General features: G+C 49.2%; 44 protein-coding genes and 6 pseudogenes (1 of these 50 running past the window's edge). 23 read left to right on the top strand and 27 right to left on the bottom strand.

From position 1 onward, the window contains the following. Positions 1 to 10 precede the first annotated feature (10 nt). From ABVM99_RS09160 to ABVM99_RS09180, 5 genes are all read right to left on the bottom strand, one after another. Positions 11 to 976 carry a 5'-nucleotidase gene (locus tag ABVM99_RS09160; RefSeq protein WP_023254306.1) on the bottom strand — a complete coding sequence of 322 codons (966 nt, stop codon included), beginning with the start codon at positions 974 to 976 and terminating at the stop codon, positions 11 to 13. Between the two features lie 117 nt (positions 977 to 1,093). Next, positions 1,094 to 2,161: a hypothetical protein gene (locus ABVM99_RS09165; protein ID WP_023194718.1), complete on the bottom strand. Its 1,068-nt coding sequence runs from the start codon at positions 2,159 to 2,161 to the stop codon at positions 1,094 to 1,096. A 6-nt stretch (positions 2,162 to 2,167) separates the two neighbouring features. Beyond that, positions 2,168 to 3,298, bottom strand: a complete 1,131-nt coding sequence (locus tag ABVM99_RS09170; protein ID WP_023194719.1) for a restriction endonuclease subunit S — start codon at positions 3,296 to 3,298, stop codon at positions 2,168 to 2,170. Continuing rightward, the gene (locus ABVM99_RS09175) at positions 3,295 to 4,929 is read right to left on the bottom strand and encodes a class I SAM-dependent DNA methyltransferase (protein ID WP_023194720.1); all 1,635 of its coding nucleotides are present in this window, start codon (positions 4,927 to 4,929) and stop codon (positions 3,295 to 3,297) included. The genes ABVM99_RS09170 and ABVM99_RS09175 overlap by 4 nt, the downstream gene beginning before the upstream one ends. A 60-nt stretch (positions 4,930 to 4,989) precedes the next feature. Further along, positions 4,990 to 8,403, bottom strand: coding sequence for a DEAD/DEAH box helicase family protein (locus ABVM99_RS09180; RefSeq protein WP_023194721.1), 3,414 nt, complete (start codon positions 8,401 to 8,403; stop codon positions 4,990 to 4,992). Between the two features lie 276 nt (positions 8,404 to 8,679). Between ABVM99_RS09180 and ABVM99_RS09185 the strand changes: the two are divergent. The 10 genes and pseudogenes from ABVM99_RS09185 to ABVM99_RS09230 form a co-directional block, all read left to right on the top strand. Next, a pseudogene (locus tag ABVM99_RS09185) lies at positions 8,680 to 8,871 on the top strand (DUF932 domain-containing protein); the annotation flags it as partial. Positions 8,872 to 8,929: 58 nt separating this feature from the next. Further along, the gene (locus tag ABVM99_RS09190) at positions 8,930 to 9,010 is read left to right on the top strand and encodes a type IV toxin-antitoxin system YeeU family antitoxin (protein ID WP_223195303.1); all 81 of its coding nucleotides are present in this window, start codon (positions 8,930 to 8,932) and stop codon (positions 9,008 to 9,010) included. 14 nt (positions 9,011 to 9,024) lie between these two features. Next, positions 9,025 to 9,393, top strand: a pseudogene (locus ABVM99_RS09195) (TA system toxin CbtA family protein). A 93-nt stretch (positions 9,394 to 9,486) separates the two neighbouring features. After that, positions 9,487 to 10,690 (top strand): annotated as a pseudogene (locus ABVM99_RS09200) (AAA family ATPase). Continuing rightward, positions 10,690 to 10,896 (top strand): hypothetical protein, encoded by a 207-nt coding sequence (locus tag ABVM99_RS09205; RefSeq protein ID WP_077684055.1) that lies wholly within the window; start codon positions 10,690 to 10,692, stop codon positions 10,894 to 10,896. Before ABVM99_RS09200 ends, ABVM99_RS09205 begins: the two are co-directional and overlap by 1 nt. Next, the gene (locus ABVM99_RS09210; protein ID WP_023194724.1) at positions 10,893 to 11,618 is read left to right on the top strand and encodes a retron system putative HNH endonuclease; all 726 of its coding nucleotides are present in this window, start codon (positions 10,893 to 10,895) and stop codon (positions 11,616 to 11,618) included. Before ABVM99_RS09205 ends, ABVM99_RS09210 begins: the two co-directional genes overlap by 4 nt. Before the next feature lie 153 nt (positions 11,619 to 11,771). Continuing rightward, positions 11,772 to 12,605 (top strand): DUF4942 domain-containing protein, encoded by an 834-nt coding sequence (locus ABVM99_RS09215; RefSeq protein WP_023194725.1) that lies wholly within the window; start codon positions 11,772 to 11,774, stop codon positions 12,603 to 12,605. 76 nt (positions 12,606 to 12,681) lie between these two features. Then, positions 12,682 to 12,930 carry a CopG family ribbon-helix-helix protein gene (locus tag ABVM99_RS09220; protein ID WP_000254751.1) on the top strand — a complete coding sequence of 83 codons (249 nt, stop codon included), beginning with the start codon at positions 12,682 to 12,684 and terminating at the stop codon, positions 12,928 to 12,930. 108 nt (positions 12,931 to 13,038) lie between these two features. Beyond that, positions 13,039 to 13,278, top strand: a complete 240-nt coding sequence (locus tag ABVM99_RS09225) for a type II toxin-antitoxin system CcdA family antitoxin (protein WP_000016244.1) — start codon at positions 13,039 to 13,041, stop codon at positions 13,276 to 13,278. A 2-nt stretch (positions 13,279 to 13,280) separates the two neighbouring features. Continuing rightward, a complete protein-coding gene (locus tag ABVM99_RS09230; RefSeq protein WP_001199743.1) occupies positions 13,281 to 13,589 on the top strand; it encodes a CcdB family protein in 309 nt (102 codons plus the stop codon). 123 nt (positions 13,590 to 13,712) lie between these two features. Here ABVM99_RS09230 and ABVM99_RS09235 read toward each other — a convergent pair. Continuing rightward, a pseudogene (locus tag ABVM99_RS09235) lies at positions 13,713 to 14,695 on the bottom strand (IS3 family transposase); the annotation flags it as partial. 66 nt (positions 14,696 to 14,761) lie between these two features. On the opposite strand from ABVM99_RS09235, the pseudogene ABVM99_RS09240 reads away from it, so the two are divergent. Next, positions 14,762 to 15,776: pseudogene (locus ABVM99_RS09240) on the top strand (IS110 family transposase). Positions 15,777 to 15,995: 219 nt separating this feature from the next. On the opposite strand, the pseudogene ABVM99_RS09245 reads toward ABVM99_RS09240, so the two are convergent. From ABVM99_RS09245 to ABVM99_RS09255, 3 genes and pseudogenes are all read right to left on the bottom strand, one after another. After that, a pseudogene (locus tag ABVM99_RS09245) lies at positions 15,996 to 16,118 on the bottom strand (transposase); the annotation flags it as partial. Positions 16,119 to 16,275: 157 nt separating this feature from the next. After that, on the bottom strand, positions 16,276 to 22,596 hold the full coding sequence (locus tag ABVM99_RS09250; protein ID WP_023194729.1) for a DEAD/DEAH box helicase: 6,321 nt from the start codon (positions 22,594 to 22,596) through the stop codon (positions 16,276 to 16,278). Positions 22,597 to 22,608: 12 nt separating this feature from the next. Next, a complete protein-coding gene (locus ABVM99_RS09255) occupies positions 22,609 to 25,908 on the bottom strand; it encodes an STY4851/ECs_5259 family protein (RefSeq protein ID WP_023194730.1) in 3,300 nt (1,099 codons plus the stop codon). A 310-nt stretch (positions 25,909 to 26,218) separates the two neighbouring features. On the opposite strand from ABVM99_RS09255, the gene ABVM99_RS09260 reads away from it, so the two are divergent. Together ABVM99_RS09260 and ABVM99_RS09265 are read left to right on the top strand one after the other, a co-directional pair. Beyond that, on the top strand, positions 26,219 to 26,413 hold the full coding sequence (locus tag ABVM99_RS09260) for a hypothetical protein (RefSeq protein WP_000422448.1): 195 nt from the start codon (positions 26,219 to 26,221) through the stop codon (positions 26,411 to 26,413). A gap of 77 nt (positions 26,414 to 26,490) precedes the next feature. Further along, positions 26,491 to 27,366 (top strand): phosphorothioated DNA-binding restriction endonuclease, encoded by an 876-nt coding sequence (locus ABVM99_RS09265; protein ID WP_023194731.1) that lies wholly within the window; start codon positions 26,491 to 26,493, stop codon positions 27,364 to 27,366. A gap of 478 nt (positions 27,367 to 27,844) precedes the next feature. Here the strand turns inward: ABVM99_RS09265 and ABVM99_RS09270 are convergent, their stop codons facing one another. From ABVM99_RS09270 to ABVM99_RS09280, 3 genes are all read right to left on the bottom strand, one after another. Next, positions 27,845 to 28,561 carry a YebC/PmpR family DNA-binding transcriptional regulator gene (locus tag ABVM99_RS09270; RefSeq protein WP_000532939.1) on the bottom strand — a complete coding sequence of 239 codons (717 nt, stop codon included), beginning with the start codon at positions 28,559 to 28,561 and terminating at the stop codon, positions 27,845 to 27,847. A 559-nt stretch (positions 28,562 to 29,120) separates the two neighbouring features. Continuing rightward, entirely contained in the window at positions 29,121 to 30,752 is a 1,632-nt protein-coding gene (locus ABVM99_RS09275) for a class I SAM-dependent methyltransferase (RefSeq protein WP_077684056.1), read from the bottom strand. A 4-nt stretch (positions 30,753 to 30,756) separates the two neighbouring features. Continuing rightward, positions 30,757 to 31,014: a YjhX family toxin gene (locus tag ABVM99_RS09280; RefSeq protein ID WP_001054380.1), complete on the bottom strand. Its 258-nt coding sequence runs from the start codon at positions 31,012 to 31,014 to the stop codon at positions 30,757 to 30,759. 488 nt (positions 31,015 to 31,502) lie between these two features. On the opposite strand from ABVM99_RS09280, the gene ABVM99_RS09285 reads away from it, so the two are divergent. The 4 genes from ABVM99_RS09285 (at position 31,503) to ABVM99_RS09300 (ending at position 35,211) form a co-directional block, all read left to right on the top strand. Beyond that, positions 31,503 to 32,111 (top strand): DUF1062 domain-containing protein, encoded by a 609-nt coding sequence (locus ABVM99_RS09285; RefSeq protein WP_000864866.1) that lies wholly within the window; start codon positions 31,503 to 31,505, stop codon positions 32,109 to 32,111. 251 nt (positions 32,112 to 32,362) lie between these two features. Then, on the top strand, positions 32,363 to 33,358 hold the full coding sequence (locus tag ABVM99_RS09290) for a hypothetical protein (RefSeq protein ID WP_023194436.1): 996 nt from the start codon (positions 32,363 to 32,365) through the stop codon (positions 33,356 to 33,358). A 275-nt stretch (positions 33,359 to 33,633) separates the two neighbouring features. Beyond that, positions 33,634 to 34,545: an STM4504/CBY_0614 family protein gene (locus ABVM99_RS09295; protein WP_000556781.1), complete on the top strand. Its 912-nt coding sequence runs from the start codon at positions 33,634 to 33,636 to the stop codon at positions 34,543 to 34,545. Positions 34,546 to 34,749: 204 nt separating this feature from the next. Continuing rightward, positions 34,750 to 35,211 carry a DUF302 domain-containing protein gene (locus tag ABVM99_RS09300; RefSeq protein ID WP_023194437.1) on the top strand — a complete coding sequence of 154 codons (462 nt, stop codon included), beginning with the start codon at positions 34,750 to 34,752 and terminating at the stop codon, positions 35,209 to 35,211. Between the two features lie 16 nt (positions 35,212 to 35,227). Here ABVM99_RS09300 and ABVM99_RS09305 read toward each other — a convergent pair whose 3' ends face one another. Beyond that, positions 35,228 to 35,893, bottom strand: coding sequence for a dienelactone hydrolase family protein (locus ABVM99_RS09305; protein ID WP_023194438.1), 666 nt, complete (start codon positions 35,891 to 35,893; stop codon positions 35,228 to 35,230). A gap of 349 nt (positions 35,894 to 36,242) precedes the next feature. Here ABVM99_RS09305 and uxuR point away from each other — a divergent pair, with 349 nt between their 5' ends. Next, complete coding sequence (uxuR, locus tag ABVM99_RS09310; protein ID WP_000841654.1) at positions 36,243 to 37,016, top strand: Uxu operon transcriptional regulator; 774 nt, start codon at positions 36,243 to 36,245, stop codon at positions 37,014 to 37,016. Here uxuR and trpS read toward each other — a convergent pair whose 3' ends face one another. Then, positions 37,017 to 38,030, bottom strand: a complete 1,014-nt coding sequence (gene trpS / locus ABVM99_RS09315) for a tryptophan--tRNA ligase (RefSeq protein ID WP_001094611.1) — start codon at positions 38,028 to 38,030, stop codon at positions 37,017 to 37,019. A gap of 716 nt (positions 38,031 to 38,746) precedes the next feature. Here trpS and ABVM99_RS09320 point away from each other — a divergent pair. Together ABVM99_RS09320 and ABVM99_RS09325 are read left to right on the top strand one after the other, a co-directional pair. Further along, entirely contained in the window at positions 38,747 to 39,277 is a 531-nt protein-coding gene (locus ABVM99_RS09320) for an Hcp family type VI secretion system effector (protein WP_000907671.1), read from the top strand. 238 nt (positions 39,278 to 39,515) lie between these two features. Next, a complete protein-coding gene (locus ABVM99_RS09325) occupies positions 39,516 to 40,250 on the top strand; it encodes an aspartate/glutamate racemase family protein (protein ID WP_000683247.1) in 735 nt (244 codons plus the stop codon). Positions 40,251 to 40,255: 5 nt separating this feature from the next. Here the strand turns inward: ABVM99_RS09325 and hypT are convergent, their stop codons facing one another. From hypT to mdtM, 7 genes are all read right to left on the bottom strand, one after another. Continuing rightward, positions 40,256 to 41,164 carry a hypochlorite stress DNA-binding transcriptional regulator HypT gene (gene hypT, locus ABVM99_RS09330; RefSeq protein WP_023194439.1) on the bottom strand — a complete coding sequence of 303 codons (909 nt, stop codon included), beginning with the start codon at positions 41,162 to 41,164 and terminating at the stop codon, positions 40,256 to 40,258. A gap of 118 nt (positions 41,165 to 41,282) precedes the next feature. Then, positions 41,283 to 42,455, bottom strand: a complete 1,173-nt coding sequence (gene iadA / locus ABVM99_RS09335) for a beta-aspartyl-peptidase (protein WP_023194440.1) — start codon at positions 42,453 to 42,455, stop codon at positions 41,283 to 41,285. Between the two features lie 12 nt (positions 42,456 to 42,467). Next, positions 42,468 to 42,929 carry a YjiG family protein gene (locus ABVM99_RS09340; protein ID WP_000211979.1) on the bottom strand — a complete coding sequence of 154 codons (462 nt, stop codon included), beginning with the start codon at positions 42,927 to 42,929 and terminating at the stop codon, positions 42,468 to 42,470. Then, positions 42,926 to 43,597, bottom strand: coding sequence for a nucleoside recognition domain-containing protein (locus tag ABVM99_RS09345; RefSeq protein WP_023194441.1), 672 nt, complete (start codon positions 43,595 to 43,597; stop codon positions 42,926 to 42,928). Before ABVM99_RS09345 ends, ABVM99_RS09340 begins: the two co-directional genes overlap by 4 nt. A gap of 872 nt (positions 43,598 to 44,469) precedes the next feature. Beyond that, the gene (locus ABVM99_RS09350) at positions 44,470 to 45,654 is read right to left on the bottom strand and encodes an MFS transporter (RefSeq protein ID WP_023194442.1); all 1,185 of its coding nucleotides are present in this window, start codon (positions 45,652 to 45,654) and stop codon (positions 44,470 to 44,472) included. Between the two features lie 219 nt (positions 45,655 to 45,873). Then, positions 45,874 to 47,145, bottom strand: a complete 1,272-nt coding sequence (locus tag ABVM99_RS09355) for a DUF445 domain-containing protein (protein WP_023194443.1) — start codon at positions 47,143 to 47,145, stop codon at positions 45,874 to 45,876. Positions 47,146 to 47,231: 86 nt separating this feature from the next. After that, complete coding sequence (mdtM, locus tag ABVM99_RS09360) at positions 47,232 to 48,473, bottom strand: multidrug efflux MFS transporter MdtM (protein WP_001188918.1); 1,242 nt, start codon at positions 48,471 to 48,473, stop codon at positions 47,232 to 47,234. A gap of 478 nt (positions 48,474 to 48,951) precedes the next feature. Here mdtM and ABVM99_RS09365 point away from each other — a divergent pair, with 478 nt between their 5' ends. Next, positions 48,952 to 49,905 carry an Rpn family recombination-promoting nuclease/putative transposase gene (locus tag ABVM99_RS09365; protein WP_023181336.1) on the top strand — a complete coding sequence of 318 codons (954 nt, stop codon included), beginning with the start codon at positions 48,952 to 48,954 and terminating at the stop codon, positions 49,903 to 49,905. 180 nt (positions 49,906 to 50,085) lie between these two features. Next, positions 50,086 to 51,456 (top strand): NAD-dependent succinate-semialdehyde dehydrogenase, encoded by a 1,371-nt coding sequence (locus tag ABVM99_RS09370; protein WP_017465687.1) that lies wholly within the window; start codon positions 50,086 to 50,088, stop codon positions 51,454 to 51,456. 94 nt (positions 51,457 to 51,550) lie between these two features. Here the strand turns inward: ABVM99_RS09370 and ABVM99_RS09375 are convergent, their stop codons facing one another. Next, positions 51,551 to 51,694, bottom strand: coding sequence for a hypothetical protein (locus ABVM99_RS09375; protein WP_001581776.1), 144 nt, complete (start codon positions 51,692 to 51,694; stop codon positions 51,551 to 51,553). On the opposite strand from ABVM99_RS09375, the gene yjiS reads away from it, so the two are divergent. Next, entirely contained in the window at positions 51,661 to 51,825 is a 165-nt protein-coding gene (gene yjiS / locus ABVM99_RS09380) for a DUF1127 domain-containing protein YjiS (RefSeq protein WP_000397915.1), read from the top strand. The genes ABVM99_RS09375 and yjiS overlap by 34 nt on opposite strands. A gap of 74 nt (positions 51,826 to 51,899) precedes the next feature. Here yjiS and ABVM99_RS09385 read toward each other — a convergent pair whose 3' ends face one another. From ABVM99_RS09385 to hsdR, 5 genes are all read right to left on the bottom strand, one after another. Continuing rightward, complete coding sequence (locus tag ABVM99_RS09385) at positions 51,900 to 52,601, bottom strand: hypothetical protein (protein ID WP_023194444.1); 702 nt, start codon at positions 52,599 to 52,601, stop codon at positions 51,900 to 51,902. Positions 52,602 to 52,674: 73 nt separating this feature from the next. Beyond that, entirely contained in the window at positions 52,675 to 53,007 is a 333-nt protein-coding gene (gene symE, locus ABVM99_RS09390) for an endoribonuclease SymE (RefSeq protein WP_001651423.1), read from the bottom strand. A gap of 350 nt (positions 53,008 to 53,357) precedes the next feature. Next, positions 53,358 to 54,743 carry a restriction endonuclease subunit S gene (locus ABVM99_RS09395; protein ID WP_023194445.1) on the bottom strand — a complete coding sequence of 462 codons (1,386 nt, stop codon included), beginning with the start codon at positions 54,741 to 54,743 and terminating at the stop codon, positions 53,358 to 53,360. Continuing rightward, positions 54,740 to 56,329 carry a type I restriction-modification system methyltransferase gene (gene hsdM / locus ABVM99_RS09400; RefSeq protein WP_023194446.1) on the bottom strand — a complete coding sequence of 530 codons (1,590 nt, stop codon included), beginning with the start codon at positions 56,327 to 56,329 and terminating at the stop codon, positions 54,740 to 54,742. The genes ABVM99_RS09395 and hsdM overlap by 4 nt, the downstream gene beginning before the upstream one ends. A gap of 193 nt (positions 56,330 to 56,522) precedes the next feature. Further along, on the bottom strand, positions 56,523 to 57,671 hold the end of the coding sequence (gene hsdR, locus ABVM99_RS09405) for a type I restriction-modification system endonuclease (RefSeq protein WP_023194447.1). The gene runs 2,361 nt beyond the window's last position; the window shows 1,149 of its 3,510 coding nt (coding positions 2,362-3,510); the start codon falls outside the window, past its right edge; its stop codon occupies positions 56,523 to 56,525.

The following is a 57,671-nucleotide window of genomic DNA, read 5'->3' on the forward strand; positions in this document are numbered from 1 at the left end:
TCAGCGATAATTACGATGCTTCACGTTCTGCAAGTTCGGAGTTACTGGCATAAGGGACTTTTCCAGAAGGTACAACCTTGGCCGCTGCGATCAAATGTACATCCTGATCGTCGAAGAAAATATGCGGTTTAAACGCCTTCAGAACTTTTGTTTTCTCTACACCGCCAAGAAAAAAAGCTTCATCGACATATACCCCCCAGCTTCTTAGCGTTTTAATAACGCGCATTTCCGAAGGGCTATTTCTGGCTGTCACCAATGCAATACGAACAGGAGAATACTCAACGCGGGTCGGCAATCGTTCCTGAAGCTTGGCTATTTTTTTTAGCAAAGTGGCATAAGGTCCCTCTTCCATAGGGATATCCTGCTGCGCGTCTTCCTGAGCATGAAAGGCAGCCATTCCTTGGGTCTTATAAACCAGTTCGCTTTGATCGGAAAAAAGTACCGCGTCGCCGTCAAAAGCAATGCGCACTTGCCCTTCCGGGATATCAGATGCGTCAGAAGGTGGATCTTTCAGGATTGCAGCGGCGCAGAATCGGGAATCAATCACCTTTTGCGCATCTTCAACGTTAGTTGTTAAAAACAGATCCACATCAAAGGCATCAAGGTAATCAGCAACGGTTTCGCCTGCTGTAAAGGCAGAGCGCGTGATATCGAGCCTGTCATGGCGAATAGTATTCAGAACGCGGATACCTGTATCAGGGCTGTTACGCGACATCACAACGACTTCAACCAACGGTGATTTATCATCCGGTTGACGGTACTGGTTCAGACCCAGCAACGCTTTGACTAAGGGGTAGCCTGTTCCGGGCTGTAAAGGTTGGTTTTCGTGCTCCAGCATATAGGCGCGGTATTTTTCAATGGCGCTATCAGGATCGGTCGCAAAGGTTTCGCGAAACATGCGATCGGATTCACTCATATCAAAAAGCGCAGTCGCGCTGATGCCAATCACTAAAGTGTTACTTAAATCTAAAGGCATGGTACTTTCCAAAGAGAGAATTGTAAGATTACGGAATCCTGACATTCTAGCCTAAGGAAAATACTTCAGCCATCTGGAAGATGGCTATCAATCGGGATAAATATACTGTAGAGTGAATCAATCAAATTCTTGTGCATAAATCATCACCCGAGATAAAGATGATTCCTGTAAAAAATTACTATACAACTGAGTCAATTCATCATAAGTTAAATTTCTTGAACCGATTTTCCCTGTGTTAAATAAAAACTCAAATGATTCGTTAGAAAGCGAAATATCTTTAATGTTGTCATACTCCAGGAGTCTGGCACCTCGTTTTCCTGTACTAGTACATTCATCAATCTTACATATCGGTAAATGCTCTCCCGTTGACATTAACTTTTGGTCAGCACTTTGCAGTTTATCCGTAGGACGGATAAATGCCGAACAACATGGAAAACGATATTGCATTTGGCTATTATAACTATCACAAATACTTTTCTTACAGAAGAATGTCTTTAGTTTATCAATTTGCTCATTCATCCTTGTGTCATTTAAGTATAATTTTTTATTTTCCCAAATCTTATACTGAATTGCTATTATTGATGCCTCATCATTACTTGAATGTTTTTCATATATCAGATCAGCACCAGTAATATGCTCCGTCTTTTCAGGATGAAGAATTCTTAAGCGTAGAGTATTTTTATCCGGAAGCCAAAAATCCTTATAATCAATTCCATCTATTAAACTCGGTAGTGGTCTATGTACCTTATATACATCCCGGTTCAATATCTGATTTTCACTATGTTCTTGAAAACTAAGTTCATCGTAAGCAATAGTAAGCTGATTAAGTCTTCTCTTTAACTGATCGACTTTTTTCTGCTCTTCTTTTTCTCTTTTTGCAATCCTAAAAAGTGATTCAAATTCGTCCAGATCTGTCTTAACTAACTCTAATGTGTCTATTTTTCGACCTTCTTTCTTTGACTTCAATCTTGCTTTCTGTCTATATTCTCTTGTAGTTTGGCTTTCCCGTTCAGCTTTTAACAGACTGACATCATTTCCAAGCAACTCAGGGTACAGATCACCACAAAAGGCAAGAACATTATCATACTTTGATTTATTCATATCACCTTTCGTGGCGATTTTCATCAATCCACGGAAGGCACTAAGAGTAATCCATTCTGCATTAAGCCGATCCAAATTATCCATATGAAATTACCCTTGCATATTGAATATATCATTACACAGAGTTGTGAAATTATACTCACAATCAATTTTCGATGAATTGAGCTTACTTTTTAATTGATTTATTTTTTTCTTGATGTTTACAAACTCGCATTGCTGCTCAAGAGAGAATTCAGGGAATGGCATATGTTTGATAACTCCCATATTAAGTCCATCCATTATCGCACCTTTAGAGTGCTTTGCTAAATATTCTTTCGCCAATGGATGTGTAAGGAAATAAGAATGTAAAAACTCGGGGATACATTTACTCTTATCCAAAGAAATACAACATAAGTGTTTCGTATTTATTGCTGTTGGAATATTATCAGGTACGATTGCACATCGGCCACAAGTTCCCATGATTGTAATAATTACATCCCCAGGGAATACGGTGTAGCGTTTGAGTGTTTCATATTTGCTCTGGGATATGAAACGAGGTTTTCCCCACTGGAACTCATTTTTGACTGCGTTGTCTATACCTAAAACAGCTATTCCCGATTCTGTGAATTCACTGTGCAATAATTGGCTACCAAACGGTCCTGTCCGTATGCTATTTTTCTCATGAGCTAAAATATCATCAATTTTAGTAATTGAATATTTTTTCATTTTCTCATTGGAAAACATTTCTAGGAATTTAGTACGCAAAAAATCATCAGCCAGTTTGGCGGCTTGCTCGCGTTTTTTGCGTATATAATCGGCTTTATTGAAAATAGCAGTGATACGCTTTTGTTCAATTATTGACGGCAAAGGGATCTCTACATCAGTAAGCATTCCTATTTTGATGTATTTAATCACTCCACCAACGCTCATGGTTCTAAGGCGTTCGATGTATTTATCCATAAAGTAGAAGAGATATCGAGTATTCAAAATATCACTTGAGTTCACTGTAATTACGTATGTTCTTTGGTAAGCGTTAAATTTTCCATTGTAATGTTTGACATTTAAATCTCCATTACCTGCTATCAGTATTGCATCGCAGTCAAAAGCATAAGAATTGATATTTAACGATTCTCGAGAGCATGTAAAAAAGGGGTATATCCCCTCATCCTCAGCCGCATTTGCGTCTAATCGACCTGTTTTAATAGTAACCAAATCCCCTAACTTCACCATCGGCCAACTCACAGCATCCCCTCCAGCTCATCCAGATCCGCCAAAATTTCTTTCTCCAGCTCCTTTAACCGCTTCAATATCACCTTCGGATCTTCATACTCCTCCGCCTGATACACCACCTCTTTATAACGGTTGATGGAGAGATCGTATTTCTGCGCTGCAATATCCCCTTTTGGCACCACAAACGCCGCCTGCGTGCGATCTTTAAAATCAACGCCAGAATCAATTCCTTCCGGGTGCTGCTGTTTCAGCAACGCGGCTAACTTCTCGCCCATGAAGTTATCTACCGGCAAACCACGTAAAGCACGGTAATGCTTCCAGCTTGCCAGCAAATGCGGCAGGTCGTTGTCTTTTATCGGGTTGCGCTTGTCATCCAGGCTGTAGCCATCATTTTGTAGATCGTAGAACCAGACCTCATCCGTCTGACCACCTTTGGTGAAAATTAGGATCGCTGTCGCCACGCCAGCATAAGGCTTAAATACGCCGGAAGGCAGGTTAATCACCGCTTCCAGTTGGTTATCTTCCACCAGCGTTTTACGCAGCGACTGGTGTGCCTTACTGGAGCCAAACAGCACGCCCTGCGGCACGATAGTGGCACTGCGCCCGCCCACTTTCAGCATTTGCAGAATACGCGCCAGGAACAGCAGTTCGGTTTTTTTGGTTTTCACCATTGCCGACAGCGTGGAGTCGATATCTTCCTCGTCCAGTGAACCGGTAAACGGCGGGTTCGCCAGAATCAGGTTGAAAGCGTTTTTGCTGGCCTGCGGGAAGTTGGCGCTGAAACTCTGACTCATGGTGTCCTGATAGTGAATATCCGGCGATTCCACGCCGTGCATAATCAGGTTCATGGCGGCGATACGCAGCATGGTGGTATCAAAGTCGTAGCCATGGAACATATTGTTATCCACATGGTCACGCCACGGCGTCAACAGATCGCCAGTAAAGATTTTTTGCTCTTCCAGTTCGCCGCGTTCGTTGGTGCCAATCTCGGTATGAATGGACTCCAGTGAACTATATTTCTCCAGCAGGTACTCATAACTGGTTGCCAGAAAACCACCGGTGCCACAGGCGGGATCGCAAATCGTCTCGCCGCGTGCGGGGTTCGGTTCCATCATCTCAACCATCGTGCGGATAATGTGGCGTGGCGTGCGGAACTGGCCGTTGATCCCGGCAGTGGTCAACTTGCTTAACAGGTATTCGTAGAGATCGCCTTTGGTATCGCCGCGATCCAGCGGAAGGTTTTTGATCACCTCCACGGCTTTAGTCAGCAATGACGGCTTAACGATCTCCAGCCGGGCATCTTTCATAAAGTTGCCCAGCAGCGTCACCTTCGACGCATCGGCCTGGCCGAGCTGACGGAAATGCTGGAATACGCCGTCGCGCACTACTTCCATCATTTCATCCGAACCGAGGTTGCTATAGTGGCTGAAGCGGAACTCCTGCTGTTCTGGCGCAAAACGCGGTTTAAAATCAACGCCCGCGATTTGCTTACGCTTCTCATCGCGTTGTTCCTGGGTATCCAGCATCCTGGAGTACATCAGGTAGGTGATCTGTTCGATAACGGTCAGCGGGTTAGTGATCCCCCCCACCCAGAAATCTTCCCACAGCCCGTCGATTTTACTTTTCAAGTCACCGGTGATCATTGTTACGTATACCCTGTTATAAATACAAAAGCCCCGCTGCCGGGGCTTGTCATGTGCGTATTATACCGTCGCTGCGTCGGTCACAACACCCAGCTCTTCGACTATCTTTTGCAACCGGACGATCTGCTCTATATCCGGGAACACACCGGTAACGCCTTCGTTGTGGATATGCGTAAACGGTTGTTCAAAGAGCTGCCGCATTTCAATGGTGCCGTAATCGCGGATGTGGTTTTTCAGCAATGACAGGAAGCGCAGTTGCTGGCTGGTCAGGCTGTTGTCAGCGGCGAACCGGGCAAAACGTACTTCCACCGCGTCGCTGTCCATCCCGATGATTGTACGCAAAAGTTTATCCAGGCTGGCAGTCGCCTGCGGGTAGAACTCTTTCAGCGCCCGGATATCAACGTTAGGATTCTGGATCAGCACCAGCTTCGCCAGTTCATCCAGCTCGTTTTGCGTGACTGGCTCGCCGTTGCGGATTTTCTTCAGCACCGGATTTTGCTGGAACAGCGGCTCCAGCGCTCCCTGAACCTGCTGGCGATAGAGTTTGAAATCAATCGAGCGGATATTGGTTTTACGGGTTTCCGTCTGGATCAGGTTCGCATCTTCGGTAATATCCACCTGTATCGAACCAAATTTCGGCGTCGCGTCTTTTTCCATCAGGTGCATGATGCCACGCAGATGAATGCGGATATCTTCCAGTTCTTCCAGGCTTGCCTGCTTCCACCAGCCTAAATCACGAAGCTGATTAATTCGCTGCCCCTGCTGTTGCACCTGCGCCAGATGCGGAGGCAGACGTTCCACTTTCTCGATGATGACCGGCCAGAGCACATCCAGTTCTTCCGGGTTAGTATAACGGGCAGTTTGCGCCGCCAGAATATCCATATCGAAGCGCATGGCATCACTTTGCCCGCGCACGTCCAGCCACTGCATCAGCGGGGCCAGGACAGATAGCAAATCCTGCTGCGTTTTCGGGGAAAGCTGGCGCAGCACTTTTTCATCGCTGTACTGCGCTTTTTGCTGCCACTTTTCCTGTACGGCAATCGACTTTTCATCCAGCGCGTTGATCTGCTCGCGGAGCTGGTGAGCGACTAAATCCACCGCCTGTTTGTCGAACTTACGCTGCGCAGCAGCCCCCAGCATAACCCACGCTTCGAAGCGTTTTTGCGCCAACGATTTAGTAGCTGTGACTTCGGCCTCTTCGGTATGCAGCTCGTGATACTCAAAATTACCCCAGTGATCGAAGATGCGGAATTTCTGTTTATCCAGCGGTTTGCCGTTTTCATCGTTGCCGTACAGTCCTGAGCAAAGACGCGTACCACGGCCAATCATCTGCCAGAACTTCACTTTCGATTTGACCGGCTTGGCAAAGACCAGATTCACGATTTCCGGGACATCAATACCGGTATCGAGCATATCAACAGAGATAGCGATGGTCAGCTCTTTGTTGGTGCTTTCATCCAGCCCTTTAAAATCATCAATCAGTTGCTCGGCACGGGGATCGTAGTTGTCGATGACCTGGCAGAAGCGTCCGGCAAACTGCGGGTACATGTCGTCGAACAATTCATTCAACAACAGCGCGTGTTTGTGGTTACGGGCGAAAATGATGGTCTTACCGGGAAGCTGGCCGTCCCGATCTTTCAGGCCATTTTCCATCAGGTTACGCAGGATATAGCGGTTGGTGTCTTTGTTGTAGATCGCCTCATCCAGCGCCTTGCCATCAAATTCCAGGGTATTGGGATCGATACCCTGCTCTTCCAGCTCGCGGATTTGTGCGTCGCTTAATTTCTCCCGTTTGATGCCTTCGCGCAGGAATTCCGTGGTGTGCGTGACGACCTCATAAGGCACCAGATTGTTATCGGCGATAGCATCTTCCAGGCTGTAGTTGGCGGTAGGGATACGTCCTTCACAACCAAACAGGCCGAAAGTGGTTTTACTCACCATGTCGATCGGCGTGGCTGTCAGGCCAATCTGGAGGGCATCAAAATACTTAAACAGATCGCCGTAAACGTTATAGATCGAACGATGGGATTCATCGGCGATGATCAAATCAAAATAACCGACATCAAAATGGTCCATGATTTTCATCATGCCGGGATAGGTGGCGATGTAGATCCTGGCATTCTGCCTGTCTGCTTTCTTCGATTTCCCGACCACATACAGCGGTTCATTGGTGAACTGATTGAACGCATTTGCAGCCTGTTTACGTAGCTCTTTGCGGTCACAAAGAAACAGGACACGTTTTACCCAGCGGGCATCAATCATTAGTTTGCTTAGCGCAATTGCCACGCGGGTTTTGCCTGTACCTGTCGCCTGAACAATTAACGATTGTCGGTACTTGTTGGTAAACCGTTCGCTGACGCGGGCGATGGTTTCAAGCTGATACAAACGTCCGGCAACGGCCTTACCTTCGTTATCCTTAACGTGCGGCACACTGTTCAGCGGCAGACGAGTTTCACGCTGCTGAATAAGGTATTGCAGGCTTTCCTTGCTGTAGAAGCCAAATACCCGACGCGGAGGATAACCATGAGTTTTATGGTCGTCCCACAGCCAGATATCATAACCGTTGGTGTAGAAGATGACCGGGCGCTGACCATATTCTTTTTCCAGCCAGTCGGCATACAGTCGGGCCTGAATTCGCCCCTGCTCGGCATTGACGCTGGTTTTTTTTGCTTCCACCACCGCCAGCGGTTTATGCGCCTCATCCCACAAGACATAATCCGCATAACCGTCACCGGTTGCGGTAGGCTGCTCTTTAACAGGATGTTCCTGCGTAACCTGATCGGTATTTTTAAGTTCTTCGCCTACACTCCAGTCAGCAGCAAGCAGGCGGGAGTCAATCAGGCGGCGGCGGGTTTCCGCTTCATCAATAGAGAGGATGTCGGCAACATGCTGGTTGCGTGCTCTGGCTTCATCCAGGCGCTGGGTGAGCAGTTCGGCCTTTTCCTGCTCCTGCTGTAGCGCGCGTTGAAGCGCCAGTTCACGATCACGGCTTTCGATTTGCGCCTGTATTGCTTCTTCCAGGTGTTTTTTATCGGAACTCGCAGAAGATGGCGTCAGAGGAGGAAGGGTAAATTTAGGGCAATCGTCAACGTTACCGTTGGCATAGCGGACGTATAGCCAGATGCCTAACAGGTATGCTTCCTTGAGTAGCCAGTAGGTATCCTTGGCTTTGATTCGCCCACCATGCGCGGCACGGTTGCCGTGGATACGCAACGCATCCATTTTCATGGTGATGGCTTCCGGCATCATGCTGGTAAACACATCTGCGTTCATCAAATCGTACAGATTCGCCTTGATGCCTTCCGGCAACAGCTCCTGACGATACAACCAGCGCACCATCAATTCAGTGTAGTTACGCAGCTTCACCAGACAGCTTTCCGGGTCAGAGTGAACATAGCGTTCCGCCATACACGCGAGTTCTGCCAGTTCCGGCCACTGGCTGCGCAACATTTCAAAATTGAGAGACTGTTCCATCAATCATCGCCTTATGTCGTGGATACAACAGGAATTCTGGAAAGAATATCACACTAATTCGGCTGACGAAGTGAGCCTGATGGCATATGGTGGCTATGAATAAGCTGACGTAACAACTTTAAGCAAAGTCGGTCAATGTGCAATCTGGCGAGCCAGCGGTCGCAGTATGGGCATGGGCGATATCGTTTATAGTCAGATGGTACAATTGGCAATGCTTACAATGAAAGCTTAACCATTGGTGATAACGGTCAGATCCTCGGTTTTCGCCCATCGATGGGAGTCTTTGGCGACGACAAGCACACCTCGCGCAGTGCGCGTTATACGTATATCCCGACCATCACCGCTCTGGAAAGCCTGCAACGCGAGGGCTTCGAGCCGTTTTTCGCATGTCAGGCCCGCGTGCGCGACCCGGAACGCCGCGAGTATACAAAACACATGCTGCGCCTGCGTCGCACCGGGCAAATCACCCAAATCGGCGCTAAAAAGCGGGGCGCTCGATCCGCGCCAGTCGCGCCGCTACTGCACCATCCTCAATGGCCTGACCTGCGAAGCCGACACCAACGGTAGCTACGGCTACGTTTACCTCACTATCTACCCAGCCGAATAAACAAGGACATTCCCATGCAAAACGTTTTATCACTGCCTTCACCGGCAGCGGCCCCGTCACGCCTGTCGCCCGTCGAAGCCTGGCGAAAACTGCTGTCGTATTTACTGTAACGCCACTACGGCCTTGAACTTAACGACACGCCATTCTGTGACGACATTGTTATTCAGGAACATATCAACGCAGGCGTTACGCTTGCTGATGCCGTGAACTTTATTGTGGAGAAATACGAACTGGTTCGTATCGATCACCGAGGGTTTAGTTGGCAGGAACCACCACCTTATCTTCGGGCTATAGACATTTTGCGGGCGCGGAAAGAAACGTGTTTGTTAACGCGTTGCAAAAAACACAATGGTAATCAGCCTGATGGCAGATTCACTCTATGATAAAAGGCGTAACCTTTGCCCGCTTAAAGCGGGCAATATTGCAGATAAGAGATGTTATTATACTAAAACATAAAAACAGGTGAGGCTGGTGTAATGAGAATCGACAAACTTTCACTGCTTAACTTTCGTTGCTTCAGGCAGCTCGATATTACTTTTGATGAGCACATTACGATTCTGGTTGCACCGAACGGCGCGGGCAAGACGACAGTACTGGATGCGGTACGCCTGGCGCTGTTCCCCTTTATTCGTGGCTTTGATGCCGGCCTCTACGTAAAAGATAAATCGCTGGCGATCCGTATAGAAGATGTCCGTCTGGTTTTCCGCCCTGAAGCGTTGAACATGGAAATGTCGTCTCCAGCCATGATTACAGCTACCGGAGAATGGGAAAACGGAAAGACGGCAACATGGATGCTCGATAAGCGGGGAGAACAGCCGCCGCATGAAGATAAGACGGCGGCGCAGCTTACCCGTTGGGGTGAAGAGCTTCAGAAACTGGTTCGAGATGAGGAGCATAAACAGCCAGTTGATCTTCCGCTCATGCTTTATCTTGGCACGGCAAGATTATGGTATCAGGAGCGCTACGAACCACAGATGGCAGAACAACGCCTGGATAACAGCGCATTTTCACGCCTGTCCGGTTACGATGATTGCCTTTCTGCTACATCGAATTATAAGCAGTTTGAGCAGTGGTATAGCTGGTTGTGGCGCAGTCACCTTGAGTTTCAATACAAACTGATTGAGGCGGGCAGGCAAAATAAAAGTGTGGATTTGGTCGAAGGCTTGCGCGACGACAGTATGAGAGAAGCCATTCAAGCTATCCTGCAGGCCATTAACTGTCTGACGCAGGAAGTGACTGGCTGGCATGATCTGGAATACAGCTCCAGCCATAACCAGCAACTGGTAATGAGCCATCCACAGCACGGCAAGATCCCCTTAGCCCAGCTCAGCGACGGCTTACGTAATGCCGTTGCGATGGTGGCTGATATCGCGTTCCGCTGCGTCAAACTCAACCCGCATTTACGCGATGAAGCCGCCTTAAAAACACAGGGGATTGTGCTGATCGATGAAGTCGATATGTTCCTGCACCCGGCCTGGCAGCAGCAAATTATCCAGTCTTTACGCAGCGCATTTCCACTGATCCAGTTTATTGTTACGACCCATAGCCCGCAGGTTATCAGCACGGTAAAACGTGAGTCTGTTCGCCTACTTGAACAGGACGAGAAAGGTAATGGTCTGGCGTCAATACCACCGGGGGCGACCTACGGCGAGCCAAGTAATGATGTACTGCACAGCGTGATGGGCGTCGATCCGCAACCTCCGGTTAAGGAGAAGGCAGATCTGCAAAAGCTGACGGCATGGGTGGATCAGGGGAAATATGACGAGCCAGAAGCACAGCAACTTATGGCTTCATTGATAACTTCATTGGGTGAAAAGCATCCTCAGCTCCAGCGCTTGCAGCGCAGTATTGCCCGGCAGAAGCTGCTGAAAGGGAAAGCGCAATGAGGCATGTGATCAAAACCCGACGTGGAACAGATGCCTTACTCACTGCGCATGAGCAACCACCACAGAACTCTGAACAATCAACCCGTCGCTGGCAGCGCTTTGGTCGTGAGAATAAAGCAGCCTTAATGACTCTGCTTCTCAATGAGCAATATCATCTTTGCTGTTACAGTGAAATCCGTGCTGATTTGCGTGGCCTCGGCTATCACATTGAACACGTCGAAAATAAAAGTCAGCAGCCAGGGCGAACCTTCGATTATCAAAATCTCGCCGCCAGCGCGTTAGACTCTGAGAATGGTTTGCCCCAGCTTGGCATCAACGCGTTCGGTGGTCATGCACAGGGAAAGAATAAATCTGTGGATATGGCAAAGTTTATTCATTGCCACCTCCCTGACTGTTCTCGTTATTTTGCCTATTTATCTAATGGGCATGTGGTTCCTTCAATAGATTTAACTGAGCAGGAAGCTGAGTACGCACAGTACACCATTGATCATCTGAACCTGAACAGCGGATTCCTTCAAACGGAACGTCGTAATCATTGGGAAGAGCTGGAACAGCTTTTCGATGAACATATTGAGAAAGTCTGGGATCTGCAACAATTACTCCAGCTTGATCTGGTTCCGACACCAGACCATAAACTGCATGAGTTCTTCAGCTTTACACGCCAGTTCTTTCAGCAAGAAGCAGAGCAGGTATTACAGGATTACGCTCCCGAATTGATGTAACAGCACCATCCCATTCGAGATTCAGGGCGGCAGCATGATTTATTGCGAGCCGCCTTCCTGATTTACACCCTCAATATTTATTCACCTTTATTTCACCGCATAATGCGCCTGCCACTCCCGGCAGGCGCGTTTGCTTTTATATGGACCAAAAATATGCAAACAGAAGCTGAAGTTTTAACTGACCATAATGAGCTAATTTGCTCAACTAGTATTGAACGTATCGTCACAGGGCGCGACGCTGCGCTGAGCCTGATAGAAATTCTGATTCATAAGCTTGATGACATCTCGCGGCTTACCTCCAGCATCGGTGGTGATGTAGCGGAGCATTGGGCGATGCGACAGGGCCATTCCTTTGACTGCTGGTTGATGCAACCGGTTGATAAAGCGATGCCGGTGATCACCCGTAATATTGACCGCAGCATTTGGCGCGATCTGATGCTGAAGTCCGGGATGTTGACCTTAATGGACGCTGAAGCCCGCAGCCAGTGGGCTAAAAATCTCGAAGGAGGAGATCTTCCGGCCATCAACGAAGCCAACATCCTGAGCACCTTTGAACAACTCCACCACAATAAACAGGATGTTTTCGAACGTGGGATTATCAATGTATTTAAAGGGCTAAGCTGGGACTATAAAACCAATAATCCCTGCTGCTTCGGTAAGCGGATCATCGTTAACGGCCTGGTAAGGCACGACCGATGGGGCTACAGCCTGAACTGGGGCTGGCGACGCGATCAGCTCGCCGATCTGGAACGGATGCTGTACCTGCTTGACGGGAAGACCATTCCCGACAACCGGCATGATGTCTCTATCCGGTTTATGGGCTTTGTGCGCGACAATCCGCATCAGCAGATTTTTGAGGATGATTTATTCTCTATTCGCTACTTCCAGAAGGGCAGCGGACATATCACGTTCAAGCGTCTGGATCTGGTGGAGAAGATGAATGATATCGTGGCGAAACACTATCCGGGGATGTTGCCTGCGAAATAAGATGTGATGTTTTTATAGGCACCGCTATGCTAATCTTAATAGTAGTTATTAAGTGTTATTAAATGAGGTGATCCCTATGGTTTCTTCTGCTAAACAGACCATCAGCGCTCAGATTCCAGTTGAGTTGGCTCTTGCCGTTGAGAATCTGGCTGTAGAGCTGGATCGTTCAAAGAGCTGGGTCATAAAGGAAGCATTACTCTCCATGCTGGCTGAAAGAGAGCGACGTCATCAGAGCATCCAGGCCGGTCTTGCCGATGTGGATGCCGGTCGTGTGGTGAGTCATTCGGACATGGTGGATTTCGCTAACCGTTTAAAGGAAACCTGACAGGCAAAGATATTGCTATCCGAGATAGTCGCCTCTCATTGCCATTTGCTTAAATACTCCCCATACTAGATACATGTGTTTATTACACGTGTAATTTCAGGAGGCTCTATGTCGGGTATGAGTGTACGACATAAAAAAACAGTCAGTGTCACGCTGGAACCTGCATTGCTTCAGCAAGCCCGTGATGCAGGTATTAATCTGTCTGCGGTGCTTACCGCCGCGCTGAAAGAGGAAATCAGTGCCACAGGCGTTGAACGCTGGAAAGCAGAAAATAGAGCGGGTTTGCAGGAGCTCAATCGTATTACTGATGAGCACGGCCTTTTATCGGACGATTACAGGACGTTTTAATCATGCAATACATGGTTTATCGCAATAAAGGAAACAGCAAGGCTTATCCTTATTTACTTGATGTGCAAAGCGATATTATTGATGAACTGCATACTCGCATGGTTATCCCATTGTTTCCTGTGAGCAGGTTGGTAAATAACCCAGTTAAGCGCCTCACGCCCACTCTGAATGTGGAAGGTAATGACTATCTGGTGATGACTCACGAAATGGCGAGTATCAGGCTTTCGCAGATTGGTGATGAGGTGATGGACGTTCGTTCTCACAGGCAAACCATCAAAAATGCTCTCGATTTTATCTTTGACGGGTTCTGAATGGCTTGCAGGTCAAATGGAGAGTTGTTCACCGTTCTGGAGGGGACTTGACGCGCTTGAACCTGTGGAAGAAGATGAGGCGTGATTTTAATGACCCTGGCCCAAATTCAGTACAGTGCTAAATCAGAGATCTTCGTCTTTCCGGAGACTTCGGATAAATTCAGCCGGGGTCATGTCATTTAATGATGAATGCGTTCTCTCATGATTGTATTCCCTGCGCCAGTTGTCGAGTTTTTCCTGCGCATCTTCCAGTGACAGGAACCAGTGAATGTTCAGGCATTCATCCCGCAGGCTGCCGTTAAATGATTCAATAAACGGGTTATCTGTCGGCTTTCCGGGGCGCGAGAAATCCATTGTGACGCCGTGTTCATACGCCCATTTATCCAGACTTTTTGAGATAAACTCGCTACCGTTATCCGTCTGGATACGTACCGGCAGCCGCTTATCCGGCACCCGCAGTGCCTCCATTATTCTGACCACATCCTCGCCTTTTAACGATTTTCCGGCATGGATCGGCAGGCATTCCCGACTAAAATTATCCACTACAGTCAGCGCCCGAAAACGCCGCCCGTTAAACAGATTATCTGATACAAAATCCATACTCCGGCACTGATCGACATGCGTCAGGATCGGCCGCTGCTGACGGCGTGCTGCACTGACATGTCTGCGGGGGCGTTTTCTGCGCAGGTTCAGGCCTTCCGGACAATAAATCCGGTGGGTTTTCTTGTGGTTAACAGGCCATCCCTCCCGGCGCAACTGAATATGAATACGCGGGCAACCGTAGCGTATCCGGGTTTCCGCTATTTCCCGGATACACAGGGTTATCGCCCGATCGTCACGCCGGATCTGCCAGTGGTAAACGGTTCTGCTCTGCATCAGCAACCCGCATCCCCGCCGGACGCTGATACGGTAAGCCTCCAGCAAAAATGTCACCGCCTGGCGCTTCTGAGCCGGCCTCAGAACGTTTGCTTCAGTACCTCCTGCAGCATCTCCTTGTCGAGACTCAGCTCAGCGACCAGCTTCTTCAGCCGCTGATTCTCATCCTCCAGTTGCCGCAGACGCCGCAGTTCCGTCACGCCCGGCCCGGCAAATTTTTTCTTCCAGTTAATGGGATGGACTACCTCCTCCCGCTGCGGTTAACTGTACGAAATATGCTCACCAGGAGAATCACCATGAATATCGTATTTCTGGGTATTGATCTGGCTAAAAATTTTTTTTCAGCTCTGCGGGTTAAACCAGGCCGGCAAACCGGTTTATACGAAACGCACTGGCCGAAAAGAATTGCTCCAGACGCTGGCAAATATTCCTGCATGTCTGATTGGGATCGAAGCGTCCACCGGGGCATTTTACTGGCAGCGTGAGTTTGAGAAACTGGGGCACAAAGTAAAGGTCATCAGTCCTCAGTATGTAAAACCCTTTGTCCGCGGGCAAAAAAATGATGGTAATGATGCACAGGCCATCGCAGTGGCTCTGATGCAACCGACAATGCAGTTCGTGCCGCCAAAAAGCCCCGAACAGCAGGATATCCAGGCTTTACACCGGGCAAGGCAGCGTATTGTCAATCACCGCACTGCTACAGTCTGTCAAATAAGGGGGCTGTTACTTGACCGGGGGATCCCCATTGGCAGTGCTGTCTCCAGAGCTCGCCGTGCTATTCCTCTTATCCTTGAAGATGCAGAAAACGGTCTAAGTTCCCGTATGCGCAGAACAATTGCCGAACTCTATGATCTCTTTAACGATCCCGGGCGTCGGATCCATTTTTTTGATAAGGAAATTGAAACAGTATTCAGGCAATCAGAAGCCTGTCAGCGTATCGCCAAAGTTAAAGGCATTGGTCCTGAAACGGCCACGGCCGTTGCTGCTATTGGCAAAGGAACTGAATTTAAGAATGGTCGCCACTTTGCTGCATGGCCAGGTCTGGTTCCACGCCAGCATTCGAGTGGCGACAGGCAGGTGCTGATGAATATGACGAAAAAAGGCGACAGGCATCTGCGGACACTTTTTATTCATGGTGCCCGCGCTGTCGTCAGGGTTGCCACGAATAACAATGATGGCCATATGAATCAGTGGGTTAACCAGTTAAAGGAACGGCGCGGATTTAATAAAACGACCGTGGCGGTCGCTAACAAAAACGCGAGAATAATCTGGTCGATGCTGAGAAATGAGACCGGGTATCAGGTAGTGTGAAATTAATCCCCTGCCAGCAAAAGTTGCAGCGTACTGAGAAATGATGACAGGTTGCACCTGCACAATCGGAACCTGATTTTTATACTGGCCTCAGAGGCCGTCCAGTTGTTGAGGCGATTGTGTGCGGATTACCCATTTGGGCACAGATTTTCCTGATGCCGGATAGATGTAAGCAACAACCCAAAACCAGATTCAGTGCTTGCAAAGCGGAGGTAGTCCATAGTTGTAAAATGTGGCCTCAGAAATTCCCATCTTTCTGCAGACTTCCCCGACGCGGGTGCCGGTTTCAGCCTGTTTCAGGGCAAATGCAATCTGTTCTTCGGTATAACGGGTCTTTTTCATGACAATGCGCCTCTCTGTGAGATGGAAGAAAGACCGGAAACTTCAGTTTAGACTGGCACTGTTTACAGGGGGAAGGTCATTATCGACATGATTACCGGCAAGCGCACCACCGCCTGATGTTAGCCGCTCCCGATGTTTAATCGGGAGCGGTTTCGCATTAAGGGACTATCACCTGCACCAGCACATCGGTTGCCCAACTTTCCTCGCTGTTGACCACCTGACCTTCAACGCAGGCTTTTGCCATATTCCCGAGCTGGAAAGCCACATCATCGTTAAAATCAAAATCGCGATACGCTCGCGCAAAGACGATGCGCCAGTATCCCATCCCTTGGTCAAAACGGATCTTCAGCGCCTGACCATTACTGAAGGTCACCATCAGTTTACGATGGTGTGGAATATCACGCGGCGAGCCAAAGGTGTTAACCACGACGGCTCTGCCCATAGATGCCGCAAACCACTGGTCGGCAAAATCCTGAAAATCCGCTTCACTCATCCAGTCATGGAACGGCTTGTTGCCTGGCCGCTCTTTACTCTTAAACAGCGTATCAATCGTCACTTGCGCATCCTGCGCCAGGATCGATTTCAGCGGTTTTAACAGCCCGCCTAATAACGCCAGCGCCACCGGGTTTTGCAGATAACGATCGCTGTAGTGAATGCGCGTCACCTGGTTTTCCTTCAGCAGCGTCTGAATATCTTCCTGTGCCCCGGTTAACACGCCCCAGAAACGCTGACCAAACTGAGAAACCGGGCCATTAAGCTGCTTATGGATCTCAATATCGTTGACCAGGCCTCTGTTACCTGCGGCATCGGATAATAGCTCAGCTTTACTAAGCGTTATCGGCTCAAACGCATGGCTACGAATAACCATCTGGCTATTCAGATGCCAGTTCGGGCCGGGGATGGTGGCCTCTGGGCTGCGAGAAATCAACGTCATCAGGCGATCGTTGAATGCTACCTGTGCGACAACCGGCGTATCCGTATTCAGCTCAGACTGGCAAAGCTGCACACCAATGGCGGCAAACTGCGCAATCTCCTGTAAAAGCTCCGGATCTTCAATATGACCGGGCACAACCAGCGTAACCTCAACCTCATCTTTCAGCCGATAGTTCTGGATCGCCGCTCGGAACTGGCGGGTATACAAATCCCACTCGTTAAGCGGCCCATTCATCCACAACGTGAGTTTGCGCGCCCCGTCGTTAATGGCACGACGGATAGCATCCTCAATGCTGCCTGGGCAATACTGCGCGTCGGCCAGGGAGAATTTTTCCGCCTCCGGCAAACCGATATAGTGACTGAAATCCTCCCCCAGCCAGGCCTGCGCGGCTTTACGATCCAGCTGATCGTGATCGTGGCGGGTCTGCGAATCGAGCAGACATTCGCTACAGGCGGTATCACAGTGGCGGCATCCCAGCTGTTTCACCATCCCTTTGAGGACTGCTTCAATATGCAATGGCGCACTGGAAGCAAACCCCGCACCGCCGCTGATAATGTCGTAAAGTTGCACCGCCAGGACCGATTGCTCATTCTCTAGCCTGACCGGACGCACCGCATAGCCCAATTCTGCCGCCGATACCCCCAGCACGCTGGCCAGCGCCCGACGTAGCGCAACCACCAGCGTCATAGCCACAATACGGCCTTCATCAGAATTATCGGGGATATACTCCCCGTTTTGCGGACGGCGCAAAATGAGCTCAAACACATCGGTGCGGGCCAGCGCACCCAGCGTGACATTCTTATTCAGTGCTGTGGATCCAGGGCAGATAATCCGCTGATTCTGGCTGTCGCGATCAGATTTACCGGGGCGCGGAGGATAATGCGCTTCCATCGATTTCGGCGCATCGGTAGCACTGAGCATTGACTCCGCCCGGCCGCAGCTCAGGCACAGCGCATAACCGTGCCCACCTTCGCCCATGCTCTGCTGGAAAACATGGCCATCCGCGCCTGAAGCCATAAAGCCCATCAGCGGGTTTGGCAGTGGCACGCGTTCTGCCTTCACAAATACCCAGGCAGGCACCACCGGGATGAATTTCATTGTTTCAATGTTGTTCGTAACGGGAGTATGGGCATCGGTGACAAAACCGGCGGGCTGTAATACCTGACGTCGGTTATCCAGCGTGATCCGCTCCCCGCACGCGCTATTGGTACAGAATAAATCCCCCGGGCCACCAATACCTTCCTCATAACCTAAGGTACCGCATTTGTGGCAACGCCAGGCGCTGTCCAGACGCTGGGCTTCGTTAGTATCGGCGTTAAGGTTATGCCAGTGCAGCGAAACGCCGGCCGAGCGGAATACCCGACCATCAAGGATAATCTCTGCACCCGGCGCATATTCACGGATCGCAACGGAAAGATTGCGCGAAGGCAGCCCCTTATAACGAGAAACGTTATCCTCCCGGTCGTTCTTATCACGGCCTTTGTGCGTTTTCTCGCGGATATAATCTTCCATGGTGAAGTTATCAAAAGTGACAACATCCGTTGGGAAGCCATATCCGGGCAGGAAAGTTCGGGCCGCCAGATCGCGTAACAGGTATTCACCACAATGCCGTTTTTTCTCCAGCTCCAGTCGCCTGCGGTACGGCGTATTGGGCTGCGATTCACTTTCCTGTTTCACGAGATCGCGGAAGATCCCCAGCCAGCGTGTCTGTAAGACGGCAATAGCCTCCTGCGTTTTATCACGCAGTTTTTCTGCAGTAACGCCGTGCAATGCAGTCCCTTTAACCAGACGCTCCAGCGCGTTATCAATGCTCAGCGTCGGACGTTCGAGCCAGGCTTTAAAACGATTGCATACCGACTGGTCGAGCTCTTCGCCAAAGAACCACTGGCTATTAAGGCTGGTACGCTCTTTTTCGGTTTCCCCGACCACATGGCATAAATATTCTGACAGCAGCAGGGAATTGACGTGACGCTGCACCAGACGCTCTGAGTTCATTGCCACCATTGGAGCCGGGATCACCGTCTCAAATGGCCAGAGGGGATTAGCAAAAACCTGCTGATCGTGCGGGTTCCCTTTGCACAAGGTGTACGAAATAGCGCGTGACTCTTTACTACGCCCGGCACGCCCGGCTCGCTGTAAATAGTTGGCCGGATGCGGAGGAACGTTGTTCATCACCACTGCAGAAATACCGCCAATATCCACACCCATTTCCATTGTGGTTGAGCAGTTAAGGACGTTAAGCTGCCCGTTTTTAAACATTCTTTCGTAGCTTTGCAGGCGCTCCGACGATTGCTGTGCCGAGTGTTCTGCGGTGCGGTAGTAAAATCCACCTTCTACCACGCGATCGTTAATGTCCGTCCAGAGGTTTTGCGAGCGTAATGATAGCACTTGCGGATCCAGGCTTACCCAGTCACGCACTTTTGTTAACCCGTCGACATAATCATCCTGAGAGCGATCGTGTTCCCAGATCGCTGGCAGCGTGACTTCCTGAGCCAAAAACGCGTCGTACTGTGCACTCGTCAGTCGCTCGAACTGGATATGCATGGGCAAATAGGGGGTCAAACCTTTGAAGGTTGTCGCCAGTAATTTATTGGTCACTGGACAAATGCGTGCTTTTTGAACCAGAGAGAATGTTAGATGCTCTTTCGGTAAATAAAAACGGTTTCCATCAGGCTTCAATACCGCCAGAGATCCTGTTAGCTGGAGCCAGGCTTCTTTCAGCCAGGCGTTAACAATATCAATAGTTACCGTATTTACGGTGTTAAATTTGGCTCCTAAAATCAACAGTTTGACCAGGCGCTGAGTCACATTACCGTGGCGAATTTGCGGCCAGCGTTTAACCTGGTTGTCATCTGGCTCTTTCGAATCCGGGTTGCGGACAAATTTGGAAGAGAAACGGCTACCGATCCAGTTTCTTAGATCGTCATCCAGTTGGATGTAGTTACTTTCTCTGACATAGAAATCCAGCGTCACCTTCAGAAAATCGCGCCAGTCATCAAGGGTTAAGCCTTTAGCCTGCCAGTGAGCAGGAACACTGTGCGCCTTCTCCAGCCCCTGATAGCCAACCTGAACCAGCCCCTGGGTTTCCAGGCTGTTGGTTCGTTTCGGGCGTCGCATAAACTCACGGAAAAGCAGCATTTCGGCGAGTTTCAAAGGGCCACCATTTTCGGTGAAAATTTCAGGCTTTAGATAATGGTTATATTGTAAAATTGGTCCCTGTATATCGGCTTTCTCTTTCAGCTCATTGACCATTTCCGTCCAGGTTCGGCAAACTAAAATGGTTGCAGCCTTTCCCCCCGTCGCCGTCTGGATTGCCTGTTCAAGGCGTTCGGCCTGAGCTTCAGAAAGTTTTGCTTCCTCGGGCATTCCCCACTCGCGATACTCCCGGGCTTCTTCACGGTATTGTGTCACCCTTGCAACCAGTTTCATCACGTCAGCCTGGTCGTTCGGAGCACTCGTTGGTTGTTTTCGTTGGTGCCAGCCAAGAATTTCTACTACGCTACCACGTAATCGGCTGCGCTCTGCTTCCTGCTGCATACGTACTGCCATTCGCGCCGTCCCCTGACGACTGTCGGTAAAGGTAATCAGGCGACGACCTCGACCAGGCAAAGAGAGCGGGCCGACGCCATCTTTACCTTCATCGCTAGTGAAGTCCTGGCAATACTCCAGCACCGTAGGCACAATATTGGTGACATAAAAAGGCCCGCCCAGTAACGCCCGTCGGAAGGGCTGTTTACCCTTTCCGCCTTTATAGCCACAATTGCTGGCACTACAGATTTGTTCGATATCATTAATTGCCAGCGGAATACTGTCCGGGTTCACCACGCCGATACTGCGGGTCTGACGATCGAGCCGCTGCATAATATAGCCAGCTTCCGTATTACATTCCGCAGCAATAATTTGTGGCGACTGGAATACAAAATCCTTCTGAACCTTTTCTCCGGATGTTTCAAAATCGTCAGAAATTTCATCCTGCAGGGAGAATTCATCTCCACCTTTATTATCCCACTGTACGAGTTTGCCTTTTTTATCCCGTGCAAGAAGATGCGGTTCATTACACTCATTGCAGAATGCCAGTTCAAAAACGGGACTGCCGCACTCGCAGTTTTGCCGCTGATTTACATACACATTGCCAAAAGACCAGTTTTTTTCCAGCGCGGTATTTTTTTTAGCTGCACAGTTCTTATCCACACAGGCCCAGATGCCCTGGGTGTTTCGCTGGAAAATATGTGCTCTGACTTTCAGAAATGCAGGATCCTTTGCATTAGGGAGTGTGCCAGAGCAAAGATCGATCCAGCGTAAAACATCCTGCTGCGTGTACTGATGTTTGGTCAGTTCGTTCAAACGCTGGGTCAGCGTATCAAGTTTCATTGGTCGGGGTTGGCTAACCAGCATTTCGCGTAAACAGCGCGCTTCCGGAGAGTGGGTCAACGCACTATAACGCTCCGGGCTGATCCCTTCACTCTCCGAATCAGGGATATGCTCAATCTCATCCAGTGACAGAGAATATTGTTTGCAGGGTTCGAGCTCAGGAATAACGCGGCTTCCCCCCAGAACATCAATACGTTCCTGTGGCACTCCTGACAGCTCAGACAAGAATTTTTTCAGCTGCTTTTCAGCATCACTTCCGGCCATGGTGGCCGACGTCGCCACAAAGCGAACATCATCAGGCGTGACGCCAAATGCCGTCATGACGCGACGGAGCTGTAGAGCCAACTCAGCGGCCTGAGAACCAACGTAGGTATGGGCTTCATCCAGAACTATCCAGCGTAATGATTTTTCCGCTTTTGATTTCTGAATAATCGGCGCATCAACCTGACGAACCATCATGTATTCCAGCATGGTACCGTTGGTCACTAAAATGGGAGCGGGCTCTTCACGCATCTTCTCTCGTGACAAAACCTCATTAGGCCTGTTTGCCTGCTCACTTTTGACCAAAGCATGCAATTCTTCCGTGTTACCGTTATACAGACAGTACCGAATTCCGGAACCAAAACTCCGGGTCCACGCATCTAAACGCTCGCGCTGGGAATTAATCAGGGCATTCAGTGGGTAAAGAAAAAGTGCTCTCACACCTATCAACGGTTTTTTGTTCTTAACCTGAAGCTCACGATAGAGGTCTTCCAGCACCGGAACCATAAAGCATTCCGTTTTGCCAGAGCCTGTCCCGCTGGTCACCACGACCGAATGTTTTTTCTCAAGTAATGATTGCCAGCTGGCTAACTGATGCGTGAAAGGTTTCCAGTCAGAGCCAAAACGATAACGACCATTTTCCTCACTATCCAGCGAGTCCACCACCTCCTTGCTTAGCAACGTTTGTTTTGTTGCAAGGTCTTTCATTGTGCTGTTGGACTCTTTCCAGCCAAATGTCTGTTCAAATACGGGTGAGGCAAGAAACGATCCTTCTTTCCCGCAATCGGCCGCCATTTGTTGCGTGAGATGCTCGCGAAGATTCGGGTTGGTCACCCCCATAATACTCAGCGTCGCCTCCGTAGAACGCGACAGTGATTGTTCAATCAGCGAAGAAAAATAGCGTGTAGTCATTCTTATTCCTTTTTATTTTTCAGTAACATTACGCAATAGACAGTACTGGAAAATGGCGTTAAACCATCGCGAGTCAAAGTCTCTAACCTGTCTCAAAAAAAATACGGCGCCGGGCTTATTCTCAAAAACACTGTCAAATGTTGTTTTACCGCTGGCAACAGCAGCAGCAAATACGGGGAGCAAGGTGACGGAATAGCGGTAGCTGGCATCAGGGGAAATATCGATAACAGGATTTTGTTGTGACATATACCAACGTAAAAGGCCCGGGCCACCAAATTCTGGCCAGCGAGATTCACCATGTTCGCGTAGAAGTTCCTGATACCACTCAAGGATAATACCTTTCATCGTCAACTCAGGAAAAACCGGTGGTAATTTCCCTTGACTCAACCATAATTGCACCTCACTGGCATAAGTCGGGAATGTTGTGCCCAGCTGCTGATACATTCTGTCCAGCAACCTTATCTGCATTTCCTCCGGTGCACCTTTATGAGCCAAAAAAGCACGAAAACGTGTGGCGGAACGTTTAACTTCTGTAATGGGTAAAAACTCCCAGAAAACGGGAAACTCACTTTCAATACGGCTGAGATAATCAATGGACATTTCAAATTTGAACAGCGACATCGCCAACGCTTGTGGATGCTGAACAAGTGCCCGCCATACTTCAAAGGTAGCCAAAGGTAAATACCCGAACTGATCGTATAAATTGCGTAAGAACTGCCAGCCCGAGTGTGCCGGGTCGCTCGCCATTTGTTCCAGAACTAACATAATGGTATTGACATCTGAACGAGGATTAAAAAGCTGCGTTGCTTTTTGTAAAGACTGTATTGCTGTCGCGTTGCTTTGAATTACCGGCTCACCTGCAATAAAGCAAGGTCGAAATGAGGCTTCTTCACCTGGTTTCGGCAGCACCAGCCATGGGCCATTCTTTTGTATTATCGAACTTAGTTCAAATTCACCAACTGGTACACCTTCGCTCATTCTTGACGTCAGCGGTACAACTTTTCTCTCCGGTTCGCTGAGTAACATAATGACGGGCGAAGGGATCTGGCCTGTACGATTACTTATTGAGTTTGCGAGAAGAATCTGCCTGCCACGATCATAGTCCAGACTATATTTATAACGTCGGATCTGCCAGGTAAAAGAACTACCACCTCCTTTTATGCGCATATCAACTGTTTGATCAATTCCTTCCTCTAGGGAGAGTAAATTATCAATATGTTCCCTTAAGCTATATAAAGTAAGCTCTACCGGACATTCTCCCGCACTGTAGTGCCACTCATACCAGGCCTGCATTCCACTACGCGAACGTAAACGTAGTTCAAGCTGGTATCGCGTAGGCTCACCATTTTTTCCGAAAAGATATGCTCTGGCACCCAGAAGATCGTTAATCGTTAAATTTTTCGGGAGAGGCTTCTCATCTTTATCGAACGCAAGACAGCCTCGTGCAGGAAATGGTAACCAAATAACAATCGGGTTTGCAGTGAGGTTTGGTGTTATTTGTAATGAAATTGATGCAGGAGGAATGCCCTCCGCCTTCATCATTATTTCTGTACTACCGGGCAACCGCTTCCGTCCAACTTCAAGTGTTTTTTCCTTCAAGCTATACAAACAAGGGTGCTGAGTAGTAATAATGACAGAGCCTTCGTTCGCCTGTTGTCCATTTTTTATTTCCAGACTAAAATCATTGGGGAGAATGCCAATTTTCTTACGCAGTAACGTTTCATTATTTTCGTTACGCACCGAAATAAACTGTGCTCCCATTTTTTCTTGTACATCACAATTATCTATAAATGTTCCGTTGAAAAAACGCTTGTAATGGTGCGTTGATAGATTCTCAGAATGTTGAGTAATCCCAGGAACACCGAGGAAGAGTTCATCCGGGTAACTTGTCCAATTTAACCGCTTCCCCTGGAAAGAGAATCCAGCATGGATAATCTGATCCCTTCCAGTCTTTATGCGGTACGTTTCGTCGCCTTCAATAATGATATCCTGGCGACCTTTGATGGTCAGAGCACGGCATCCCAAAGCCGAAAAGCCAGAGTCACAATCCTCATGTTCTGAAGCCAGACAACCATCCTTTGGCAGCACAATAAGTACATGGCTGCCACGTACGCTGCAAGAGGCTTGTCCCTGTAACAGCCATTCATTTTTATCAGAAACAAAAACCAATGGAACATCGCCAACCGCAACTTCACTGCCTTCTAAAAGATTGGAGCCGACAAACATACCCCCAGCTCTCGCCACAATAAACAAACTGACCGTAGGATTTCTTCGGTAAAATTTAATCTCGCGCTTACGAACTTTTATTTTTGCCTGGGAGTTACTTAGCGTTGCATAGGCAGGTCCCAGACTTGCGATTTCGTTACCATCTTCATAGATAGCAAGCTCGAAGCGCGTTGTTGAAGGCTCAATATCAATTGAAAAACTCAGCTCTTCAGGCAGAGAAATGAGGGCCTGGACGGCTTCAGGATGATTTTCTGACCATAAAAACTGACAGAGAGTGGTTTTATTCTTTTGAAGGCGGGGTTTTGATTCAGTAGAAGCTGTTCGTAAAAGTCCATTAAGGAAACTGGTACCCGTATCATCATCGAGAGGAACAGGGAAACTGTCACGCCACTTAGGATGAACACGTTCAAGTTCTTTTACGGGTTCGGTATGATTACTCAAATCATAAATTTGAACAAGAGATACTAACTGTTCAGCCATCCGACTAATAAGCTCAACTGAAGTATCCTCTTTGAAAACGACTGGCAGGGATGATTTTTCTACCGCTGCATGGACTAACGCGAACGTGGAAATGTTAGAATATTTAGCCTGATCGTATTGATTTAGAATGAGAGAAAACATCGACTGAAAACGGCTATTAGATTCCTTTAGCAACCTGAAAGGTAGGCCGCCTTCACTGAATAAGGAACCTAAGAAATTCCGCCTTTCTGTGTCATAAAACCGCACTGGACGCCCCCAGTAACCATCCAGGCCTTTAGGGATAATTTTCCCCATCTCCGAGGAAGATGCTGAGATACCTATCGTCTTGTAAATTGGCTCCCATGCCCATCCATACTCCCTTTCATAATCTCTTCGATACCACTCTGAGCAGAACAATGTGAAACAGGCTGCGTACCCTTTATCACTTTTATAACCATCGGGTACCCCTATAGATCGCAGCAGCCATTTCAATTCATCATATTCTTCACTCGTTGCGTGGTATTCATATAACGGACGATGGTCTGGTTGCTTCAATCCTCTGCGGGTGAGGAATTTAGCTAGCCATGGGGTACACTTTAGAATGGATGTGTATTCGGACTGACTCAAAGCAAGCTCCTTGCATTAGAACAGTGAATGGCTGAAAGTTATTATAACATTTTGTTATTTTGAAAAAAAAACAGATAACAATAATTGAATTATGAATTTAATTAAATTTGAAATTGATATTAGTTTGATTTTAATCAATAAGCTAAGTTTATTATACGGAGGGCTACTCGCCATTTGTTTTAATCTGTAAGGAGATGATTTGTAGCTCCAAATCTTTTCAACCCCATATCATCCCATTGAACCTCCGGCCAGAACCGTCTTTACGATGGTTAAGGCCTTCTTTTTATCTGCCTGCCTACAAAGGGGTGATATGGAGCTGAATAACGAATACCAAAACTACGAAGACGAGGACGACGAAAGCGCTGACGACCTCCCTCCATCCCACCGCCCGCGCTCTTTCCAGTCCATCATCGGTTGGCTCTACGACAAAGCAGTCAGTGGTATCGCAGGCATCGAATCCGCTGAAATGCTTGCCGCCCGTTATCTTGAGGACGCGAAAGGGTGATGCACAGCTCGCCGCCCGCACCATGATCCACTGGGAGAGAATCATCGCAACTATGTGCTCATGGATTCTTCAACGTAATGACCTCTGACAAAACCCTCAAGCAAGCGATATCAAATATTACTATTTGGCGCAAAGGCGAACAGCGAGCGCCGCATAAGCCGTTATTGCTGTTATATGTCCTCTCGCACTATCGGCAGGGTCACGATCGCCTGTTTGATTATGGTTCTGAAATTCATGAGCAATTGCTGGATTTGCTGGAGCGCTATGGGCCACAGCGCCGTGAACAGCGCCCGGATATGCCGTTCTGGCGTCTGAAGGGCGATGGTTTCTGGGAATTGCAAAACGCGGAATTCTGCTCAACCAGCGGTAGCCGCCAGCCACCTAAACGTGAACTCATTGAATATAATGTTGCTGGTGGGTTTGATGCCGTCAATTTCGCGCTGGTAACAAAAAAACGTAAGCTAATCGACACGCTGGCGCAGCAGATCCTTGAGGCGCATTTTCCGACCAGTATTCAGGAAGACATCGCTGACGAGATGGGGTTTGATATTCGCACCTCTCTCAAGCAACGCGATCCGAAGTTCCGCCAGGCGGTGCTACGAGCTTACAATTATCAATGTGCGGTCTGCGGCTTCAATATGCGCCACGACAACGCCCCTATAGCCCTTGAAGCAGCCCATATCAGATGGAAGCAGCATCATGGTCCTTGTGAAGTACCTAATGGCCTGGCGTTGTGCGCAATTCATCATAAAGCGTTCGATCGTGGTTCGATTGGCCTGGATGAAGATATGCGCGTGGTGGTTTCCGACGCGGTGAATGGTGGCGGGGTGGTACAGTGGTTGTTCTGGGATTTTGCGGGGAAAGAGATCGCGTTGCCCCCGGTTAAAGAAAATTATCCGGGCGAGCGGTTTGTGGAATGGCATAGGAAAGAGGTGTTCAGAGGAGGGCATTGATCTGAGGGAGTATTTTGAGTGTGGTATACGTTATCTGTTAAAAATAGCTCCACATCAAAGGCATCAAAGTAATCGGCCACGGTTCTCGCACTATGGTCTGTAGCGCGCTGGTGGAGTCACACCTGTGGTCAATCGACGCGTAGAGCGCCAGATGAGCCATCACGAGCGCAAGCGGAATTTATAAGGGCGGTGCCTTAAAGAGCACAGGGAGATTGTAAGTAGCCCGATATTGCTGGCTTTTGCTTATCTTGCTGACGGGATTCGTCGTATGAAACATGAAAATTACCTCATGTTTTATATAAGGATTCGACACTATATCAAAACCGGTAACTCTCAATCTTTCAAAGCTATGTGTCAGATCAGGTCGTGATAAGACACATAAATTTAAAGATCTATATATCTGGCCAGATAGACTTTTTTATAACAGCTTTATAAATTAAACAAATCTGCCATAGAGACAGATTTGTTTAATTTATAATTAGAGGTTTGCAACGTTATGATATACTTTTTGCACATCATCATCATCTTCAAGGGCATCAACAAGTCCTTCAAAGATTTCTAAATCTTCTGGTGAAAGTTCAACTTCTGATTGAGCAATCATTTCTAATTCTGTTGTTGAAAATTCAGTAATTCCAGCGGCTTTTAGCGCTGCGATTCCTTTATGCAGGTCTGTCGCTTCAGTATAAATAACGATGTTTCCTTCTTCTTCGGTTACATCACGAACATCAACTTCAGCATCAAGCAAAATTTCAAAAATATGGTCAGGGTCTGTTCCTTTAAATACAATCACTCCAGTATTGTCAAACATATAGCTGACAGCACCTGCCGCTCCGATATTCCCGCCTTTTTTATTAAAAATTGTGCGGATATTAGCAATCGTACGGTTAACATTAGACGTCAACGTTTCAGCGATAACCATTGAACCATTTGGTCCAAAGCCTTCATAACGCCCTTGCACGAACGTTTCATCTCCGCCACCTTTGGCTTTATCAATGGCTTTATCAATAACATGTTTTGGAACCTGTGCTTGTTTCGCACGTTCAATAACGAATTTTAAAGCTGAGTTTGATTCCGGGTCTGGTTCACCTTGTTTAGCCGCAGCATAGATTTCTACACCAAATTTTGCATATACTTTGGACGTTGCACCGTCTTTAGCTGTTTTTTTAGCAACAATATTTGCCCATTTACGTCCCACTGGAAACATCTCCTCAAAGAATTATTTACATTAACGGCAGGTTAATAACCTGCATGTTTTTCTGCCGTATTATATCATAATATATAAATTCTCGTCTATGAGAAATAAAAAGTTCCAGCTTTTACGGAGGATTACTTTGATTTTAACAATAGCTAATATGGTGGGTAAGTCATTTTTTAATTTTCTTCTGGTTCTTTTTTTATTCTTAATAATTGAATCGCAGCAATAACGTCTTATTGATGGTGGTTTCGTTCATCAGGTGAGGTGGAACGCTTGCACGTCTTGCGACATATTGTGGCAGAAACTTAATGGCGAAATTAAGAGCCTATCCCATTAGGGCTATTTTACTTGCCATTTTGGACCTGGGCAGTGCTCAAAATCCTCACGTACTACGTGTACGCTCCGGTTTTTGTGCGCTGTCCGTGTCCAAACTGGCTGCGCCAATAACGCCTGGTGGGATAGTCTCTAAGACGATATATTCCCGCCTTGAGCCGTGTTAATTTGTTGCATACTTTTAAACGGAGGTATACCTCTTGTAGGCTATACCTCCTGCTTCACGTTATCGCGCGATTAACGCAAATACGCCCCAGCCAAAGTATTCTCGCGTCCAGGTGACGTGACGTTTGGGGGCTGCCGTCAGTTCTGTTCGAACCTCTTGCGCAAACTCATCGTCAGGGTTTTCCTCCAGCCAGCGGCGCATGGTCATCCACTTCGCGGCTTCATATCTGTCCCAGCCTTGCGGGTCCGCCAGCACCATTTCCACTACGTCATAGCCGAGTTGGTCGAAAAAGGCGACCAGCTCGGGCAGGGGGCGAAAATCGGCGACGGATGAGACGCCACAGGCGTGGGCGATCTCTTCCGTTGCGGGGATCCGACGCCAGTACGGTTCACCGATGAGAATGATCCCGCCAGGTTTGAGGCTTTTGGCCAGCAGATCTATTGTCCCGGCGACACCGCCCGCAATCCAGGTAGCGCCTACGCAGGCCGCCACGTCATATTTTTCCTCGTCGATATAACCGGCCGCGTCGTTATGAATAAAATGTACGTATTCACTGACGCCGAGCTCTTCTGCACGTTGTTTTGCCTGTGTGGTGAAGAGCGGGCTTATGTCAATGCCAGTACCTGTAACACCGTAATCGCGAGCCCAGGTGCAGAGCATCTCACCCGAACCGCTACCGAGATCGAGAATCCGCGTGCCTGGCTTCATGCGTAACGCATGGCCCAGCGTGGCGTACTTTTCCGCTGTAAACGGATTATGGATACGGTGTTCGCTTTCGCTAATGGTAAAAATACGTGGGATATCCATTGGGTTATTCCTTTTACTGAGGGCGATTCCCTCAGAAGTGGATGCTTTTTCAGCCAGCAGCGCAAACAGCTTGCCTGCAAAAGTCTCGCCGACCGGCCAGGTGTGACTGTCCGGGCGCTGCAACACAGTGAAGCCAGCATCACCAAGCAGGCTGATATATTCATTATCGCGCCAGGCCTTCATTTGACTGCCGAAACGGGTGGTACAGCCGTTTTCCGCTATCGCCCAGAACTGCGTTGAGCTGGTTTGAGCCTCTTCATCCCAGGCATTTTCCGTTAACAGCAGATGAGGCACGGCAAGAAACAGGCCGTGCGGACAACGCTGCCAGCCTGGCTGCGCCATGCCCTGGCGTTTAACTTCATCGAAGGTATGTACTTCAACAAGCAGTTTGCCGTCCGGTTTCAACCACTGAGCGCAATGACTGATGAGGCTTTGCGCATCCGCAGCGCTAAAGACATTCAGCTCCCCAAACGTCATCATAATGAAATCGAAAGGTTCCGTGGGGTGGTATGTACGAATATCCTGCTGAATGTAGTCAATACTCAGGTTTGCGGCTTGCGCCTGCTGGCGAGCCCATGTGATGGATGCCGGAGAGAAATCTACGCCTGTGCAGTGAAACCCACGCTCCGCTAACAGGCGGGTATAAAAACCGGGTCCACAGCCGAGATCCAGAATGCGGGCGCCAGCGGGTAACTGACGGGTAATCCATGTTACCTGTTGCTCAATCACAGTTAGCCGGCGGCTGGCCCAGTCGTGGTCCTGTGACAGATGATTTTCCAGCATGCGTTGGCTGAAGGCTGGCTCGTCCCAGGGGATTTTGCCTTCATCGGGTAATAGCCGAATGCGATGCGTTGCAAAAATAACGGCGCTGATATCCATCATCATCTCCTTAGCGATTGTCAGGCTGGGCGCGAACGTTGTTCAGTCCGGTTGTATTAATGCGGTAGGGCTGACCGTTAACGGATTTGATCAGCTTTTTGGTTTTGAGTTTTTTGAATACAGCGAGCGTGCAATCGGCGAGCAACAGCCCTTCGCGGCTATAGCACTCAACGGCGGTGACGCGGCCTGACGCATCGCGGATGTGCGTAATGCGTCCGCCTTTGGCGAGAACGTGTAAGGTACGTTGTTCCTGACGGGATAAATTCATACTGAAGAACCTGTTTAATCATCATAGGCAAAACGTGCAAACACACTGCGGTGTCCGCATTCGATTTCGGCACATTGATAATCAGTCCGGCCTGAAAAGGTCGGGGAACTGATTATCAGATGATGACATTCTCCAGCATCAAAGCCTCGGGTTGAGTTGAAAGGTATTTACGTCGTGAATGATAACACCTGATTTCTGTAAGTGAATAACCGGGAGTGAAAAGTGTGATCTCAAAGGGAGGATCATGCGTTTAGTAAGTCAGTTGGATAGATCACACAATTACCATAATGAATATTGATTAAACTCATATACCCGATAATGGCCGCTTTGATAGTCTCGACGTATCTTTTTAGCCATTGACAGGGTTGTTGCGTTGGAAATCTTTTTTTTAACCCACTGAAAAATATCACTTAAATATTTTTCATACATAAACATTTATGGTCCGCTGAGTTCGGATCCGGTTTTGTATGGGTTAAAAAAGGTACGTTATGAAAGTCATATGGACTGTCACTCCTGTGGGGTATCAGCGCATAGCGAAACGTTGCCCTTCATGCAGCGTAAAACGGGACTTCACGCCTTCTGGGGCATTTCGGGTTAATTCGCAAAAGAAGGTACTCGATGTCTGGAGTATCTATAAATGCACACACTGCGATTACACCTGGAATATCTCCCTGTTCTCGCGTCTGCCAGTCAGCAAAATTAACCGCGATCTTTATGGCCGACTGATGGCGAATGATGCTGCCACGGTGCAATATTTTGCTTATGACAACGCGATCCTGAAGCGAAACAATGCTGAATTATCGGGGCAGCCTGATTTTCACATTCAGGAACGGTGGCTGGTCAGTATCGCCTCCCACAAGCAGGTCAGTGTTAGCGTCAGGATTTCCCGTTCTTTTCAGGTCAGCCTGCTGTCGATTTTGAAGAAGCAACTCCTGTTAAGCGCAGCCGAAATCAAGAGACGGATTGAAACAGGGCAAATAAGTGGCGTCACGGTGAAAATGCTTAAATCGCGAAAACTGAAGAATGCAAAATATGATTTGCAGCTCTCAGTTGAAACACTGTATGACCGGCGAAGGATTGTTCTGACCCGTCGATAAAAACAATAAGCTCACCTTACGTTTAAGTGTGCTGGTATGGCAACGACGCAACGGAATGAAAGAAGGACTAAGGGACAGGTGAGCTTTAGTTGAATAACCCTTGTCTGTGGCATTCAGTGAAGGCTGAATGCCATGGATAATCCAGATTTTCGCACCAGTGATGATATTGTATGGATTCTTTGCGCAAGCCAGCAGAATGACAAAGGGCGATGGGTTACAATTATCTGTAGAGTAAACAAAAGGAATATAATGTGGCGCTATACAATATCTCTGAGAAAATACTGACTACCCTTGAAAAAACATCTTTCACCATCGAAAGGCTGCAGGAACGCTATGATCTTCAGGAGGCTATCAAGAAGAATATTGATATTGTCGCGCCGGGCTGCCTTGTCATATCCGAAGAATTCTCTGATTGGGAGGATAGTCGGCGGAGGATTGATTTATTAGCGATTGACAAGCAGGCCAATTTGGTTGTCATTGAACTGAAACGTGATGAAATCGGCGCGCATATGGAACTGCAGGCGCTAAGGTATGCGGCAATGATTTCAACGATGAGTTTTGCGAAAGCATGCGAATATTATCAGGCATATCTTTGGAAGCATGGGATCGATGAGAATGCAAAAGAGAAGTTACTGGATTTTGTGGAGTTAGAAGAAAACGAACTCGCTGATTTTGGTAAAGATATTCGCATCGTTCTGGCATCAGCGGATTTCAGTAAAGAATTAACGACAACCGCAATATGGCTAAGAGATAAAGGTGTCGATATTCGCTGTGTTCGCTTAACGCCTTACAACTTTAAGGGTGAAGTGCTGATTAATGCTGAACAAATAATACCAGTCCCTGAACTGGAAGAATATCAGGTCAGATTCAGAGAGAAACGCACGGAACAAATTATTAGCAGTCAAAAGTTGGAGAGGGATTATTCCTTATATAAATATAAAGGAAAAACCTTCAATAAACGGAAGCTTGCACTTGAACTTTTCACTGACTGGATTAATAAACATAATCCTGCGAATATAGATGATCTCAAGAATAAATTGAGTGAAGACTTACAGAAAAGAACAGTAGCACTGGTTGAGCAGATCCCTGAAAAAAGGAAAAACAGATATCATATGCAGGAAGATGCGTTGATTGAGTTGCCGTCCGGTGAGCGTATTGCTATATCGAATCAATGGGGGTTAGGGACTATAGAATTGCTTATTGATTTTGTTCGTCAGGATAATTTTGTAGTTGAAAAAGTGGGTTGACAGGAAGTAATAATAAAATAGATCCCATTCATTAATGGGATCTCACGTTTCATCCGATACGAAGACCCTGGTCTCTTTGTCAGTAGCGTCATAATTACGCAAGCCTCTTTACTTTGCTTATCATTTATATTTAATGTAAATATTCACTCAACACCATTAAAAAATAAGAAAAAATGGCTCACTGTTGAGCTGATATTAATACCTGAACCACTGAATTAGAGTAATGTGACGCTATTCATAGCGTATTTTTTTCTGTTGCGGTTACAGGAGGAGGAATGCACACCTTTAGACCATACTCACTAAGGCATAGCGATCTGTTATATGAAGATATTCCGTTAGAAATACGCGAGCAAATAATCTTATTGATTATCAATACGCTAGGAAATTGCTCCTCTTTTTATGATATGACATTATACTGCTATCATAATAGTCATTCTGACGAAGTTTATCGAAGAATATGTAAAACGTTGCGCAAAGAGTATGGCTTATTCACCTTATATGCGCATTCAACGTCATATCTGGATGAAATGAGTAATCTGTTATTAAAAACAGATGATAAAAGAAAGCATATTGATACCATTGAGCTTGCTTTTAACTATATAGATACCTACCTTCGAACCTATGAAGTTACGCTTGGGTTAGAACCGGATAAGGCGATTAGTGAATTAAATAATATATTTCATGAGCATAGTTTAAAATATCGATATGAAAATGGTAGAATTGTAAGGTTGCGCAGAATAAAACGGCTTAAAAACATATGTTATTATCTGTATTCTCCTGGAGAGTATGGCTTTGTCGAATATGATCTTATGGAAGCGTATAATCGCCTGATGCTTAATGATTTTGCCTGTGTCGTAAGGGAATGTCATGCAGCCTTCAGAAGCGTTCTTCTCAGAATTCATGAGAGAAAAGGTATCGTATATCATGAACAAGATAGTTTAAATACCTTAATGTCTAATCTGATGGCGAGAGGCGTTATATCTGCTGAATATGTACATAAATTTCATTTTTTAAGTAACGTGCTGGAGTCAGAAATATTTCTGCCGATGGCGCCAGAAAAATCGCATCATCACTACGCAATGATGCTCCGTATCTCTGAAGAGTTGGCCTGTAGTATTTATTATCTTACTGAGCGGAGTATATTCTTTCTTACCCAGCGGGCTGAAGAAGATGGTGTCGCGCCATAATAATGATCGCGCTGTCGCTCAGTCAGACTGGATCATCGTTATTTAAATTTGTTCAGACGTCGGAATTTTTTGTTCTGCCGTCTGTTTTTTTAGTGATGAGCTGTTCAGTGCAATAATAAGGGGTACAGTACGATGACTGATTTTTAAACTGAATATCATCTGTGTCGCATTTACTCATGGGTATTGGGTCAGGGAGAGAGAAGAATGAGTACTATTTTAAAGCCTTTTTTATTGGCGGTAACCCTGATGTTAATCTTAATAAGGCCTGGCTTTGCAACAGAGGATGGAGCGATAACCATGGTTAAAACCTACAGCGCTTATGACTATTTGCAGACCCGAGCGCGGTTGATGCACGCTGTCGCCGATCACGGTCTGGTGTTATTTGGGGAATTTGATCATGCCAGAGCGGCACAGAATGTTAACCTGAAAATGCCGCCGACAACGGTTCTGGTCTTTGGCAATCCTAAAGGCGGAACGCCTCTCATGCTGGCGCATCCCGAACTGGCGCTGGATTTACCGTTTCGGGTGCTCATTAGCCAGCAAGCCGATGGGCGAACGTTGGTCAGTTATCATCCCGCCGAAACGCTGCAACGTTATGGTCTTGATGCCGCAGCCATACAGACTTTGAAAAAACTGGAACAGGTCGTTGAAAAAAGTCTCCACTGAAGCGGAAAATCTGGCTTCAATCGGGCGATGTGTTTGCACAAGTGATGTCGCGAATAAATGCGGTCACATCGTCCATTACCTGATGCGATAAGGCGGCCTCGAACGTGGCGCTATCAGCATCACAGAACCCGTGCCGCGCATCGTACATTTTACACTGCACCCGGGGGCGCTTTTCCAGCGTCTGTCGCATGGCGAGGGGATCAAACGCCGGCTCATAACGCGCGATAATAACCAGTGCCGGACAGAGAGGCGCAAGATGAAGGTACTGGCGTATACGGGAACCGTAATAGCAAATGACGCCATCGCATAACCCACTGGCTGCACTTAGCCATGCGAGCGTTGCGCCGACGCTATATCCTACGACGATTAACGTCTCGTACTGCGTTCTGAGCTCGTGGAGTAATGTGGTAACGACGGCGGGATCAAAGCCGACATTTGCTGAAAAGTGACGGTAAGCCTCCTCCTGCTGTTCATAGCGAAAGGGGGTATGGTGAGGAAACAGCGCGGGAATATAGATGTCGAATCCGCGCGTCATCCATTCATGGCCTGCGCGTTGGATATGAGCGTTAATACCATAAATTTCATGCAGAATAATCGCTGCCCGGCGATGGCGGCTCGACAAACTGGAGGCGTTGCTTCCCCCGGATACGCCTGGGGCGAAAAACACGGTGTCTTTTATCATAACGCGTTCTTGATACAAAGAGAGCGGCTGGATTTTCGCCGATCACGCTATGTCAGAGACATTGTTCCTGTCAATGTACAGACACATTTTATGGCCTGATTTTTGGTTGATAAATTTTATATTGGTAAACCAATGTGCTGTTCATATTCAGGCATCAGGGCTAAAGGTGGAACATCAGTCGTGTATTGTCTACTGCCTTTCCTTTCATCTGGCCTCACTAGCGAAACGGGGCGCATTATTATTTTGTTGGTTGACCAGTTTCGCGTTTTTGGTGTGCTACGCGTGCTATCCCTCTTTACAAATGCTATAGTCTGATACCGGGAAATCGCATCGGACGGGCACGACCAATATGAAATCAAACACTTCTCAGCAAAGACCTTACCAGGAAGTGGGCGCAATGATACGGGATCTGATTGTTCAGACGCCGTACCGCCCCGGGGAGCGCTTGCCGCCGGAAAGAGAGATCGCTGAGAGGCTCAATGTGACGCGTACCGTCGTGCGTGAAGCGCTGATCATGCTGGAAATTAAAGGTCTGGTTGAAGTCCGCCGCGGCGCCGGGATCTACGTGCTCGACAGCGCGGATAATAACGAGATGGAAGGCGCTGACGTCAATCACTGTAATGACGCCGGGCCGTTTGAACTGTTACAGGCGCGTCAGTTGCTGGAAAGCAATATCGCTGAATTTGCCGCTCTGCAGGCCACCCGCGAGGACATCATTAAAATGCGCCAGGCGTTACAACTGGAAGAGCGAGAGCTCGCCTCCAGCGCGCCGGGCGGCTCAGAAAGCGGCGATATGCAGTTTCATCTGGCCATTGCCGAAGCGACCCATAACAGTATGTTGGTAGAGCTCTTCCGTCAGTCCTGGCAATGGCGTGAAAATAATCCGATGTGGCTCCAGCTTCATAGCCATCTGGGCGATACGCTTTACCGTAAGGAGTGGCTGGTCGATCATAAGCAGATCCTCGCGGCGTTAATTAAGAAAGACGCCCGCGCAGCGAAGCTGGCGATGTGGCAGCACCTGGAAAACGTGAAGCAGCGTCTGCTGGAGTTTTCCAATGTTGATGACATCTACTTTGATGGCTATCTGTTTGAGTCATGGCCGCTGGACAACGTTGATGCCTGATTATACCTGGAATAGCGTGGGCAGGCCCAGTCCACGTTTTACTTCCTGTAACGTCTTTTGAGTGACCTCATGGGCCCGCTCGCTACCTTTTTTCAGCAATTCCATTAGCATTCCCTTATCTGCAATAAAGGTTGCCCGTCGTTCGCGTATGGGCGCGATCAGTTCTTGCAGGCAGGTCTCCAGCTCATTTTTACAGACACGGTCGCCTAATCCGCCTTGTTGATAATGTGCTTTCATCGCCGCGACTTTGGCTTTATCCGGATGGAACGCATCCAGCCACGTAAAGACGACGTTACCTTCTATTTTTCCCGGATCGCTAATTTTTAAATGATTGGGATCGGTGTACATCGCGCTGACCGCACGGTGGATGGTCTCTTCGCTGGCGGAAAGAAGCAGGGTATTGCCGAGCGATTTCGACATCTTGGCGCTGCCGTCAATGCCGGGCAGACGACCCGTATCGCTCAGGAGCGCCTGACAGGGTCGCAATACCGGCGAGGAGAAAAGACTATTCATCTTATGAACGATCTCATTCGTTTGCTCAATCATGGGCAATTGGTCGTCGCCAACCGGTACCATTTCGGCCTTAAAGGCGGTGATATCTGCCGCCTGGCTAATGGGATACGCCATGAACCCGACCGGCAGGGAACGGGTAAAGCCTTTTTGGGCAATCTCATTTTTTACCGTAGGATTACGCTCCACTCGGGCGACGGTAACAATATTCATATACAGCACCGTTAATTCAGCGAGGGCGGGTAATGCGGATTGCAGGCAGATCGTCGTTAGCGCGGGATCGATGCCGACGGCCAGATAGTCAGCTAACACTTGCGGAATATTATCGCGGATTTTTTGCGGATTACTGCCGTTATCGGTGAGTCCCTGCAGGTCGGCAATCAGGACATACTGTTGGTGATCCTGCTGTAGCGCGACGCGCTGGCGCAGTGAACCGACATAATGGCCGAGGTGCAGCGAGCCGGTGGGGCGATCGCCAGTCAGAATGATGGGAAGGGTGTTCATTAAGGACTCCTTTATGCTTACTGTAAAGCCGAAAGACGTCCCGAAACGCAGTAGCCGCCTTTCGGCGGCTACTTAAAAAGGGATAGTGATCCGTGCCGCCTTCAGGAAGGCAGCCACCAGCGGAGATGACGTTGCGTAGCGTTGGATCGTTTCGTGTTCATGTGATCTAACGTATCACGACTAAACGTAAGGGTAAAGCGGCTGGCGTGTCGTCCGGGCATAAAGTCATATCGCCTGAACAGAGAACATGTTACTGACTTTGAAACGCGATTTTATAATTTGCTGCCCAAAAATACGTGGCGCTGAAAGGCGCATTTTTGATGCAAATCATTTATTACTGTGATAACACTGCGCGCGATAAAAACATTAAATATATTCACATAGTAAATATGTTCTATTGGAATGGTTGTTTTCGATATGACAAAAGTCTAAAAACCCATTGATGTGAAAAGGAATAAGAATTGTCTATATTCCGATTCTGTGGAATTAAGTAATTTCTCGGATAAAAATAAGAAATGATATTGATATTTCTTTTTTGATATGGTTCTTATAGCGGCTATGGTTATTCAGGAAACGATGCTTGAATGCCTGGCGTAATAGATTTCAGGTCAGTAGCGCTATTGTAAAATGGATTGTTGATGGCAGAAGGTATTTAGCAAGAATCCAGTTATAGCAGATTGTCGGTATTTAATCTGGTATACAGAGACACCAACGAAATGGCTGGAAAATGGAACGTTCTTTCATTGTTGGCGTTCCGTCCTTGTCAGCCTGCTTTGCCGCATGATAATCACGGAGGGGGGATGGACGCCATCTATTTAAAACTGGACGGTATTGAAGGCGAAAGCCGGATCAAAGGTTTTGAAAACCAAATAAAACTTATTGCTTACAACCACAACCCGACAAAACGGGAGTCCGGCGAAGCGAGAGGGACATATATTGGAGGGTTGACGCTGACAAAGCCTGTCGATCTTGCTACGCCTGGCCTCTATGAGCACTATTGTAACGGGAAAACGGTGAAAGAAGGCGTGCTGACATTATGCCGTCGTGATAAGGGCGCAATGCTGCCATTTATTATTTATACGCTCACCAATGTGCGAATTTCACGCATGAGCAATCATGGCGACGCCGAAGGCAGCGCCACGGAGACCGTGGATTTGGTTTATAGCCATATTCGCTGGGATATTCCCGCATTAGCGTCGAAAAGCAAAACACGGCGGCCCCTTCACCGACAGGCGCTGTGGCGATGAGGATAAAACAAGCTTGCGGACTCGCAGTGGGCGATGCTGTATAGCGAAATGGCATTTAGCGGCTTGCGAAGGCTGATGAGCGCTCATGTAACCAATCGATTGCCTGAAAAGGCGATAACGCATGGCCCTTACACCCGTTATGATTTTTACGCATAGCCGCTAATAAAACGGCATTTTTTATATACACATCAAGTTGATAGTGTGTTTCTGACCTTGACGTAAATAAGCGGGAAAAGCGATGAAACACACCATTGGGATACTGGGGGGGATGGGACCTGCGGCAACGGCGGATATGTTGGAAAAATTTGTTGAATTGCGACATGCCAGTTGTGATCAACAACACATCCCGCTCATTGTCAGCTCTATCCCTGATATTCCCGATCGTACAGCATGTCTGTTATCCGGCGGGCCTTCGCCATACCGTTATCTGGAGCGTTATCTGCATATGCTGGAAGACGCCGGGGCGGAGTGTATCGTTATCCCATGCAACACTGCGCATTATTGGTTTGATGATTTACAGAACGTCGCGAAAGCGCGAATGATCAGTATCCTGGACGCTACCCTGGGGGATATTCCGCCATCGGCGCGGCACGTTGGTCTGCTGGCGACCAATGCGACGCTGGCGACCGGGTTATATCAAAAGAAAGCGCTGGCGCGGGGGCTGACGTTAATTCAGCCAGAAGACGCGGGGCAGGCGTTGGTAATGCAGGCTATTTATACGCTTAAACGTGGCGATAAAACTGCGGCGCAAGCGCTGCTGCTGCCGCAAATCGATAGCCTTATTGCCCGTGGCGCTCAGGCAATTATTATGGGGTGTACCGAAATTCCGCTTATTGTGGCCGGACATGAACGCGCGATAGCGTGCCCGATGATTGATTCCACAGCGTCGCTGGTGCGCGCGGCGATTCGTTGGTATGAGTCCTGGCCAGACACCCGCGCCTCTTTGACCGGGGAACAACGCCTTACCGCCTGAGGTGTTTACAGCGCGGCCTGAAGCCCACGCAGGTCGCGCCAAAATGTTTCGGCTACCTGACTCATGCGGGTATTCATGCGATAAGCATAAGCCTGGATCGGGATAACCAGTTCGTCGGCATCAAGCACTATCAGGCGTCCGTCGGTAATCTCCTGACGGATAGCATACTCGGGCAACCAGGCGATTCCGCAGCCGTCCATCGCAACCTGTTTTAACAATTCACTCATCGAAGAGACGAAAAATGTACTGAAACTCAGTTCAGCATGGCGAGTCAGGGTACGATTTATCAGCCGGCCCATATAGGAGTTCTGACTGTAATTAAGCAGGGGAAAGTGCGGCTGCTCAAGCGTATAGCGCGGCTCGCCCCGGCCATTGTTGGCGCAAACCGGAAACAGTCTCGACTCAAACAGGCGGATGTTATCAAACGGCGCTTGTTGCAGATTTTCATCGTGATAAGAAAAGATAAAATCGCTTTGCCCCTCACGTAACATATCCACCGCCTGGTCGACATCTATCGCCTCAACGGCGTAGGTAAACTGCGTCGACATCTGCTTAACGATGGTCGGCAACAGGCCGAGGGAGAGCGAGTGGGCGGCGGCAATCTTGATTTTACGCAGCGTATAATCGCTGCCGCCGCGCAGTTCGGTCAGATTACTTTCCAGCTGCTGTAACAGGTGGCGAACCTGGGAGTGAAAGATTTTACCCTGTTCGGAAAGCTGTAGCGGCGAGACCTGTCGGTTAAACAGTTCAACGCCCACGGCATGTTCCAGGGCGCGAATCCGCCGGCTAAAAGCGGGTTGCGATACGTTGCGGATAATGGCGGCCTGAGAGAAATTGCGGCACTTTTCCAGCGTCAGAAAATCATATAGCCATTTTGTCTCAATATTGTGCAAACCTGCTCCAGTTACATCCATTTACCGTTATCCTGTCAGCCGCCCGAAGGGGCATTCTACGTCCATTCGGGCGGCTGACAACCGCTTATCCCGTCCTCTTTCAGAATGCCGCGATGGGGCAGCCTGAAACTAGCAGGAATTACGCCGGTTCAAAGGTACCTTTTACGCAGGCTTTCCCCTCATTGACCATGCGTTTGCCGCGCGCATACACCTGCTCAATGCGTAAATCTTCGCTAAAGACAAGCAGATCCGCATCGTTACCGGGACGGATTTCGCCTTTGCCGTCCAGACTGAGGAAGGCGGCTACGCTGGTCGTCAGCGGACGCAGAGCATCGGTCAGGCTGAATCCGTAGTGATTAACCAGCGTCTGCAACGTCTCCAGCAAACTTTCGAAGCCCGCGACGCCGATACCCGTCAGATTTCCGGCAGCATCAAATAGCGGCTGGCTGCCGTTGCCGTCTGAACTGAGCGTCACTCGGGAAAGCGGGACGCCGGCTTTTACCGCTCTGGCAATGCCCTCCGCCGGCGCGACGGGATCCGGGATACTGGTGGTAATGTCGATTACGCCGCCTTTAAGCGCAAACGCCAGCGCCTGCTCGAAAAGCGATTCGCTACGGTTGACGTGGGTAGGCAGCAGTTTACCGATCGGCACGTCGCTGTTTTCCAGGATGTCATACAGCGGCTGTAACCCTTTTTTGCTGCTGCCCATATGAAAAACGCTGACACCAGGTTTGCCCCCCAGCAGGCCGCCAACGCGTGATTCGGCGGCCATGCTGGCGAGTTGATTCCCGCCGGGCGCGGCGGAACGGTGGTCGGAGACTGCGCATTTCACGCCAATGACGCGATCGATCAGCGCGACGTCTTTTTCTACCGAGCCAGTAATGGTCGGCGACGGAACGTGATAAGCGCCCGTGAGCATCCAGGCGGTGATCCCCTCCTCATTTAGCGCTCGCGTTTTGGCTAACAGCGACGCGGGATGACGGCTGACGGAGTCGGTGCCAAGCAGGCCGACGACCGTTGTTATCCCGGCTTCCGTCAGGCGGCTCAGGGAGACTTCCGGCGTCCGCGTCGTCGGCCCCGCTTCGCCGCCGCCGCCGATCAGATGAACGTGTTGGTCGATAAAGCCCGGGCACAGCATACGACCGCTAAGATTAATCACCGTACAGTCCGGTACGATATCGCCGGGGATGTCAGCGCCGACGGCAATAATTTTGCCATTCGCGAGTAGAACATCGCAGATGCCCCGGTCTTCTGGCGCAAACAGGTGCGCACCCTGTAATAAGGTAAACTCCGCGGCGGATAAATCAGGCATGATAACTCCTTATTAAACAATAAGCTGCATGACCCAGATCGACAGCAGCGCATTGATGGCGCAGACTGCGATAATATGCGGGTAATATTTGGCGTTGACTTCGGCAGTACCGAGACAGCGGCCGACATTCTGTACCGGGTTTCCCATCAGGTAAATGGCTGGCAGTAGTACGGTAACATCGTGGCCGCTTAGCGCGCCGGCGGTAGCCAGACTGGCCGCCACGCCAACGGCGCCACCCATACTCATCAGCGAAGCCAGAAGCACCGTAGCCGCTTCGCCGGGAAGCCCCCACAACGCCATCACGGGCTGGCAGATATGGCCTACCCAGTCGAGCAGACCGGTAATTTTCAGCGCCTGAATAATGACAAATGCCATGACCACATTGGGTAACAGGTTAGTCGTGGCGATGGTAAAACCGCGGCGTGCGCCATCGATAAACATATCCATGACATTCTTACGTACCTGAGTCGTCATGATTGGGCTCCTTGCGCAGGGTGACGGCGTTCTTCGATGTTAATCCAGACGCGCAAAAGGTTTGCGCCGATAAATTTGAATAGCAGAATGACCACCAGCGGAATGATGACTGACGTCCCCAGAAAGGCGAATACCGCAACGCCGGAGGAGAAATAGTTGGTGATAATAGCGCTGCCGCTGGTCTGCCAGGCGGCAAAAATCACTTTATCGCGTTCGGTGATTTCGCCTTCCTGCGCCAGCTCTTTGGTCATACCCGCCGCGGCGTCGGTATTTTGCAGGTTGGCGATCAGCGCCAGTGAGCAAATGCCGGGAATGCCAAGCAATGGTTTCAGGATGGGCGTCATCAATTGCTGTGCCGCCCGCAGACCGCCAAGCCCATCCGTAATCGCGATGATACCCAGAGAAAGGATAACCGACGGCGCCAGCTCCAGCGCAAAAAGGAAGCCATCTTTCGCGCCCGTTCCGCCCGCGCCGCGAAAGGTCTGCGTATCGGTCACATGACCGAATGACCCGTTGAGTACGGTAAAATCAAAAACGCGCCACCAGCCTTCGCTTCCGGAAAATACGCCGGAAAAGAAAATGATGGTGAGAAAAAACGCCAGATATCCCTTTATCCCGACCTTTTCTGTATCAAGCGGCATGGCCGCCTCGTCCACTTGTTGCGCCATAGCGATCCCCGAATTTTTTTTGATGATGTGTTGGTTGTAGCCACAGGCCAAAAAGCCCGAAACAGAAAGACCTTATCAGCCATAAGGGTAAGGACAAAATGCAAGTATGTATCGTGCTATGCGTTTCTTGCATAGCAGCGCGAAAAATCACCATCCTCGCTACTGCCGGAGGCGCGGGGAACCTTGGACGGTATAACGCGAGGTAAAAAAGCAAAGAAACAGGTGTTGGCGCAGGCCGGAGCCGGGAGCAGGAAAAAGGGGAAATAAATTTGACGTTAGTCAATTTCACGCCACTTAATTATCGTTGTTAAAAAATAGGATTTTTTAACCTAAATTTTACTTTTTTACTGTAATTTTTCACGCCTTAAGAGGAATTGTCACGGTCAAGTCAGTAGCCGCTGATAGGTCAGCTTGCGCCCTAAGAATCCTACGGACAGGTAATAAAAAACGAATAATCGAATTAATTTCGTGATGTGATTTATTTATAATTGTGATGATTTGAGAGGCAGCGATAATCATCATAATGGAATATATAGCCAAAATAATTCGAGTTGCTTAAAGGCGGCAAGGGAGTGAGTCCCCAGGAGCATAGATAACTATGTAACTGGGGTGAGCAACGGCCCGTCAGGGCGAGGCCCATGGATGGGCCGGGTAATCCGTAGCCAACACATAATCCACTTGAAGTATGAAGGGTATATAAAATAATAGGCAGATTGATAGCACTAAAAACCATAGAATAAGTATAGTTTTTAGTGGCATCTTTACCTTGAAATAACGTGTTGAGGATGTGCTATTAAAAACAGATCCGCATTGTGCCGCGAATAGCGTTAAAGATACAACCCGGTGCGGATAGCGTGGGTTTACTCTACCGCTTATTCACGTATCACAAACCGTTTTTGTTTTATCTGCTGCGCGGCGCTGATCAGCGCGGCAAAAAAGAGCGCCGCGGCACCGCAAAGCGTGGCGTTGATAATTGCCGACGCGCCATTGCCTGACAGACTGGCGGCGAGCGGACCGAGAATTTGCCCAATACCATACGTTAGCGTCACCAGGCCTAATAAATTAATATTGCCCGGCGCGCTGAGCTGTCGGGCAAGCGGCATCACCAGCGAGGTTGTGCCCATAAACGTGGCGCCAAAACCAATACTGCTCAGTATTAACAGCAACAACGAGTCGCTGGCGAGAGACAGTAGCACGCAGGCGCTCTGGATCAACAGATTCGCGGTCAGACATGGCAGGACGCCCCAATGTTTTGCCGCCCACAGCCAGCCGAAGCAGCCGGGAATGATCGCCAGGCCGACCAACGACCAAAGGTGCGCCGTGAGTAGCGGAGAGCCCGCGCTTTTCGCCATCAGCGGCAAATAGGTAGCGACAATGATGTAGCCGAATCCGGCGAAACCATACAACAGCGCCAGTTGCCACCAGGGCATAGGCTGATTTTCGATTCTTGCTAAGGGCGCAGGCGGCAGCGCATGATCGCGGGGGGGAATCAACATTGCCACGATTAATAGCAATATACCGGCGAGTGCTCCGGCCCCCAGCCATAGCGAATGGGCCGAAAGCGCATAATGTAAACCGCCAATGACATATTCGTTACCCAGTGCAATCCCGGCCCCGACGCCGGAAAAGAGCGCGGCGATAACAAACGGATGGCGGGTATGATGCAACACAATCATTGATCCAAAAATCATCATTCCCGCGCTCGCGACGCCTGCCAGGAAGCGTACCAACATGACGACCGCGGGCTGAGTAAATATCGCCATAGACAGAATAAGAATACCGGTGGCGACCGCCGAAGCCAGCAGCATGGGGCGTAGACGAGAGGGGAGATGAAAAAGGCCAAAGGAAAACAGTAAGCTTCCCGCCAGGTACCCTGCATAATTGGCGCTGGCAATCCAGGAGAGCTGATTAAACGTTAGCTGCTTTTCCGCCAGCATTACCGGCAGCATGGGCGTATACAGAAAGCGGCCAACTCCCATCCCCAGCGTCAATACCATCATACCGAAAAGCGCCGTAAAAATGGGATGGCGAGGTGAAGCGCTCTGAGCATCAACCATGGTTTTTCTCTTTGCTAAAGTAAGGCAAGAATGCCGGATTGTTGTTGTAAATGATAATAAAAAGTAAAATTAATGTTTCAAATTTGCAAGAAAAGAAAGTGAAGCGCAGGCGAATAACGGATTGAGAAGAGGGGCATCGGTGGGAAATGGCATTAAATTAATGCCTCCCACGTGCGGGGTTTGGCAGTTAATCTGAACGAGAATTGCGCCTTCCCCTTCTTAGATACTGAGCAGTGCCGGTATTTGCGACAGTAAATATAACACCAGACCGATAGCGCCGCCGACCAGCGTGCCGTTCACGCGGATAAACTGCAAATCTTTACCGATATTAAGCTCAATCTGCTGCGACATATCGCGCGCATCCCAGCCTTTTACGGTATCGCTGATGTGGCGCGTCAGGAAGGCGGCGAATTCCGGCGCGACGCGGTGCGCGGCCTGTTCCAGATGACCGTTAAGCGAGGCGCGTAATGCGTCGTCGGCGATCAGCGTCTCGCCAAACCATTGTCCGGCATGAGCGATGCGCTGCTTCACCTTCGAGTCTTCGGCGTTGATATCTGTTTTTAACCACTGGCGCAGATCCGCCCAGATCTCGCCGAGATAACGGTTAAACGCCTCATCTTCCTTCAGGTAACTTTTAATGTTTTCTGCCCGGGCAGCCATTTCCGGATCATGTTTAAGTTTATCGATCAGCTTATACGTCGCACGATCGAAGGCATGACGAATCTGATGCGCGCGGTCGTGACTGATATCATCCAGCAGAGAATTCACCGCGTCGGAGACCAGTTCAGCGCTGTGTTCTCCCAGCCATTCGGTCGGCAGAATCTTCGCTTTTAACGGATGCTCGGTTTCCAGCCAGCGTATGATCTGTCTGGCGATAAATGTTCGGGAGCTGTCACGCTGTAACAGGGCGATAAGCTGGGCGATCAGCGTATCGAGTAACACCTGGTGACGATCGTTTTTGGTCATGCTTTCCAGCATCAGGGCGCTGGTGCCGGAAAGATCCACTTTATCAACCGCCTTATGTACCGCTCGCTTGAGCAGCCGCTGAATACGGGCGTCATCGGTCAGTTCCAGAAAGCCGCTCATAATTTGCAGCAGATGCTGCCCGACCCGGCTGGCGTTGTCCGGCTGGCTGAACCAGTTTCCGATAAGCAGCGCGGGTTCATGGCGGCGGATTAGCGCGATCAGCGACTGCGTATCAAGGAACTTCTCCTGCACAAATTGCCCAAGATTTTCGCCGATTCGGTCTTTGTTACGGGGAATAATCGCCGTATGTCGTGAAATAAACGGAATGGGAATGCGGCGAAATAGCGCCACCACGGCAAACCAGTCCGCCAGCGCGCCAACCATCGCCGCTTCGGCAATAGCTTTTACGCCCAGCACCCAAAAACTGGGCGGTAGGAAAAGCGTGGTCACAAACGTCGCGGCGGCTATCAGCAACAGTGAGAGCGCCAGGCGTTTGGCGCGTTTGAGTTCGGCGATTTTATTCATAGGGTTAAGGATAGAGCCAGACGGCAGGAACGTGCAAAAAACATCAGATGATCCTGTGCCGGATAAGCCTCTATCCGGCAGAGTGTTTACTTCTCAGCGGCCAGTTCTGCCGCCTCATGCTGGCGCACGCGCTGTAATAATGTCGCCAGGGTGAAGACCACAATCACCCCGGCCACCGCTGCCAGCAGGTGAAACGGCAGTCTCCCGCCGTGAAACCACAGCCAGCGGCCAACTTCGACCGACACCGCCATTACCGTCAGAATCACCATGTTCAGCGAGGCTGAAACCGTCCCTTTTGGCAAGTTGTTGGAGAAAAGCGTGAAGCGAAATAGCGTCGGGAAAATCATTCCAATGCCGAACGCGTACAGGCTGGTGCCCAGCACAGACCAAAGCCAGACGTGCGGCAGAAGAAGATTACCGAGGAGTAATGTCGCCAGCCCGCTTAACTGGATTGGTACGGCGCGCCAGATAAAACGCGGTCGGGTTGGATCTTTCACCAGGCGCACAACGATCATATTGGCCACGATCACCGCACCGAATACGGGCACCTGCGCCCAGGCGAATTGCGAAGTACTCATCCCGCCGGCATCGATCAGGATCACCGGCGACACCGCCACCCAGCTCATCATCGGGATGTAGCTCAACGACAGCGTCGCCGCCCCGGTGAGAAAAATCGGGTTGCGAAACACATTGCGAAAATCGCGCAGTACGCTCACCGCGCTGAACGGCACCGCGCCGCGTTGCACCGTTTCTGGCATCGCCAGCAGCAGGCCGCACAACGCCAACAGTCCCATCACCGCAATAATACCGAACAGTACCTTCCAGTGAACGAAGTGCATCAGCGCGGCGCCGGAGAGCGGGCCGATAACCGGAGCGACCAGCACAATGGAGGTAATAATCGCCATCAGCTTAATGGCTTTGGTTTGACCGAAGGCCTCCTGTACCGTGACGTAGCCGACCGTTGCGATAAAGCAAATGCTGGTGCCCTGCACAAAACGGGCAACCAGAAACTGCGTCATTGAGGTCGTCAACAGCGTTGCCGCGCAGGCGAGAGTAAAAATTAATGCGCCTGCGATCAGCACTGGCCGGCGGCCAATCCTGTCGGATAGCGGCCCCAGAAGCCATTGCAACGCCATTCCGCCCGCCAGATAGAGACTGACCGAGGCCGGCGCAAGACTGACGTCAGCATTAAAATCGCGCACGACGTTAATGATGCCAGGCTGAATCAGATCCGTCGTCAGATAGGCGGCAAAATCGTACAAAATCAGCGCCATCGGGAAAAATAACGTTGTGGCGCGTTGGGAGAAAAACTGAATAATCCGTTGCATAAAAAATGCGCTCCATGTCGGAGAACCCCATGATGGGATAGCGAAACTCAATACCGTCATCGTGACGTCAGGCAGGCGATGGAAACAGCGGCTGCGGATGTACTGAATTTCATGTAATCAAAAACGCTGCCGGTGAAAACACAGACAGGAAGAGACGCGTTCTGAATCTCGTCAGAACGTGTGGCGATTACAGATAACAATCAGCACATCACACCTCGGGAAATTTACGTTGCACGGAAAATATACACATTAAGTGTAATTAAATTTTGATGTTAATCAAAAGAGTTTGTCTGGTTAATAAAGATAAAGGCAGGGCGCGCAGGCTGGTATTTTGCGTGTTCAGTTCCGAAAATGCATGTGCATTACAGATAACAGGATTTATCTTTCGTCGCGCCTCGCAATGCTGAAAAGGTACGGATGAGAAAGGAATTTTCAGGAGGTAGAGTCGCAGCATCCTGGTTTGGGGTGACGGAGCGCCATGAAAAAATCGACGACCTCAACACCGCATGATGCGGTGTTTAAAACCTTTTTGCGCCACCCGGAAACCGCCCGCGATTTTATGGAGATTCATCTGCCGGTGTCGTTACGCCAGCTTTGCGACCTGCGGACGCTAAAGCTGGAGCCCGGCAGTTTTATTGAAAAAAATCTGCGAGCCTATTATTCCGATGTGCTTTGGTCGCTGAAAACGCGCGAGGGCGACGGTTATATCTATGTCGTGATTGAACATCAGAGTACGCCGGATGCGCATATGGCGTTTCGGCTGATGCGGTATGCGATGGCGGCAATGCAACAGCATCTGGATGGGGGGCATAAGCATCTTCCGCTGGTGGTGCCGATGCTGTTTTATCACGGTGTTGATAGCCCGTATCCTTTTTCGCTGTGCTGGCTGGATGAGTTTGCGAACCCGGAAGTGGCAAGAAGACTCTATGCCGCTGCCTTTCCGCTGGTCGATATTACGGTGGTATCGGATGATGACATTATGCAGCACCGCCGCATTGCGCTGCTGGAGCTCATTCAAAAACATATCCGCCAGCGGGACCTGCTGGGACTGGTTGAACGGATTGCTTCGCTGTTAGTTACTGGTTGCGCTAATGACAGGCAGCTTAAAGCGCTGTTTAATTATCTTATGATTCAGCACGGACATACGCCTCGTTTCACCACGTTTATTCGTGATGTGGTAGGGCATGTCCCGCACACTAAGGAGAGACTGATGACGCTGATAGAGAGGATCCGCGCAGCGGATCGCAGAAAAGGGGAACGGCAAGGAAGACAGGTTGGTCTGGAGGAAGGACTGGAAAAAGGGCTGGAAAAAGGTCAGCGTGTTGCCGCATTGCGTATCGCCAGACAGATGCTGGCGGACGGACTTGACCGCGAGACTGTCCAGCGGTTCACCGGCCTTACGGCTGAAGAGCTTCAGGATGTTAGCCACTAACGCGGTTCCAGTCTGAATGTTGCAGGCCCGGTGCCCGCCGGGCAACGCTCTCTATAATTATCGCTGATAACCGCACGAATATACCGAACTTTACCGATAGCGCCAGCCATCTCTACTACCCTTATTGTTCTGAGCGGCATTTACGGCTGCCTTAATGACGATAACAAGGAGACATGTGATATGGCTTACCAGACAGTGAATCCTGCCAATAATCAGCTCATTAAAGAGTACCCCCCGCACACGGACGCGGATATTGAAGCCGCGCTGCAAAAAGCTGACGCGCTCTATCACTCCGATTGGTCCAAAGGAGAGATTGACCAACGTTTGCCGGTACTGCATAAGCTGGCTGACTTGATCGACAGCCGTGTTGAAGAACTGGCAAAAATCGCCAGCCAGGAGATGGGCAAGCTCATCGAGCAGAGCCGTGGCGAAGTCAAACTGTGTGCGCAGATCGCTCGCTATTATGCGGATAACGCGAAGCAGTTTCTTGCCCCGGTGCCTTATAAAACCGAGTTTGGCGACGCGTGGGTAGAACATCATCCGATTGGCGTCATCATGGCTGTTGAGCCGTGGAACTTCCCGTACTATCAGTTGATGCGTGTGCTGGCGCCGAACCTGGCCGCTGGTAACCCGGTGCTGGCGAAACATGCCAGCATCGTACCGCACTGCGCCGAGACATTTGCCCATCTGGTGCGTGAAGCCGGCGCGCCGGAAGGCGCATGGACCAACCTGTTTATTTCCTCCGATCAGGTGGCGAATATCATCGCCGACCCGCGCGTGCAGGGCGCGGCGCTGACCGGATCTGAAAAAGCGGGGAGCGCCGTGGCGGCACAGGCGGCGAAGCACATTAAAAAATCGACGCTGGAACTGGGCGGGAACGATGTGTTCGTCGTGCTGGACGATGCCGATCTTGAGAAAGCGGTGAAAATTGGCGTGCAGGCACGGCTCACTAATGCGGGGCAGGTATGTACGGCGGCGAAGCGCTTTATCCTGCATGAGAAAATCGCCGATCAATTCCTCAGCCAGTTCACCGAGGCGTTCAGGAAGGTGAAGGTGGGGGATCAGATGGACGCTTCTACCGAACTGGGGCCGCTGTCGTCGAAAGATGCGCTGGAAACATTGACCAGACAGGTCGAGGAAGCGGTAAAAAATGGCGCGACGCTGCACATTGGCGGCAAGCCGCTGGAAAGCAAAGGCAACTTCTTTGAGCCGACCATTCTGACCCACATTACGCGTGACAACCCGGCGTACTTTGAAGAGTTCTTCGGCCCGGTGGCGCAGATGTATGTGGTGAAAGACGATGACGAGGCGGTAAAACTCGCCAACGATTCCCACTACGGCCTTGGCGGCGCGGTGTTTAGTCAGGATATTGAGCGTGCTAAACGCATGGCCTCCCGGATTGAAACCGGGATGGTTTATATCAACTGGCTGACCGACACCGCAGCGGAGCTGCCGTTCGGCGGCGTTAAGCGTTCGGGCTTCGGACGCGAGCTATCGGATCTGGGGATTAAGGAGTTTGTGAACCAGAAGCTGGTAGTGGTGCGCCGCTAATCCCTGTTGCCCCTCTGAAAACGGGAGGGGCTGGCTTTTTTGCAGCGAAGGACGCGGATCTTAAATCAGAACGAAATAAGCGAACAAAACACCTTCAATCGCCCTCCTTATTTATCCACGTTGCACTAACCGTGCTTTTTATCCCGATATTGTTTGTACAGACATTCATGATGCCCGCATTTTCTGTTCTATGCGGAGGCTGGTATGGAATTTTACGAGAACCGCCCCAGACAACCATTCATTGGCTTTGTGCAGCTCAGACGGGCGCTAAAAAGGTGGTGGCTGCGTAAGCGGGCCTGTCAGGCGCTGCGACGAATGAGTGACGAGCAGTTAAAGGATATTGGGTTGGAAAGGAAGGATGTGGAATAGTGAATCTATTCAAGGGCAATAGTAGTTAAAGGATTTTATGATATATTACTATGCCCTTATGTTATGCGTGCTCACTATTTTATATCATTGATATTAATATCATTAATCTTTTTCTCAATATATTTTTCTGGTTTTACCTTACTTTTTTGCTCAATTGCATGATATTTTTCCTTATCAATGGTTATAGTCATTTTTTCTTTTTTGTTAAATATGCATGGAATGATAATGGCGGCTGCAATTATCAGTAACATTATTATGGCTGCATGAATTTTGCCTTTGGGAAATCCTTTTAATTGAGTACACAGGATTGTTATACATTTATGTATAAGATAAGGGAAGGATAGAAATAAAACAAATGGGTAAGCAAAATTTATGGCATGTTTTCCATAGTAATTATTATTTATTATCAGCGAACCAATACAGAATGCCATCATACAAAATAGAGATATTCCGAAAGATAAGAAGGATATAACGAAAGAACCTTGCATAATTCTTTTATGTAACTCTTGCAAAATATTATTTGTAAGCTTCTCTAGTTTAGTGTTATTACAAACAACTACCAGCATCGCAAAAAAAATCTCACATAAGGCAAGCGAAAATAACGTATTGAAGACCATGTAATTCATCAGCGTTTCGAAAAATATACTTTGCTGAAGATAGTATGGTAATAGTGCGTTGACCTCCATAAATAAAGTACATAGAAATCCCAGGATGATATAAAAAATTAATCCTTCATTTCTCCAAAGCGTAATGTTTTCTTTTACTTTTAGCTGCATGGTTTCCCTTCAATCATTGATATGAATTATAATTAAAGCTGGCAAGGGTTCTTTGCCAGCTTATTTTATGCGTTTAATTAGAACCTGCCATCACGCTGATAAACGCCTGCACCTGCTTTTGCTTACGCGCTGATAGCTTGCACACCTGACGCAGCGACTGCATCAACTCGCTTTCTTCTGGTTGCGGTTGCTGTGCGGTGAGCACAATACAGCCGTTCATCACCTTTACATCGACCTGCGTACCGGTGGTAAACCCGGCGTCTTCCAGCCACTGACCTTTCAGGGTAATAGCGGGAATACGGCTGTAATCTGGGTAGCGGCTCGCATAGCTCACGGTCAAGTGACGGTTATTTGTCGGGGAGACTTCTGGATCGGTGAATTCTGCAATAGAATGCGGGGTAGTCATGGTCTCTATTCCTGTTTAATAGGGATTGTGATTAGCGGTGCGGGCGTGTTGGCGCACGCTCGCACCGCGCTAAATACCTGGATATATCATCAGTAAATAAAAGAAAAGTCCAGCTTAAAATAGACTGCAATAGGAATATTCGGGAAGGAACTGGATATATTTTTGACGGTTATGATTGCGGAAAATAATATACACAAAATCATTCGAGTTGCATCAAGGCGGCAAGAGAACGAGCCCCCAGGAGCGTATATAAATACGTGACTGGGGTGAGCGAACGCAGCCAACGCCGAGGCAGCTTGAAGGATGAAGTGTAAAAAAGCGCACGGTTCAGGTGCGCTTGCAAATAAAGGTCAGGCTTTTTTACGCGAGTTTTTTTTACCGCCGCTGGCGGCGCGTTCGGTCTTAATTTTTTCCAACAGGGCGGAGGCGCTGTTTTCACCGCTGATGAGACTTGGGTTTTCCGCACGCCACTGGGCGGTAAGCTCGCCGCGGAAGGCTTTCGCCAGGATTGACTGGGTGAGGCTGTTGACGCGGGTCAGGGCGTTGTTGACCTGCTTTTCAATGGTGTCGGCCCAGGCGAAGAGTTGTTCGACACGGCGGACGATTCCTTGTTGTTCTTCAATATTTGGTAAATAAACCTCAAGGCTATTAATCACTTTTTGATTGAGATTAACCATTGTTGAGCCGACAGCTTCTTTATTGAAATAGCTAATGGCAATCGGTGATCTTAATATCAATTCAAGATATTTTGAATTGATATTGCTATTAGTTCTGAGAATCATTGACCCAGTGCCGCAAAGCATTTTTGATTGACCAATATTAACCACAGCAGCTCTGCCCATCTCTCCTCTCCTACCCACAATCACATCACCGTCTTGTAAAGACCATGAGCTAAGTTCTGCATATTTTTTATCAGATATTGTCATGGAGAGTGATGGTGAGATTATCCCATCATTAATGTGCATTGGATTGATTACCGGAATGCCATTTGAAATATAATCACTTTTATGTAACGCACTTCCGAATGGGCCTGTTTTAATTATTATGCCAACATCCTGAAGAGTACGTACTTTGGTATTTGGTTTTGCATTTTTATTTAAATTCCCGTTAACCGCCGCAGCTAATACCGCCTGACGAAAACGTTTCAGGATTTGCGGGATTTGCTCAAGACGTGCTTTGGTGCTGTCTACCTGCGCCAGCAGCGTATCGAGTTTTTCGGCGATGATTTTTTGTTCGGAAATCGAAGCTATCGGAAGATTTAAATCTCGAATAATTCCTAAATTAATTCTAGGCCTTGTAGTGCCTTTTATATGTTTATTAAGTTGACTAATAACCAATGGTGAATTTAACAAGTAAGTTAAATACTGTTTATCAAATGCAAGATCATTAATACGTAAGCGCACTAGATCAGCTACAATGACCCCATCCTGGAAGTTTTCCGGAATTATGCACGCTAAACCTAAAGGGTCCCCCAGCTTTGTTATGACAATATCACCTTTTTTATATGAATGCCTGGACAGTTCAATGGCTTTTTCATTTGAAACATACTTTATGTTTTTGTTAATAAAGCGTAGTCGCTTTATATTTTGTAAGCGAATTATTGGCGTTCCGCTGAGCTGATATTCAGATGCTTTTAGGTTCGACCCAAAAGGGCCATCAACAATGTCATTTTGGGGGCTAACGACAAAATCACTGGCTTTTCCTAAAATCCATTCTTTAGGCATTAAATCACTCATGCCTTCACCCCTCCAAACGCTTCTTCCAGCAACTGGCGCTGCGCATCCGCCTCATCGCCCGCGCCCAGTTCACGCATCAGCGCATCCAGTTCGCCCAGCGCCTGTACCAACTCGCCCATCGCTTCTGCGGCCAGCACATCCGGCTCCGGCAGGCTGTCGGCGTCAATGCTGTCTTTATCCTTCAGCCAGGAGATATCCAGCGAATCGGATTTCACGCTGCGGATCCACTCGCGGCTGAACTTGCGCCAGCGGCTGGTGGCCTGGTGCTGGTCGGTGTTCTTGTTCTCTTCGCTGTCGGCGACTTCGCTCTCTTCGGCGTTAAAGCTCCACTCGCCTTCTTCACGCGGGCCTAAGCCATGCGGATCTTCACCGTAGACGGTTTCAAACGGTTGCAGGTGCTGTTCGGTAAACGGCGTGCGCTTGCCAAAGCTCGGCATATTGGTACGCAGGTCATACACCCACACGTCGTCGGTGCAGTTTTTATCCTGATGCGGATTGGCGACCGTGCCTTTGGTAAAGAACAGCACGTTGGTTTTGACGCCCTGGGCGTAAAAGATGCCGGTCGGCAGACGCAGGATGGTGTGCAGATGGCATTTGTCCATCAGGTCGCGACGAATATCGGTGCCCTTGCCGCCTTCAAACAGCACGTTATCCGGCACGACTACCGCCGCACGGCCGCCGGGGTGCAGGGTTTCAATAATATGCTGCATAAAGCACAGTTGTTTGTTGCTGGTCGGGTGCACGAAGGTGCGGGTGATGTTGGTGCCCGCGGCGCTGCCAAACGGCGGGTTGGTGGCGACAATATGCGCCTTCGGCAGGTTTTCGCCGTCGCTGCCCAGCGTGTTGCCCAGACGGATGGCGCCGCCGTGGTCGAGGTTGCCTTCAATATCGTGCAGCAGGCAGTTCATCAGCGCCAGACGACGGGTGCCGGGAACTAGTTCGAGGCCGATAAACGCGCGGTGGATCTGGAAATCCTGAGCGTCGCCATCAAGGTCATCCAGATCGTGAGTCTGCGACTTCACGTAGCGGTCGGCTTCAATCAAAAAGCCTGCGGTTCCGGCGGCCGGGTCTTGTACCACTTCACGCGGCTGCGGCTTCAGCAGATGAATAATGGTTTTGATCAGCGGACGCGGGGTGAAGTACTGGCCCGCGCCGGATTTGGTTTCATTGGCGTTCTTCTGCAGTAGCCCTTCGTACATATCGCCGAAGTCATCGCGGGACTTGCCGTGAGCGCCGTTGTACCAGTCCAGTGAATCCATACTGCTCACCAGCTCGGTCAGCTGCTTCGGTTGGGTGATGGTGGTGTTGACGTTCTGGAACACCGCCTGCACCAGCTTTTTCTCGTCCGCGCCCAGATGCACCAGCAGGTTGCGGTAAAACTGCAACTGCTCCTGGCCAATGCGCGATTTCAGGTCGTCCCAGCGGTAGCCTTCCGGCAGGTAGTCCGCTTCCTGGCCGGTTTCTTTGCACATTTTCAAAAACAGCAGCGAGGCGAGTTCATTGACGTAGTTTTGATAGGAGACGCCGCCGTCGCGCAGGTTGTCGCACAGTTTCCACAGTTTGGCGACCAGATCGTTATTGTTCATTGAAGATCCCATGTAAAACAGCGGCCCTTATCGGGGCCGCAGAAGAAGAAATTGTTGGGTAATATACACAAAATCATTCAAGTTGCATCAAGGCGGCAAGGGAATGAATCCCCAGGAGCGTACATAAGTACGTGACTGGGGTGAATGAGCGCAGCCAACGCGGAGGCAGCTTGAAGGATGAAGTGTATACGCGTTAAGCCAGCTCGTCCCAGATATAATCGCTGAACTTATCCAGCACGCTGTCGAGGTTGTCGTCAAAGGTGCGCTGTAACATGGGTTTACCGCCGCGGCGGTGGAAATTGCCGGTTTTGAAGACGTCGTCGTCGAGCACCACTTTCTCTTTTAGCGCCTGCGCTAAACGATCGAGCCAGCTTAGCTGCTCGTCGCTCCAGTCGTTCTCGCCCTTGATACGCGTCAGCGCATGATCGACACGTTCGTCGAACGGTTTGAGCGCATCGCCCACCGCCGCGCGGCGGATGTGGCCGATCAGGCGGGCGGCAATATCTTCGTTGCGCGTCGCTTTCCACGCGCTGCGCAGGGACGACTCTTCAAAATGCTGGCGGTCAAACCACTCCTGCAATTCCACCAGCCCTTTGCGGGTGAGGTCGCGCGGGCGATTGATCACCGCCTGCAGCGCCGGCTGGGCGTTAGGGGCGTGCTGCACCAGCGCATCAAACGCTTCGAGGAAATCCTGCGGCGTGTCGTAATCGCCGTACAGCGATTTGACGCTCACCACCTCATCGTCAATATCAAGGAAAATGGGGGCATCGCGCAGGGCGTTGATATCGGTTTTCAGCCTTTCGAGGCGGGCGATAAAGCCGGGAAGCTTATTGAAAATCTCGGCGCTCCAGTGCGGCCCTTTTTCCCGCAGGCGCGAGGCCAGACCGCCGAAGTTGACGCCTGTCGCATCCAGACACAGTTCGTCCAGACGGCGGACCTGCTTATCCACCGCTTCGCTGCGGTCACGGTTATAGGTGGCAAGACCGATGATCCGCTGTAGTTTAGCAACCAGCTGTTCATGGCTGTGTTCAGCAAAACTGCGGCCATCCGCTTCGATAGTTTTGTAGGTTTCTGAGTCGGTAATTTCGTTGACCAGCGTTTGCAGCTCCACCTGCGGACGCACAACCACCGGGCGCATAGTGTCGACGCTTTCCAGCGAACTGTAGATATCCACGCAGTCGAAAATCTTAAAGCTGGTTTTCCCCACCGATGGGCACAGACGCGTGGCGCGGCCCTTCATCTGCTCGTAGAGAATGCGGCTTTTGACTTTGCGCAGAAACACAATATTGCAGATGGACGGAATATCCACGCCGGTGGTCAGCAGATCGACGGTGACCACGAT

Source organism: Salmonella sp. SJTUF15591, assembly GCF_043356435.1.
Taxonomy (GTDB): domain Bacteria; phylum Pseudomonadota; class Gammaproteobacteria; order Enterobacterales; family Enterobacteriaceae; genus Salmonella; species Salmonella enterica.

What these genes read in the sequence shown, in the direction of transcription:
- mdtM (WP_001188918.1), bottom strand. Translation starts at nt 48,473, where the DNA reads ATGCAACGGATTATTCAGTTTTTCTCCCAACGCGCCACAACGTTATTT.
- ABVM99_RS09160 (WP_023254306.1), bottom strand. Translation starts at nt 976, where the DNA reads ATGCCTTTAGATTTAAGTAACACTTTAGTGATTGGCATCAGCGCGACT.
- ABVM99_RS09300 (WP_023194437.1), top strand. Translation starts at nt 34,750, where the DNA reads ATGAGTACTATTTTAAAGCCTTTTTTATTGGCGGTAACCCTGATGTTA.
- ABVM99_RS09280 (WP_001054380.1), bottom strand. Translation starts at nt 31,014, where the DNA reads ATGAATTTATCCCGTCAGGAACAACGTACCTTACACGTTCTCGCCAAA.
- ABVM99_RS09345 (WP_023194441.1), bottom strand. Translation starts at nt 43,597, where the DNA reads ATGGCGCAACAAGTGGACGAGGCGGCCATGCCGCTTGATACAGAAAAG.
- ABVM99_RS09355 (WP_023194443.1), bottom strand. Translation starts at nt 47,145, where the DNA reads ATGAATAAAATCGCCGAACTCAAACGCGCCAAACGCCTGGCGCTCTCA.
- ABVM99_RS09285 (WP_000864866.1), top strand. Translation starts at nt 31,503, where the DNA reads ATGAAAGTCATATGGACTGTCACTCCTGTGGGGTATCAGCGCATAGCG.
- hsdM (WP_023194446.1), bottom strand. Translation starts at nt 56,329, where the DNA reads ATGAACAATAACGATCTGGTCGCCAAACTGTGGAAACTGTGCGACAAC.
- ABVM99_RS09365 (WP_023181336.1), top strand. Translation starts at nt 48,952, where the DNA reads ATGAAAAAATCGACGACCTCAACACCGCATGATGCGGTGTTTAAAACC.
- ABVM99_RS09395 (WP_023194445.1), bottom strand. Translation starts at nt 54,743, where the DNA reads ATGAGTGATTTAATGCCTAAAGAATGGATTTTAGGAAAAGCCAGTGAT.
- symE (WP_001651423.1), bottom strand. Translation starts at nt 53,007, where the DNA reads ATGACTACCCCGCATTCTATTGCAGAATTCACCGATCCAGAAGTCTCC.
- trpS (WP_001094611.1), bottom strand. Translation starts at nt 38,030, where the DNA reads ATGAACACCCTTCCCATCATTCTGACTGGCGATCGCCCCACCGGCTCG.
- ABVM99_RS09265 (WP_023194731.1), top strand. Translation starts at nt 26,491, where the DNA reads ATGACCTCTGACAAAACCCTCAAGCAAGCGATATCAAATATTACTATT.
- ABVM99_RS09250 (WP_023194729.1), bottom strand. Translation starts at nt 22,596, where the DNA reads ATGACTACACGCTATTTTTCTTCGCTGATTGAACAATCACTGTCGCGT.
- ABVM99_RS09340 (WP_000211979.1), bottom strand. Translation starts at nt 42,929, where the DNA reads ATGACGACTCAGGTACGTAAGAATGTCATGGATATGTTTATCGATGGC.
- hypT (WP_023194439.1), bottom strand. Translation starts at nt 41,164, where the DNA reads ATGGATGTAACTGGAGCAGGTTTGCACAATATTGAGACAAAATGGCTA.
- ABVM99_RS09225 (WP_000016244.1), top strand. Translation starts at nt 13,039, where the DNA reads ATGTCGGGTATGAGTGTACGACATAAAAAAACAGTCAGTGTCACGCTG.
- ABVM99_RS09210 (WP_023194724.1), top strand. Translation starts at nt 10,893, where the DNA reads ATGAGGCATGTGATCAAAACCCGACGTGGAACAGATGCCTTACTCACT.
- ABVM99_RS09260 (WP_000422448.1), top strand. Translation starts at nt 26,219, where the DNA reads ATGGAGCTGAATAACGAATACCAAAACTACGAAGACGAGGACGACGAA.
- ABVM99_RS09275 (WP_077684056.1), bottom strand. Translation starts at nt 30,752, where the DNA reads ATGATGATGGATATCAGCGCCGTTATTTTTGCAACGCATCGCATTCGG.
- uxuR (WP_000841654.1), top strand. Translation starts at nt 36,243, where the DNA reads ATGAAATCAAACACTTCTCAGCAAAGACCTTACCAGGAAGTGGGCGCA.
- ABVM99_RS09325 (WP_000683247.1), top strand. Translation starts at nt 39,516, where the DNA reads ATGAAACACACCATTGGGATACTGGGGGGGATGGGACCTGCGGCAACG.
- ABVM99_RS09205 (WP_077684055.1), top strand. Translation starts at nt 10,690, where the DNA reads ATGGGCGTCGATCCGCAACCTCCGGTTAAGGAGAAGGCAGATCTGCAA.
- ABVM99_RS09230 (WP_001199743.1), top strand. Translation starts at nt 13,281, where the DNA reads ATGCAATACATGGTTTATCGCAATAAAGGAAACAGCAAGGCTTATCCT.
- ABVM99_RS09320 (WP_000907671.1), top strand. Translation starts at nt 38,747, where the DNA reads ATGGCTGGAAAATGGAACGTTCTTTCATTGTTGGCGTTCCGTCCTTGT.
- ABVM99_RS09305 (WP_023194438.1), bottom strand. Translation starts at nt 35,893, where the DNA reads ATGATAAAAGACACCGTGTTTTTCGCCCCAGGCGTATCCGGGGGAAGC.
- ABVM99_RS09375 (WP_001581776.1), bottom strand. Translation starts at nt 51,694, where the DNA reads ATGGTTGTCTGGGGCGGTTCTCGTAAAATTCCATACCAGCCTCCGCAT.
- ABVM99_RS09220 (WP_000254751.1), top strand. Translation starts at nt 12,682, where the DNA reads ATGGTTTCTTCTGCTAAACAGACCATCAGCGCTCAGATTCCAGTTGAG.
- ABVM99_RS09295 (WP_000556781.1), top strand. Translation starts at nt 33,634, where the DNA reads ATGCACACCTTTAGACCATACTCACTAAGGCATAGCGATCTGTTATAT.
- ABVM99_RS09215 (WP_023194725.1), top strand. Translation starts at nt 11,772, where the DNA reads ATGCAAACAGAAGCTGAAGTTTTAACTGACCATAATGAGCTAATTTGC.
- ABVM99_RS09370 (WP_017465687.1), top strand. Translation starts at nt 50,086, where the DNA reads ATGGCTTACCAGACAGTGAATCCTGCCAATAATCAGCTCATTAAAGAG.
- ABVM99_RS09385 (WP_023194444.1), bottom strand. Translation starts at nt 52,601, where the DNA reads ATGCAGCTAAAAGTAAAAGAAAACATTACGCTTTGGAGAAATGAAGGA.
- ABVM99_RS09180 (WP_023194721.1), bottom strand. Translation starts at nt 8,403, where the DNA reads ATGGAACAGTCTCTCAATTTTGAAATGTTGCGCAGCCAGTGGCCGGAA.
- ABVM99_RS09175 (WP_023194720.1), bottom strand. Translation starts at nt 4,929, where the DNA reads ATGATCACCGGTGACTTGAAAAGTAAAATCGACGGGCTGTGGGAAGAT.
- iadA (WP_023194440.1), bottom strand. Translation starts at nt 42,455, where the DNA reads ATGCCTGATTTATCCGCCGCGGAGTTTACCTTATTACAGGGTGCGCAC.
- yjiS (WP_000397915.1), top strand. Translation starts at nt 51,661, where the DNA reads ATGGAATTTTACGAGAACCGCCCCAGACAACCATTCATTGGCTTTGTG.
- ABVM99_RS09350 (WP_023194442.1), bottom strand. Translation starts at nt 45,654, where the DNA reads ATGGTTGATGCTCAGAGCGCTTCACCTCGCCATCCCATTTTTACGGCG.
- ABVM99_RS09165 (WP_023194718.1), bottom strand. Translation starts at nt 2,161, where the DNA reads ATGGATAATTTGGATCGGCTTAATGCAGAATGGATTACTCTTAGTGCC.